This window comes from Streptomyces luomodiensis (assembly GCF_031679605.1).
In the GTDB taxonomy this organism is placed as follows: domain Bacteria; phylum Actinomycetota; class Actinomycetes; order Streptomycetales; family Streptomycetaceae; genus Streptomyces; species Streptomyces luomodiensis.
The window spans coordinates 2,634,193-2,690,886 of record NZ_CP117522.1; the positions used below are offsets into that span (position 1 = coordinate 2,634,193).

Annotated in this window: 53 protein-coding genes (1 of these 53 only partly in view); 15 read left to right on the forward strand and 38 right to left on the reverse strand. The window is 71.3% G+C overall.

Going from position 1 to position 56,694, the window contains the following annotated elements; all coding sequences use genetic code 11:
- The first annotated feature begins 238 nt into the window (after positions 1-238).
- Positions 239-1,060 (forward strand): NAD-dependent epimerase/dehydratase family protein, encoded by an 822-nt coding sequence (locus tag PS467_RS11295; protein WP_311035161.1) that lies wholly within the window; start codon positions 239-241, stop codon positions 1,058-1,060.
- Positions 1,061-1,617: 557 nt separating this feature from the next.
- On the opposite strand, the gene PS467_RS11300 is transcribed toward PS467_RS11295, so the two are convergent.
- From PS467_RS11300 to PS467_RS11320, 5 genes are all read right to left on the reverse strand, one after another.
- A complete protein-coding gene (locus PS467_RS11300; protein WP_311039821.1) occupies positions 1,618-2,169 on the reverse strand; it encodes a cysteine hydrolase family protein in 552 nt (183 codons plus the stop codon).
- Between the two features lie 2 nt (positions 2,170-2,171).
- Positions 2,172-3,536: an MFS transporter gene (locus PS467_RS11305; protein ID WP_432280734.1), complete on the reverse strand. Its 1,365-nt coding sequence runs from the start codon at positions 3,534-3,536 to the stop codon at positions 2,172-2,174.
- An 89-nt stretch (positions 3,537-3,625) separates the two neighbouring features.
- Positions 3,626-4,054 (reverse strand): MarR family winged helix-turn-helix transcriptional regulator, encoded by a 429-nt coding sequence (locus PS467_RS11310; protein ID WP_432280735.1) that lies wholly within the window; start codon positions 4,052-4,054, stop codon positions 3,626-3,628.
- 99 nt (positions 4,055-4,153) lie between these two features.
- The gene (locus PS467_RS11315) at positions 4,154-4,423 is read right to left on the reverse strand and encodes a DUF397 domain-containing protein (RefSeq protein ID WP_311035163.1); all 270 of its coding nucleotides are present in this window, start codon (positions 4,421-4,423) and stop codon (positions 4,154-4,156) included.
- On the reverse strand, positions 4,420-5,259 hold the full coding sequence (locus tag PS467_RS11320) for a helix-turn-helix domain-containing protein (RefSeq protein ID WP_311035164.1): 840 nt from the start codon (positions 5,257-5,259) through the stop codon (positions 4,420-4,422). Before PS467_RS11320 ends, PS467_RS11315 begins: the two co-directional genes overlap by 4 nt.
- A 136-nt stretch (positions 5,260-5,395) precedes the next feature.
- Here PS467_RS11320 and PS467_RS11325 point away from each other — a divergent pair, with 136 nt between their 5' ends.
- Positions 5,396-5,911 carry an ATP-binding protein gene (locus tag PS467_RS11325; RefSeq protein WP_311035165.1) on the forward strand — a complete coding sequence of 172 codons (516 nt, stop codon included), beginning with the start codon at positions 5,396-5,398 and terminating at the stop codon, positions 5,909-5,911.
- On the opposite strand, the gene PS467_RS11330 is transcribed toward PS467_RS11325, so the two are convergent.
- Complete coding sequence (locus tag PS467_RS11330; RefSeq protein WP_311035166.1) at positions 5,879-6,457, reverse strand: TetR/AcrR family transcriptional regulator; 579 nt, start codon at positions 6,455-6,457, stop codon at positions 5,879-5,881. The genes PS467_RS11325 and PS467_RS11330 overlap by 33 nt on opposite strands.
- 125 nt (positions 6,458-6,582) lie before the next feature.
- Between PS467_RS11330 and PS467_RS11335 the strand changes: the two genes are divergently transcribed.
- Positions 6,583-7,521 (forward strand): DMT family transporter, encoded by a 939-nt coding sequence (locus tag PS467_RS11335; RefSeq protein ID WP_311035167.1) that lies wholly within the window; start codon positions 6,583-6,585, stop codon positions 7,519-7,521.
- A 95-nt stretch (positions 7,522-7,616) separates the two neighbouring features.
- Positions 7,617-8,834: a TerD family protein gene (locus tag PS467_RS11340; protein WP_311039823.1), complete on the forward strand. Its 1,218-nt coding sequence runs from the start codon at positions 7,617-7,619 to the stop codon at positions 8,832-8,834.
- Between the two features lie 31 nt (positions 8,835-8,865).
- Here the strand turns inward: PS467_RS11340 and PS467_RS11345 are convergent, their stop codons facing one another.
- The 3 genes from PS467_RS11345 to PS467_RS11355 form a co-directional block, all read right to left on the reverse strand.
- Positions 8,866-9,918: an LLM class flavin-dependent oxidoreductase gene (locus tag PS467_RS11345; RefSeq protein WP_311035168.1), complete on the reverse strand. Its 1,053-nt coding sequence runs from the start codon at positions 9,916-9,918 to the stop codon at positions 8,866-8,868.
- 53 nt (positions 9,919-9,971) lie between these two features.
- Positions 9,972-11,426: an alkaline phosphatase PhoX gene (locus PS467_RS11350; RefSeq protein ID WP_311035169.1), complete on the reverse strand. Its 1,455-nt coding sequence runs from the start codon at positions 11,424-11,426 to the stop codon at positions 9,972-9,974.
- A 1,074-nt stretch (positions 11,427-12,500) separates the two neighbouring features.
- Positions 12,501-14,048, reverse strand: coding sequence for a hypothetical protein (locus tag PS467_RS11355; protein ID WP_311035170.1), 1,548 nt, complete (start codon positions 14,046-14,048; stop codon positions 12,501-12,503).
- Between the two features lie 433 nt (positions 14,049-14,481).
- Between PS467_RS11355 and PS467_RS11360 the strand changes: the two genes are divergently transcribed.
- A complete protein-coding gene (locus PS467_RS11360; RefSeq protein ID WP_311039824.1) occupies positions 14,482-16,311 on the forward strand; it encodes a DUF8508 domain-containing protein in 1,830 nt (609 codons plus the stop codon).
- 90 nt (positions 16,312-16,401) lie between these two features.
- On the opposite strand, the gene dapD is transcribed toward PS467_RS11360, so the two are convergent.
- The 13 genes from dapD to PS467_RS11425 all read right to left on the reverse strand — a co-directional run bounded on the left by dapD (position 16,402) and on the right by PS467_RS11425 (position 26,840).
- A complete protein-coding gene (gene dapD, locus PS467_RS11365) occupies positions 16,402-17,388 on the reverse strand; it encodes a 2,3,4,5-tetrahydropyridine-2,6-dicarboxylate N-succinyltransferase (RefSeq protein ID WP_311035171.1) in 987 nt (328 codons plus the stop codon).
- Positions 17,389-17,541: 153 nt separating this feature from the next.
- The gene (locus PS467_RS11370; RefSeq protein WP_311035172.1) at positions 17,542-18,501 is read right to left on the reverse strand and encodes a CU044_5270 family protein; all 960 of its coding nucleotides are present in this window, start codon (positions 18,499-18,501) and stop codon (positions 17,542-17,544) included.
- Positions 18,494-19,138 carry an RNA polymerase sigma factor gene (locus PS467_RS11375; protein WP_311035173.1) on the reverse strand — a complete coding sequence of 215 codons (645 nt, stop codon included), beginning with the start codon at positions 19,136-19,138 and terminating at the stop codon, positions 18,494-18,496. The genes PS467_RS11370 and PS467_RS11375 overlap by 8 nt, the downstream gene beginning before the upstream one ends.
- Positions 19,139-19,281: 143 nt before the next feature.
- The gene (locus PS467_RS11380) at positions 19,282-19,821 is read right to left on the reverse strand and encodes a TetR/AcrR family transcriptional regulator (RefSeq protein WP_311035174.1); all 540 of its coding nucleotides are present in this window, start codon (positions 19,819-19,821) and stop codon (positions 19,282-19,284) included.
- Positions 19,821-20,141, reverse strand: a complete 321-nt coding sequence (locus tag PS467_RS11385; protein ID WP_311035175.1) for a DMT family transporter — start codon at positions 20,139-20,141, stop codon at positions 19,821-19,823. The genes PS467_RS11380 and PS467_RS11385 overlap by 1 nt, the downstream gene beginning before the upstream one ends.
- 115 nt (positions 20,142-20,256) lie before the next feature.
- Positions 20,257-20,595, reverse strand: coding sequence for a metal-sulfur cluster assembly factor (locus PS467_RS11390; protein ID WP_268971328.1), 339 nt, complete (start codon positions 20,593-20,595; stop codon positions 20,257-20,259).
- Positions 20,592-21,056, reverse strand: a complete 465-nt coding sequence (sufU, locus tag PS467_RS11395; RefSeq protein ID WP_030841024.1) for a Fe-S cluster assembly sulfur transfer protein SufU — start codon at positions 21,054-21,056, stop codon at positions 20,592-20,594. Before sufU ends, PS467_RS11390 begins: the two co-directional genes overlap by 4 nt.
- A gap of 11 nt (positions 21,057-21,067) precedes the next feature.
- Positions 21,068-22,324 carry a cysteine desulfurase gene (locus PS467_RS11400; RefSeq protein ID WP_268971329.1) on the reverse strand — a complete coding sequence of 419 codons (1,257 nt, stop codon included), beginning with the start codon at positions 22,322-22,324 and terminating at the stop codon, positions 21,068-21,070.
- Entirely contained in the window at positions 22,321-23,085 is a 765-nt protein-coding gene (sufC, locus tag PS467_RS11405; RefSeq protein ID WP_268971330.1) for a Fe-S cluster assembly ATPase SufC, read from the reverse strand. The genes PS467_RS11400 and sufC overlap by 4 nt, the downstream gene beginning before the upstream one ends.
- Positions 23,086-23,092: 7 nt before the next feature.
- Positions 23,093-23,416 (reverse strand): bifunctional 3-phenylpropionate/cinnamic acid dioxygenase ferredoxin subunit, encoded by a 324-nt coding sequence (locus PS467_RS11410; RefSeq protein ID WP_268971331.1) that lies wholly within the window; start codon positions 23,414-23,416, stop codon positions 23,093-23,095.
- Complete coding sequence (sufD, locus tag PS467_RS11415; RefSeq protein ID WP_311035176.1) at positions 23,413-24,582, reverse strand: Fe-S cluster assembly protein SufD; 1,170 nt, start codon at positions 24,580-24,582, stop codon at positions 23,413-23,415. Before sufD ends, PS467_RS11410 begins: the two co-directional genes overlap by 4 nt.
- Positions 24,583-24,681: 99 nt before the next feature.
- Entirely contained in the window at positions 24,682-26,103 is a 1,422-nt protein-coding gene (gene sufB, locus PS467_RS11420; protein WP_030841005.1) for a Fe-S cluster assembly protein SufB, read from the reverse strand.
- Positions 26,100-26,840 (reverse strand): helix-turn-helix transcriptional regulator, encoded by a 741-nt coding sequence (locus PS467_RS11425; RefSeq protein WP_311035177.1) that lies wholly within the window; start codon positions 26,838-26,840, stop codon positions 26,100-26,102. The genes sufB and PS467_RS11425 overlap by 4 nt, the downstream gene beginning before the upstream one ends.
- A gap of 378 nt (positions 26,841-27,218) precedes the next feature.
- Here PS467_RS11425 and PS467_RS11430 point away from each other — a divergent pair, with 378 nt between their 5' ends.
- From PS467_RS11430 to PS467_RS11440, 3 genes are all read left to right on the forward strand, one after another.
- Positions 27,219-28,145, forward strand: coding sequence for an ABC transporter ATP-binding protein (locus PS467_RS11430; RefSeq protein ID WP_268971335.1), 927 nt, complete (start codon positions 27,219-27,221; stop codon positions 28,143-28,145).
- Positions 28,142-28,915, forward strand: a complete 774-nt coding sequence (locus PS467_RS11435; protein WP_311035178.1) for an ABC transporter permease — start codon at positions 28,142-28,144, stop codon at positions 28,913-28,915. Before PS467_RS11430 ends, PS467_RS11435 begins: the two co-directional genes overlap by 4 nt.
- A 95-nt stretch (positions 28,916-29,010) precedes the next feature.
- The gene (locus tag PS467_RS11440; RefSeq protein ID WP_311035179.1) at positions 29,011-30,003 is read left to right on the forward strand and encodes a COX15/CtaA family protein; all 993 of its coding nucleotides are present in this window, start codon (positions 29,011-29,013) and stop codon (positions 30,001-30,003) included.
- Here PS467_RS11440 and PS467_RS11445 read toward each other — a convergent pair.
- The 3 genes from PS467_RS11445 to PS467_RS11455 are packed head-to-tail and all read right to left on the reverse strand — an operon-like array spanning position 29,973 to position 32,583.
- On the reverse strand, positions 29,973-31,118 hold the full coding sequence (locus PS467_RS11445; RefSeq protein WP_311039825.1) for an amidohydrolase: 1,146 nt from the start codon (positions 31,116-31,118) through the stop codon (positions 29,973-29,975). The two genes, PS467_RS11440 and PS467_RS11445, sit on opposite strands and share 31 nt — an antisense overlap.
- 55 nt (positions 31,119-31,173) lie before the next feature.
- Positions 31,174-31,608, reverse strand: coding sequence for a hypothetical protein (locus PS467_RS11450; protein ID WP_432280570.1), 435 nt, complete (start codon positions 31,606-31,608; stop codon positions 31,174-31,176).
- 24 nt (positions 31,609-31,632) lie between these two features.
- The gene (locus PS467_RS11455) at positions 31,633-32,583 is read right to left on the reverse strand and encodes a heme o synthase (protein WP_268971338.1); all 951 of its coding nucleotides are present in this window, start codon (positions 32,581-32,583) and stop codon (positions 31,633-31,635) included.
- A 383-nt stretch (positions 32,584-32,966) separates the two neighbouring features.
- On the opposite strand from PS467_RS11455, the gene tkt reads away from it, so the two are divergent.
- From tkt to pgl, 5 genes are read left to right on the forward strand one after another with little or no spacing between them, the layout of a single operon-like run.
- A complete protein-coding gene (tkt, locus tag PS467_RS11460; RefSeq protein WP_311035180.1) occupies positions 32,967-35,045 on the forward strand; it encodes a transketolase in 2,079 nt (692 codons plus the stop codon).
- A 45-nt stretch (positions 35,046-35,090) separates the two neighbouring features.
- A complete protein-coding gene (tal, locus tag PS467_RS11465; RefSeq protein WP_311035181.1) occupies positions 35,091-36,209 on the forward strand; it encodes a transaldolase in 1,119 nt (372 codons plus the stop codon).
- A gap of 5 nt (positions 36,210-36,214) precedes the next feature.
- Entirely contained in the window at positions 36,215-37,738 is a 1,524-nt protein-coding gene (zwf, locus tag PS467_RS11470; RefSeq protein ID WP_432280736.1) for a glucose-6-phosphate dehydrogenase, read from the forward strand.
- The gene (opcA, locus tag PS467_RS11475; RefSeq protein ID WP_311035183.1) at positions 37,735-38,826 is read left to right on the forward strand and encodes a glucose-6-phosphate dehydrogenase assembly protein OpcA; all 1,092 of its coding nucleotides are present in this window, start codon (positions 37,735-37,737) and stop codon (positions 38,824-38,826) included. The genes zwf and opcA overlap by 4 nt, the downstream gene beginning before the upstream one ends.
- Entirely contained in the window at positions 38,823-39,605 is a 783-nt protein-coding gene (gene pgl, locus PS467_RS11480; RefSeq protein ID WP_311035184.1) for a 6-phosphogluconolactonase, read from the forward strand. Before opcA ends, pgl begins: the two co-directional genes overlap by 4 nt.
- 74 nt (positions 39,606-39,679) lie before the next feature.
- On the opposite strand, the gene pgi is transcribed toward pgl, so the two are convergent.
- From pgi to PS467_RS11540, 12 genes are all read right to left on the reverse strand, one after another.
- On the reverse strand, positions 39,680-41,332 hold the full coding sequence (pgi, locus tag PS467_RS11485) for a glucose-6-phosphate isomerase (protein ID WP_311039827.1): 1,653 nt from the start codon (positions 41,330-41,332) through the stop codon (positions 39,680-39,682).
- 51 nt (positions 41,333-41,383) lie between these two features.
- The gene (locus PS467_RS11490) at positions 41,384-42,622 is read right to left on the reverse strand and encodes an MFS transporter (RefSeq protein WP_311035185.1); all 1,239 of its coding nucleotides are present in this window, start codon (positions 42,620-42,622) and stop codon (positions 41,384-41,386) included.
- Positions 42,623-42,757: 135 nt separating this feature from the next.
- On the reverse strand, positions 42,758-43,093 hold the full coding sequence (locus tag PS467_RS11495) for an RNA polymerase-binding protein RbpA (RefSeq protein ID WP_009718803.1): 336 nt from the start codon (positions 43,091-43,093) through the stop codon (positions 42,758-42,760).
- A gap of 216 nt (positions 43,094-43,309) precedes the next feature.
- Complete coding sequence (gene secG / locus PS467_RS11500) at positions 43,310-43,537, reverse strand: preprotein translocase subunit SecG (protein WP_014059875.1); 228 nt, start codon at positions 43,535-43,537, stop codon at positions 43,310-43,312.
- A 113-nt stretch (positions 43,538-43,650) separates the two neighbouring features.
- On the reverse strand, positions 43,651-44,427 hold the full coding sequence (gene tpiA / locus PS467_RS11505; RefSeq protein ID WP_311035186.1) for a triose-phosphate isomerase: 777 nt from the start codon (positions 44,425-44,427) through the stop codon (positions 43,651-43,653).
- 4 nt (positions 44,428-44,431) lie between these two features.
- Positions 44,432-45,634: a phosphoglycerate kinase gene (locus PS467_RS11510; protein WP_311035187.1), complete on the reverse strand. Its 1,203-nt coding sequence runs from the start codon at positions 45,632-45,634 to the stop codon at positions 44,432-44,434.
- Between the two features lie 83 nt (positions 45,635-45,717).
- The gene (gene gap / locus PS467_RS11515) at positions 45,718-46,722 is read right to left on the reverse strand and encodes a type I glyceraldehyde-3-phosphate dehydrogenase (RefSeq protein WP_311035188.1); all 1,005 of its coding nucleotides are present in this window, start codon (positions 46,720-46,722) and stop codon (positions 45,718-45,720) included.
- A gap of 353 nt (positions 46,723-47,075) precedes the next feature.
- Positions 47,076-48,065, reverse strand: coding sequence for a DNA-binding protein WhiA (gene whiA, locus PS467_RS11520; protein WP_020872204.1), 990 nt, complete (start codon positions 48,063-48,065; stop codon positions 47,076-47,078).
- Positions 48,056-49,075 (reverse strand): gluconeogenesis factor YvcK family protein, encoded by a 1,020-nt coding sequence (locus PS467_RS11525; RefSeq protein WP_311035189.1) that lies wholly within the window; start codon positions 49,073-49,075, stop codon positions 48,056-48,058. Before PS467_RS11525 ends, whiA begins: the two co-directional genes overlap by 10 nt.
- Positions 49,072-50,007 (reverse strand): RNase adapter RapZ, encoded by a 936-nt coding sequence (gene rapZ / locus PS467_RS11530; RefSeq protein WP_268971349.1) that lies wholly within the window; start codon positions 50,005-50,007, stop codon positions 49,072-49,074. Before rapZ ends, PS467_RS11525 begins: the two co-directional genes overlap by 4 nt.
- On the reverse strand, positions 50,004-52,115 hold the full coding sequence (uvrC, locus tag PS467_RS11535; RefSeq protein WP_311035190.1) for an excinuclease ABC subunit UvrC: 2,112 nt from the start codon (positions 52,113-52,115) through the stop codon (positions 50,004-50,006). The genes rapZ and uvrC overlap by 4 nt, the downstream gene beginning before the upstream one ends.
- Positions 52,116-52,294: 179 nt before the next feature.
- The gene (locus PS467_RS11540) at positions 52,295-52,720 is read right to left on the reverse strand and encodes a QcrA and Rieske domain-containing protein (protein WP_311035191.1); all 426 of its coding nucleotides are present in this window, start codon (positions 52,718-52,720) and stop codon (positions 52,295-52,297) included.
- 184 nt (positions 52,721-52,904) lie between these two features.
- Between PS467_RS11540 and PS467_RS11545 the strand changes: the two genes are divergently transcribed.
- Positions 52,905-53,963, forward strand: a complete 1,059-nt coding sequence (locus tag PS467_RS11545) for a LacI family DNA-binding transcriptional regulator (RefSeq protein WP_311035192.1) — start codon at positions 52,905-52,907, stop codon at positions 53,961-53,963.
- A complete protein-coding gene (locus PS467_RS11550) occupies positions 53,960-54,910 on the forward strand; it encodes a carbohydrate kinase family protein (protein WP_311035193.1) in 951 nt (316 codons plus the stop codon). The genes PS467_RS11545 and PS467_RS11550 overlap by 4 nt, the downstream gene beginning before the upstream one ends.
- Positions 54,911-54,973: 63 nt before the next feature.
- Here PS467_RS11550 and uvrA read toward each other — a convergent pair whose 3' ends face one another.
- Positions 54,974-56,694, reverse strand: the 3' portion of a protein-coding gene (uvrA, locus tag PS467_RS11555; RefSeq protein WP_311035194.1) for an excinuclease ABC subunit UvrA. Its footprint extends 1,282 nt past the window's final position; the window shows 1,721 of its 3,003 coding nt (coding positions 1,283-3,003); its start codon lies off the right edge, out of view; it ends in the stop codon at positions 54,974-54,976.

Sequence of the window (56,694 nt, forward strand, 5' to 3'; positions counted from 1 at the left end):
GTCAGCCGCCGACGAAGTGTGCACGTTTCTGATCGTCATCTACATTCGTGAACGCGCTCACCGTAAGGCAGCCCTCTGTCACCGGTCAAGGGTGCGGACGGGGCACGCACCCTTGACGGTCCATCCGTCGATCCTTACGGTGTCCATGAATCTGAACCACATACACGAATAAAAACCCCATACGTTCACGTCCGCGCATCGCATGACCCGATAAGCCCCTTACGGAGGAGATCCGCCCATGCCCGCTCCCCGCACCGTCCTCCTCACCGGCGCCGCCGGCGGCATGGGCACCTTGATGCGCGAGCTGCTGCCGTCGTACGGATATCAGCTGCGGCTGCTCGACCAGCTCCCCATCGAGGGCGAGCCGGACGCGATCACCGCGGATCTGTCCGACCGGGACGCCCTGGGCGAAGCCGTACGGGGCGTCGACGCGATCATCCATCTCGCGGGCATCTCCCTGGAAGCCCCGTTCGAGAAGATCCTGCGGGCCAACATCGAGGGCACGTACAACCTGTACGAGGCGGCCCGCGAGGCGGGCGTCCGCCGGATCGTCTTCGCCTCCAGCAACCACGCCGTCGGCTTCACGCCGCGCCCGGCCGAGACCCCCGCGTCCGGCGACGCGCTCATCCCGCTCGACACCCCGCGCCGCCCCGACACCTTCTACGGCCTGTCGAAGTCGTTCGGCGAGGACCTGGCCTCGCTCTACTGGGACAAGCACGGCATCGAGACGGTCGCCATCCGCATCGGCTCCTGCTTCCCCGAGCCGACGACGGTCCGCATGCTGTCCATCTGGATGAGCCCGGCGGACGGCGCCCGGCTGCTCCACGCCGCCCTTACGGCGGAGAACGTGGGCTACACCCTGGTCTACGGCAGCTCGGCCAACACCCGCCTGTGGTGGGACCTTTCCTCGGCCCGCGCCCTGGGGTACGAGCCGAGGGACGACTCCGAGCCGTACGCCGCGAAGCTGATCGCCGAGCAGGGGGAGCTGGAGCCGGGCAACCCCGACCACGAGTACCTCGGCGGCGCGTTCTGCACCAACCCGCCGATCTGGCCGCGTTGAGGCATTGGGGCGCGGGTTGTGGTTTCCGGGCGCGGAGTCGAGGTTTCCGGGCGCGCCCTTGAGGCGGCGCGCCCTTGAGCGGGCGCACCCTTGAGGTTTCCGGGCGCGTCCTTGTGCGTGGGGGCGCCGCTCACCGAGGCGAGGTGGTTTTGAGCATGGGTCCGGTGGTGGGGGGCGCGGCGCCGCCGCCGGCCGCCGGGCCGGTGGGGTGTCAGGGCCGTGGCGGCTCGGCGATGCGCGGGGCCCGGCCGATCCGGAGTGCGGCCCGGTGGTCCCTGGGGCGGCCCCTCCGGGTACCCCTCCAAAAGACGCTTGATCTGACGCAACTAATTTGTCAAGCAGTTTCCGGAGGGGTACCCCACCCCCCTCGGCAGCCCGGCGACGGCCCTGGCTCCCGGCCACGGAAACCGCCACCGGCGCCCACACCCACGGGCCCGGCGGACGGCGGCGGCGCCGCGCCCCCCACCCCCGCCGCCCCTGCTCAATTGCGCCGAAGGCGCGAGACGAAAGCCGCACTCAACCGAGCCGCCCAGCCTCAACCGCCCAGCCTCAACCGCTCAGCGAGCCGTCTTGGCCCACTCCTCCACCGTCGTGACCTCGGCCTGACGCGGGAACACCTTCTCGGTGAGCACCCGGTGGACCTCCTCGTCCGGGTCGGCACAGCCGTCGGCCAGCACGGTGAGCTGGTAGTCCAGGTCGGCGGCCTGGCGCAGGGTGGACAGGACGACGCCGCTGGTCGCGATACCGGCCAGGACGAGGTGGGAGATACCGCCGGAGCGCAGAACCAGCTCCAGGTCGCTCCCGGCGAACGCGCTGACCCGCTTCTTGGTGATCACTGCCTCGTCGGGCCGGGGTGCGACATCGGGGTGGATGGCCGCGTTCGGGTCCCCGGGACTGAACGCGCCCTCGGGCAGGCCGCTGAACGCCTTGTTGCGGTCGGAGATGTCGGAGCGACCGGACCGGAAGCCCACCACGACGTGCAGGACCGGAATCCCGGCGGCACGGGCGGCGTCGATCGCGCGGCGCACGCGCGGCAGGTAGCCGGCGTCCCTGATGTGGCTCACCATGGCCGCCTGGAGGTCCATCGCGAGCAGAGCGGTGTTGTTCACGGTCACGTTGTCGACGCCTTTCGCTGCTGTGGTTCTCGGGAAGAGGAGGAATCGCCGGACCCGATACGGCCCAGCGAGCGGTCCACGACCGTGAGCGCCAGGAACAGCCCGGCGACGGCGAGCATGAACCAGGCCAGGCCGTGCAGCCCGGCGGTGTCGGCGCGGGCGCCGAAGAAGGCGCCGTTGGCGCTGGAGGCGACCATCGCGCCGACGTAGAGGAAGGTACGGAGCAGCCCCGCCGAGGCGCCCATCCGTTCCGGATCGGCCTGGTGGTACACCGCGTTCTGGAGGGCGAGGTTGTTCAGCCCCTGCGGTACGCCGAAGACGAGCGCGACGGCGATCAGCAGCCACACCGCGCTGTGCGGCTGGAGCAGGAGCAGCAGGACGCAGACGGCGATCTGCGCCACCCCGCCCACCAGAAGCTTGCCGCGCACCTCGGCGCGGCGCCCGGTCACGGAGGACACCGCGATACCGGTCAGGAACAGCGGCAGTTGGGCCAGCCCCGCCTGTGACGCCGTCAACCCCCGGCCGTCCTGGAGCCACTGGGTGTAGCCGTACAGGAAGACGTAGGAGACGACGGAGGTGAGGAGGGCGCGGCCGTAGGTGAGCAGCAGGGGCGGATTGCCGCCGAACACCCGCAGGTCGATGAACGGCTCGGCCGCCCGCAGCTCCCGCACCGCGAACCCGGCCGCCGCCAGCGCCATCAGCACCGGCAGGTACCAGCGGTCGGACCGGGGCTCCATCAGGAACAGCAGCAGCGAGACGAGCATGGCGGCGAACAGCGCCATACCGGGCAGGTCCAGCCGGACGCCCTTCCCGGCCCGCTCCTTCGGCGAAGCCTTGGGCAGCCGCCGGACGGCGAGGACCAGACCGGCCACCGCCAGGGGGATGTTGACGGCGAACGTGGTGCGCCAGCCGCCGAGCCCGATCAGCAGTCCGCCCAGGGGCGGGCCGACGACGGCGACGGTCTGGCTGGCGACCGCGAGCGCCGCGAGGATTCCGGCGGGGCTGTCCCGGCCGGTCCGCCGGGCCTCGCTGCGGATGAGGGACATCGAGGCCGGATAGCCCGCGCAGGTGCCGAACCCGAGCACCACGCGGGAGACGATCAGCACGCCCAGGTTCGGGGCCAGCAGCCCGATCAGCCCCGCGATCCCCGTCAGCGTCGCCCCGACGAGGAAGAGGCGGCGCGGTCCGTAGAGGTCGATCAGCCGCCCCACGACCGGCTGGCCTATCGCGGTGGCCAGATAGAGCGCGGAGACCAGCCAGGCCGTCTGCGACGGCGGCGCCCCGAACGCGGCGCCGATGGGCACCAACGACACCGAGATGATCGAGGAGTTGACCGGGTTCAGCACCGAACCCAGCATCATCGGGGCCAGGAGCCTCCGGTCGAAGGCGCTCTCCTTGTCCGCGTCCGCCGTGGCCTGTCGTCGTCGTACGAGCCGGGCGAGCCGCGCGATCACGCGCGGGTGAGCCGGTCCAGCAGGGCCAGCGCCTCGAGGATGGTCTGCCGTTCCGCTTCCGTGTAGCCGGTTTCCAGGGACCGGGCGAGCCACTCCTCGCCCGCCCGCCGCTTGTCGGCCAGGAACGCGCCGCCGGCTTCGCTCACCGACACCAGCTGCCGCCGCCCGTCATGAGGGTCGGGGCGCCGCTGGATCAGCCCGCGCTCGTCCAGCGCGCCGAGCGTGGCCGCCATCGACTGCGGCCGGACCCGCTCGGCCGCCGCCAGATCGCTCGTCGAGGCGGGACCCTCCTTGCTGAGCCTGCTGAGCACGGACGTCTGAGAGGGGGTGAGCTCCTCGTTGTCGTACGTCTCCTTGAACCGCCGCCGCAGCCGGCCGATCACCACGCGGATCTCATGCGCGGCGCGCACGGCGGACGCGGACATGCCGCGAGGGGTCTCTGTCATGCCCCTCACGGTAATTTCTTCAGCCCAGGCTGTCCAGTTGCAACTGAACAGCCTGGGCTGCGCGTTTTCAGAAGTGCGCTAAGCGCTCGCGCCCGCGAACCCTACGAACTCGGCCCACGCATGCGCCGGGAACGTAAGGTTCGGGCCGTCGGTGTCCTTGCTGTCCCGGACGTGCACGATGCCGGGGCACGCGGCGACCTCGACGCACTGGCCGCCCTCACTGCCGCTGTAGCTGCTCTTACACCAATCCATGGCAACTTCGACGCACTCGCCCCCTGCACCGCTGCTGTAGCTGCTCTTGAACCAAGCCAGCTCGCCTATGCCGCCAGCTGTCTCTTCGACGCTCATGCTTCCCCTAGCAATTTCTCGATGAAGGCCAGCGACTCCCTTGGGGTGAGAGCCTGCGCCCGGATAATCCCATAGCGAGCATGCATTGCTCGGACCATATTTCGTTCGACCAGCAGACGGCTGACCTCCTGCACCTCCACGTACGCCACCCGCTGCTGCCCGGCCGTCTCGATGAGTGTCAACGGACCTCCCAAACCCGCGTGATCGTCGCCCCGATCCGTGGGCATCACCTGGATCTCGACGTTCCGCTTCTGGCCAATCAGCAGCAACTGCTCCAACTGTCCCCGAAGCACCTGCCTGCCACCGATCGGCCGTTGAAGTACGGATTCCTCGACAATGAAGCTCATCAACGGCGCGGGCCACTTGGAGAAGATCTCTTGACGCGCGAGTCGGGCAGCGACGCGCTGCTCGATGGTCTCCTCATCCAATAGCGGGCGCCACATGGTGAAGACCGCTCGCGCGTACTCCTCGGTCTGCAACCGGCCGTTCACCAGTAGCGTGTCGTACGCATGCAGCTCAATCGCGTCCAACTCCAACCGCGCCGCATCGCGGAAGAACGCCGGATACCGCGCCCGCGCCACCTCCCCCTTCATCGCCTTCAACAGCCCCCCGGCGCTCAGCACCTCATCCGCCTTGTCGATCAGCTCCGGCTTGGGGATGCGCCGCCCCTGCTCGACCGCCGCGATCTGGTCCGCGCCGTAGCCGACGCGCGAGCCCAACTCCACCTGTGTGAGCCCCGCGCGCTCCCGTAAGAGCTTGATCTGCAGGCCGAAGCTCTTGATGAACGCCCCGGAATCCTCCCCGTCCGGCAACTCCGGCCGCCCCGCACTCGCCATGTCCCGTCACCTCCGCCGCGCCGACCGCAGGTCACGGCCGACAGTCCCGACACCAACCCGCCGCGCCCCTACAGACACGCTCCGTAGTTACGCGCTTGCTGGTCAGGCTAGGCACGCCACCGCAAGGCTCGTGCCCATGACGACCGAAAATGCCCCCTCACGAGGGACAAACCAGGGACAACCAACGCCCGCGCCCGGCGAGTTCGCCATGCGCTTCACCTCGACGCCGCGCGGTGCGCGCCTCGCTCGGCGGCTCGTGTCGCACCGGCTCGCCGCGTGGGGCTACCCGTACGATTCCGGCCCCAACGAGACCGTGACCCTGATCGCGAGCGAGCTGGCCGCGAACGCCGTACGGCACGGCCGCGTGCCGGGGCGGGATTTCCACGTACGGCTGACCGCACCGCTGGGCGACGCGGGCGGGACGATCCGGATCGAGGTGTCGGACACGCGCACCGAGAAGCGGCCCGCGCCCACCGCCACCGCCGCCGCGCCGGATGCCGAGACGGGGCGCGGTCTGTTCCTCGTCTCGCGGCTCGCCGAGCGCTGGGCGGTCGGGCCCCGGCCCGGCGGCGGACCCGGGAAGACCGTGTGGGCCGAGATCGCGACCGAGACCAAGCCCTCAGACCGCTCCGGCCCGCTCCAGTGCCCGTAGGGCCATCCGACGTGAGATGCCGACCGGATCGGCGACCGCCGCCAGGCCGTACAGCACCGTGGCGCCCTCGTGGAGCAGCAGCAGCTCGTCCGCCAGCTCATCGGGGGCGGCCACGTTCGCCTCCTCGCACAGTTGCCGCAGATAGGTCCGCAGCCAGCGCTTCTGGTCGGCGATCACCTGCCGGGCCGGATGGCCGGCGTCCGGCAGTTCGGCCGCCGCGTTGACGAATCCGCAGCCGCGCGGGTTCTCGCGGCGCATCCACGCCGCGAGGGCGTCGAAGGTGGCCAGGACGCGCTCCGCCGGGGGCGACTTCTCGACCTCGGCGGTGAGCCAGGCCCGCCACCGCTCGTCGCGCTCCCGCAGATACGCGGCGATCAGCGCTTCCTTGGAGCCGAAGCGCTCGTACAGCGTCTTCTTGGTGACTCCGGCGCGCTTGGCGATCAGATCCACGCCGACCGCGTTGATCCCCTGCCCGTAGAACAGCTCGGCGGCGGCGTCGAGGACGCGGCGCGCGGCGGGGGTGAGCGCTTCCCTCTGCGTTTGCATGCCGTGATCACCTCCGATCGGGGTTGACGGAAAGGTATACCGATCTGTTTAGTCTAGTGGACGCGAGGTACTAAACAGATCGGTATACCCGGAACCCGATCAGACCCGAAGCGAGGACGACACCCATGCCCATCAGCACCGCCATCACCTCCATCGGCCTCGTCGTGATGTGGAGCTCCGGCTTCATCGGAGCCGAGCTCGGCACCCGGGAGGCCACCGCCGACACCCTGCTGATGTGGCGGTTCATCGCGGCGGCGGCGGTGCTGGGCGGCGCCTGGGCGCTGCTGAGGCGCCGCAAACCGCGCCCGCGCGCCATCGCCGAGCAGGCGGCGATCGGCGCGCTCTCGCAAGGCGGCTATCTGGGCGGTGTCGTGTGGGCGGTCGGACTCGGCGTCCCGTCCGGCACCACCGCGCTGATCGCCGCGTTGCAGCCGCTCGCGGCGGGGGCGCTGGCCGGGCGGCTGCTCGGGGAGAGGGTCAGCCCGCGCCAGTGGGCGGGGCTGGCCATCGGCCTCGGCGGGGTCGCGCTCGTCGTCCAGGGCGATCTGGCGGCGGGCACCGCGGCCGCCCCGGTCTGGGCGTACGGACTGCCGTTCGCGGCGATGGCGGCGCTGCTGGCCGCGAGCTTCCTCGAACGCAGGGCGCGGGCGCCGCTCGGCCCCGTGGACGCCCTGCCGCTGCACTGCCTCGTCAGCGCCGTGCTGTTCACCGGGGTCGCCCTGGCCGGGGGCCATGCCGCGCCCCCGTCGAGCGGGGGCTTCTGGACGGCGGTGGCCTGGACGTTCCTGCTCTCCACGGTCGGCGGTTACGGGTTCTACTGGCTGAGCCTGCGCCGCAGCGGCGTCACCCGCACCAGCGCCCTGATCTACCTCACGCCGCCGACCACGCTGGTGTGGGCGTACGCGATGTTCGGCGACGCGCCGGGGTGGACGGCCGTGGCGGGCATGGCGGTGTGCGTGATCGGGGTGACGGCCGCGACCGTACGGCGCCCGGACCGATCGGCGCGGCGGCTCGCGGAGGGGGCCGTCCGTGATCGAGCGGTGTCACGGGTACCGGCCGAGTAGCGCGCGATGCGCGAGGCGTCCGGGGCGCGGACGGAATCGGGCGCAGGTCAAGGAACCGTAAAGCGGGGACGTTCGTTACCCCGGGCATGACCGCTATGACACCCGGCTCGAACCTCCCCCTCCCCGTCGCGCGCGTGGCGGTTGACGTGACCGCTCCGGTGCGGCTCGACGTATCGGGCCTGCTGCTCACCACCAACGGCAAGGTGCGCTCCGACGACGACTTCGTCTTCTACAACCAGCCCGCCGGACCGGGGGTGACCCACCGCGCCGGCACGGCGGGCGCGGGCGACACCATCACCGTGGACACCGGCGCGGTGCCCGCCGATATCGAGAAGATCGTGGTGACCGCGAGCCTGGACGCCCCCGGGGCGACCTTCGCGGGCACCGAGCCGACCGCCACCGTGCGCGGCGCCGACGACGGTGCCGTGATCGCCACCTTCACCCCGCCGCGCCTGGGCAGCGAGACGGCGCTGGTGGTCGTGGAGGTGTACCGGCGCAATGGGGCGTGGAAGGTGCGCGCGGTCGGGCAGGGCTACGCCAATGGGTTGGCGGGCATCGCCACCGACTTCGGGGTGACCGTCGAGGAGCCCTCCGTCCCGGCCGCCCACGCCACCCAGTCGCCGCCCCCGCCGAGCGGTCCGCCCGCCGGTTTCCAGCCCCCGCCGCCCATGCCGACCGCCCCGCCGCCCGCTCCCCCGGCCGCGCCGCCGGCCGCCGCACCGGCGCCGGCCACCGGGAAGATCAACCTGGACAAGGGGCGGGTCAGCCTCCAGAAGAACCAGACGGTCTCCCTGGTCAAGGGCGGCCGCCCGGTGCTCAGCTCGGTGAAGATGGGCCTGGGCTGGGAGCCCGCCTTCCGCGGCAAGGACATCGACCTGGACGCGTCCGTGATCGCCTTCGGTGTCGACCGCAAGAAGATCGACGCCTGCTTCTTCGGCAAGCTGGCCATCCTCAACGGCGCCATCCAGCACTCCGGCGACAACCTCACCGGTGAGGGCGGCGGCGACGACGAGTCCATCACCGTCCACCTCGGCGGCCTCCCGCCCGAGGTCACCGGCCTGGTCTTCACGGTCAACTCCTTCTCCGGCCAGAAGTTCACCGACGTGGCCAAGGCGTACTGCCGCCTGCTCGACGCCCAGACCGGCGAGGAGCTGGTCCGCTTCGACCTCACCCACGCCGAGCCGCGCACGGGCGTGATGATGGCGAAGCTGATCAAGCAGTTCTCGGGCGAGTGGGAGATGACCGCGATGGGCGAGTACGTGGACTCGCGCACCGTACGCGGCATGGCCAAGCCCGCGGGCAAGGCCCTCTGAGGTCCGTCCCACCGCCACTCGGCGGTGGTCCTCATCCGACCGCGTGCCGTGGCCGGTCCACGGCCTCGGCAGGCGCGGTGGACAGGCCCGCCACGCGGGCCAGGCGGCGGTAGGAGTCCAGCAGCGCCTCGCGGTCGTAGGTGCTCGTGGTGACCAGCACCTCGTCCGCGTCGCTGCGCTCGATCAGCTCCTCGAGCGCGGCGGCGACCTCGTCCTCCGTGCCGTACAGCTGGCCCCGCAGGCCCTGCTCGTAGAAGCCGCGCTCCTTCTCGGTCATCTCCCGGGCCTCGATCTCCGCCACCGGGGCCAGCGGCGGGAAGACGCCGTGGGTGCGGGAGTGGGCCATCGCCCACGCCTCGGGGAGCAGCAGCCGGCGGGCCTCCTCCGTGGTCCCGGCGACCGCGACATTGCCCGAGACGACGACATACGGCGCGGCGGACCACGCCGAGGGGCGGAAGCCCGTGCGGTAGCGGTCGATCGCGCGCAGCATCTCGTCCCGGCCCCGCGGATCGCCGATCACCAGGGCCAGCCCGGCTTCCGCCGCCAGGTCCGCGCCGGCCCCGGTGGCCAGGACGAAGACGGGCAGCCGCAGTCCCTCCGCCGGGTGGGCGTGGACCTGGGGGTAGGCGCTCTGCTCACCGGTGAACCAGCCGAGCAGCTCGTCCAGTTGGGCGCCGAAGTCCCGCGCGGCCTCCTTCTCGGCGCCCAGGGCGCGGCGGATGCCGTCGGTGAAGCCGACGGAGCGGCCCAGGCCCATGTCGATCCGGCCCGGGAAGAGGGATGCGAGCACCCCGAACTGCTCGGCGACCACCAGCGGGCGGTGGTTCGGCAGCATCACCCCGCCCGTGCCCACCCGGATGCGGACCGTGGCCGCCGCGACGGCGGACGCCAGCACCGTGGGCGCCGAACCGGCGACGCCGGGCACGCTGTGGTGCTCGGAGACCCAGAAGCGGTGGTAGCCGAGGGCCTCGGACGCTTGCGCGAACCGTACGGTGTCGCGCAGCGCCTGCGACCGCTCCCGGCCCTGGCGGGTGCGGGAGCGGTCGAGGATGGAGAAGGGGGTGGTGCGCAGGCGTGAGGTCACCCTCACGTCAACGTGCGCCCCGGCCGGCGGGATTCCCCCGGCCGGGTGCCGCGTCAGCGCTGGCGGCGCCAGGGGCCGGTGATCGCGAGCATGATGCCCGGCACCTGGATGTTGGCGAACAGCGTCGATCCGTCGGGCGAGAAGACCACACCGGTGAACTCGCTGAACTCCGGCTCCTCGGCCGTGCCGATGTTCAGCTCGTTGCGCGCGATCGGGTACGTCCGGCCGTCCTCGGTGGCGCCGAACAGGTGCTGGATGCCCTCGCCGTCCTCGGCGATGACCAGCCCGCCGTACGGCGAGACGGTGATGTTGTCCGGGCCGTCGAAGGCGCCGTCCTTCGACGGGTCGGGGTTGACGCCGAGCAGCACCTTGAGGGTGAGGGTGCGCCGCTTGGGGTCGTAGAACCAGACCTGGCCGTCGTGCTGGACCGGGCTCTCCTCGCGGGCGTACGAGGACACGATGTACGCACCGCCGTCCGCCCACCACATGCCCTCGAGCTTGCGCGCCCGGGTGATCTGGCCGTCGGCGAACTGCTTGCGCACCGACACGGACTTCGCGTCGCGGTCCGGCACCGGCTCCCAGTCCACGCCGTAGACCGTGCCGGTCTTGGTGGCGCGCGAGAGGTCGTCCACGAAGTTGCCGCCGGAGTCGTAGCACTTGGGCGCCTGGAGCACACCCGCGTCGTCGGCCAGGGTGTCCAGCTTGCCGCGCCCGTGCTCGAAGCCGTGCGGCGGAACCCACCGGTAGAGGAGGCCGTTCGGTCCGGAGGCGTCCTCGGTGAGGTAGAGGTGGCCGCGCCCCGGGTCCACGACGACGGCCTCGTGGGCGTACCGGCCCAGGGCCTTGATCGGCTTCGGGTCGCGGTTGGCCCTGCGGTCGTGCGGGTCGACCTCGAAGACGTAGCCGTGGTCCTTGGTCATGCCGTTCTGGCCGGCCTTGTCCTCGGTCTCCTCGCAGGTCAGCCAGGTGCCCCAGGGGGTGCGGCCACCGGCGCAGTTGGTGGAGGTGCCCGCGATGCCGACCCACTCGGTGACGTGGTCGCCGTGCTTGGAGACCTCCACGACGGTGCAGCCGCCGGAGGCCGCCGGGTCGTAGACCAGACCGTCGGTCAGCGGGACCGGGTGCGGCCACTTGCTGCGCGGCCCGCTCAGCTCGTGGTTGTTGACCAGCAGCGTCGCACCGCGCGAGCCCTCGAAAGTGGCCGTGCCGTCGTGGTTGGACGGGGTGGACTCGCCGGACTCCAGCGTCGTCTCACCGGTGCGGGTGATGATCTTGTAGCTGAAGCCCTTGGGGAGGGCCAGGATGCCCTTGGGGTCGGCGATGAGCGGACCGTAGCCGAGCGAGGCGCCGCCGTGACCGGGCCGGCCCTCGGCACCCGCCGCGGTCGCCCCGGCCGCCTCAGCGGCGAGCGCACCGGGCGCGGTGCCGAGCACCCCGGCACTTCCGACCAGGGCGACCCCGGCCCCGGCCGCGGAATGCTTCGCGAAGTCTCTTCGGCTGAGCGACATGTCTTCTCCCGAACGCAGGTGGTCCTCCGGACTGCGGCCTTACGTTCCCGCCCTCGACCGAACATCAGTTGAACGGAACGCGACATCAACGGACGAATGGCCGCCGACCCCTGATGTGCGCCCCTCACGCAGTCGCGTCCCGCGATCCGGATCGCGTTGTATACGGCGCTCACGTGCTCGCGTCCCGCGAGCCGGATCGCGTCCCACCCCGCGAGGGCGGGCGCCCCCTCAAAGCGCGAGTGGCCGCACACCCCGCGAGCGGGTGCGCCGCTCAGCCCCGCGAAGGCGGGTACCCCCTGCCCCGCACGTCGCTCACCCCATGAGCGGGATCGCGGCTCACCCCGCGAGCCGGTGCGCCCCTCACCCCGCGAGCCGGTGCGCCCCTCACCCCCGAGCGGTCGCTCACCCCGTGAGCCAGTGCGCCACACACCCCGCGAACAGGACCGCGACTCGCCGCACGAGCCCTCACCCCGCGAGCCGGTGCGCCCCTCACCCGCGAGCGGATACGCCCCTCACCCCCGAGCGGTCGCTCAACCCCATGAGCCGGATCGCGTCCCACCCCGCGAGGGCGGGCGCCCCCTCAAAGCGCGAGTGGCCGCACACCCCGCGAGCCAGTGCGTCGCTCAGCCCCGCGAAGGCGGGTACCCCCTGCCCCACACGTCGCTCACCCCACGACCGGGATCGCGGCTCACCCCCGCGAGCCGGTGCGCCCCTCACCCCCGAGCGGTCGCTCACCCCGTGAGCCAGTGCGCCCCTCGCCCCGCGAACAGGACCGCCGCTCACTCCAGGAGCGGGTGCCCCCTCAACGCACAAGTGACCGCTCACCCCACGAGCGGGTGCCCCCTCAACGCACAAGTGACCGCCCACCCCACGAGGGACAAGCACGCCGCTCGCCCGCGAGCGGTCACCCACCCCCACAAGCGAGATCCCGGCCCACCCCACGAAGCGGAGACGCCCCCACCCCGTGAGCCGACGCGCCCCTCACCCCGCGAGCGGATACGCCCCTCACCCACAAGTGATCGCTCAACCCCATAAGCGGGATCGGGGCTCGCCCCGCGAGGGCGTGGGCGGTGCTCAGCCTCGGGAGCGGGCCTTGAAGGCGGCCTTGCGGGCCTCCTTGGCGGCCTTCTTGTCCGGATGCAGCCGCCCCATCGCCTCCAGCACCTCCGCGGTCGCCGGGTGGTCCACCCGCCAGGCCGAGTCGAAGAAGCTCCCGGACTGGTCGACCAAGCCGCGCACCAGATCCCGCAGTTCCGCCGAGTCGCCCTCGGTGGAGAGCTGGGCCGCCAGGGTGTCCACGGTCAGCCAGAAGACCATCTCCTCCGACGGCTCCGGAACCCCCGCCACCCCGTGTTCGGCCAGCCAGACCCGGGCCAGCCCGCCCAGGTGCCGGTCGTCCAGCACCTCGCGCAGCGCGGGCTCGGCCGCGGCCCCGGCCAGCGAAAGGGTCTGCTGGCAGGTGAGGCGGCGCAGCGGCGCGCCCTCGTCGTCGCCGCGCGCGGCGGCCAGCAGCTCGCGGGCGGCCTCCTCGGGCGTACGGCGGGCCAGCCACTGTTCGGCCTCGGCCTGCGCGGCGGGCTCGGGGTGGCCGGGGAGGGCGGCCAGCAGGATGTCGGCGCCCTGGTCGGCCAGGTCGCCGACGGCCGGGGCATCGATGCCCGCCTCGACCATCCGGGACCGTACGGCGTAGACGCCGAGCGGGGTGAGCCGGACCATGCCGTAGCGGGAGACGTCCTCGTCCTCCAGTTCCCCGGCCGGCTCGGACTCCTGGACGCGGCCCTCGCCGTCGACCTCCTCGATCAGCGCCTCGTCCACCGGCTGGTAGTCGATGAGGCCGGTCGGGGCGAGCAGCCGGAACTGGTCGTCCAGCCGCACCATCGCCTCGGAGACCTCTTCGAGGATGTCGTCGGTGGGCTCGTCCATGTCCTCGGGGACGATCATGGAGGCGGCCAGCGCGGGCAGCGGTACGGAGGCCGCGGCGGCCTCCTCGTCCAGGGCGGTCAGCAGGTAGAGGTTGCCCAGCACGCCGTCGAGGAACTCGGCCTCCTCCTCCGGGTTCCAGTCGAGGGCGTCGAGGTCGAGCTCACCGCCCTCGCTGAGCTGGTCGGCGATCTCGGCCAGGTCGGGGGCGGCGGCGTCGGCCAGTACCGTCTCGAAACCGTCCAGCCAGATGTCCAGGATGTCGCGGGGGCCGCCCTCGGAGATCAGCCGCAGCTCCTCGCCGCTGGTCGCGACGGACGAGAACGCGTCCCCGGGCGCCGCCTCGCCGTCCGCGCGGTCACCGTGGTCGTCACTGTCACCGTGTCCGTCGCCGTCACTGTCGCCGTCACCCTCGTCGTGACCGTCTCCACGGATCTCGACCAGTCCGGTGTCGACGGCCAACTGCCATGCCTGCGCGGTGTGCTCGGGTCCGTCCTCGTCCCCCGCGAGCCCCAGCAGCTCGATCGCCGCCCGCAGCTCGGCCTCCGGCAGCACCCCGTCCGACGCCACCGGCTTCCCCGGCCCGGCCCAGCGGGCGAGCCGGACCGCGCGGGAGAGAAGCGGCGCGGCGAGTGCGTCCCGTGCGAGTTCCGCGTCGGTGCGGAGCCGCACGGGCGGCATGGTGGGGCGCTCTTCTGGCATGGGCGGACGTCACTCCTCGGGGACGCGGCAGTCGCGGGCGCGCATCGGGGCTGTCAGGACTACGGCTATGGGGCTATGGCTGTACGGGCTATCGGGCTATGGCTATGGGGCACGGCTGTACGGCTGTGCGGGGGTGCGGACCCGGATGCGCACGGATGCGCAGGCACGGCCCGCCCCCAGCGTAGACGGAACGGGACGGCACTTTCGTCCCGATGTGGCCCCGCGTCACGGCAAGCGGTGATTTCGGCCAGTGGGCCGGCGGTCACCGGCCGGGGCGGGGGAACGGGCGCCGCGCCCCCGTTCACGATCCCGTCCCGCTCCGGCCATGCCCCGGACATCCGCCCTCCCTTGACAACGTCCGTGGTGAGGACAGAGATTGACGCGCGTAGAGGCCACCTCCTCGCCCGTTCACTCCTTCCCGGAGGCCACCGCCATGTCCCCTCGCGCCCCGCGCGGACCCGTCGCCGTCACCGTCGTCGCCGCCTCCGCCCTCGCGGCCGGGCTGCTCGCCGTCCCGTCATCGGCCGCCGCCGCCGAGATCCGCATCCATGACATCCAGGGCAGCACCCGGATATCCCCGCTCGCCGGACAGCGGGTGACCGACGTCCCCGGCACGGTCACGGCGATACGCGCCTTCGGCTCGTCGCGCGGCTTCTGGGTCCAGGACACCGCGCCCGACGACGACCAGGCCACCAGCGAGGCGATCTTCGTCTACACCGGATCGACCACGCCCTCGGTCGCCGTGGGCGACTCGGTGCTGGTCTCCGGAACGGTGTCCGAGTACTACCCGGGCGGCAAGGACGCCGGCGGGCAGTCGCTCACCGAGCTGTCCAAGGCGACCTGGACGGTCCGGTCCTCCGGCAACGCGCTGCCGGCCGCCTACCGGCTCAACCCGTCCACGATCCCCGACCGCTACGCCCCGGACGCCGGCGGGGACTCCATCGAGGGGCTGCGGCTGCGGCCGCGCTCGTACGCCCTGGACCGCTACGAGTCCCTGGAGGGCATGCGGGTCTCGGTCCAGGACGCGCCCGTGGTCGGCGCGACCAACACCTACAAGGAGCTGTGGGTCACCGCCGAGCCCCGCCACCAGCGGACCGCGCGCGGCGGCGCCCTCTACAGCTCGTACCGCGACGCGAACGCAGGACGGGTGAAGGTGGTCTCCCTCCTGCCCTACGCCGAGCACCCCTTCCCGGTCGCGGACGTCGGCGACGCGCTGACCGGCACCACGGCCGGACCGCTGGACTACGACGACTTCGGCGGTTACACGATCGCCGCCACCGCGCTGGGCGACCTGGCCGACCACGGCCCCGAGCGGGAGAGCACCCGCGCGCAGCGGGCGGACGAACTCTCCATCGCCACCTACAACGTGGAGAACCTCTCCCCCAAGACCGCCCAGTCGAAGTTCGACCGGCTGGCCTCGGGGCTGGTGGAGCACCTCGCCTCGCCGGACATCGTCGCGCTGGAGGAGGTCCAGGACGACAACGGTTCGACGGACGACGCGGTGGTGAGCGCCGACGCCACGCTGAAGAAGCTCACCGACGCGATCGAGGCGGCGGGCGGACCCTCGTACGCGTGGCGCCAGATCGACCCGGTGGACGACCAGGACGGCGGCCAGCCGGGCGGCAACATCCGCGTGGCGTTCCTCTACAACCCGGAGCGGGTCTCCTTCACCGACATCCCGGGCGGCGACTCGACCACCCCGGTGCGGGTCGAGGAGAAGGGCGGCAAGGCCACGCTGTCGGCCTCCCCCGGCCGTATCGCCCCGGCGGACGACGTCTGGAAGGACAGCCGCAAGCCGCTGGTCGGGCAGTTCTCCTTCCGGGGCCGCCCGGTCTTCGTGGTGGCCAACCACTTCAACTCCAAGGGCGGCGACCAGGGCCTGGACAGCCGCTTCCAGCCCCCGGCCCGCTCCTCGGAGACCCAGCGCACCGGACAGGCCGCGACCGTCAACACCTTCGTCAAGGAGCTGCTGAACGCCGACCCGAAGGCGGCCGTGGTGGTCGCGGGCGACCTCAACGACTACCAGTTCTCGCCCGCGCTGGCCGAACTCACCGAGGGCGGTGTGCTGACGGACCTGGTGACCCGGCTGCCGAAGGACGAGCGCTACGGCTATGTCTACAACGGCAATTCGCAGGTGCTGGACCACATCCTCACCAGCCGTGCGCTGAGCCGCCACGCCGACTACGACATCGTGCACGTCAACGCCGAGTTCTCGGACCAGTCCAGCGACCACGACCCGCAGGTGGTGCGGGTGCGGCCCTGACGCCCGGCGGCGCGCGGCGGCCCGGCGGGAAGCTGCTTCCCGCCGGGCCGCCGTCCTGCGTCCGGTCTTCAGTTGTGGCTCAGTCGTGGCTCAGTTGTGGCTGTGCAGCGCCTCGTTCAGACCGCCCCAGGAACCCGTGCGGGGCAGCGCCTCGACGGTGCCGGTGACGGAGTTGCGGCGGAAGAGGAGATTGTTGACGCCGGAGAGCTCCAGAGCCTTGGCGATCTTGCCGTCCGGGAGGGTGACGCGGGTGCCCGCCGTCACGTACAGCCCCGCCTCGACGATGCAGTCGTCGCCGAGCGAGATGCCCAGACCCGCCTCGGCGCCGAGCAGGCAGCGCTCGCCGATGGTGATGGTCTGCTTGCCGCCGCCGGACAGAGTGCCCATGATCGAGGCGCCGCCGCCGACGTCCGAGCCGTCGCCCACCACGACGCCCGCGCTGATCCGGCCCTCGACCATGGAGGTGCCGAGCGTGCCGGCGTTGAAGTTGACGAAGCCCTCGTGCATGACGGTGGTCCCCGGGGCGAGATGCGCGCCGAGGCGGACCCGGTCGGCGTCGCCGATGCGGACACCGGACGGGACGACGTAGTCGGTCATCCGCGGGAACTTGTCGACACTGGTCACCGACAGCTGGAGCCCTTCCGCGCGGGCGGCGAGCCGGGCCCGCTCCACCTGGTCGGCGGCGACGGGGCCGAGCGAGGTCCAGGCGACGTTGGCGAGCAGGCCGAACTGGCCGTCCAGACTCACCCCGTGCGGCTTGACCAGCCGGTGGCTGAGCAGGTGCAGCCGCAGATAGACGTCGTGCGCGTCGAGCGGCTTCTCGTCGAGCGAGGCGATGACCGTGCGGACGGCGACGACCTCGACGCCGCGCCGGGGGTCCGGTCCGACCGCCTTGAGGGCGGTCTCGCCCAGCAGCTGCGTGGTCCGCTCGGCATCGAGCCGCTCGGTCCCGGCCCGGCCGGGCTCGTCGGTCAGCTCGGGGGCCGGGAACCAGGTGTCGAGAACGGTGCCGTCCTCGGTGAGGGTGGCGAGACCGGCGGCGACGGCGCCGGTGCGGGTGGTGGGTGCATCGGTCATGCTCAGAACGCTAACCGGAGCCGGCCCCGGGAGGCGAACCGGTCTCAACGACCGACACCCGCCACCCCGGTCCGCGCCGGTCCACCCCGGCCCGCGCCGGTCCGCGCCGGTCCGGCCCCGCCCGCCCCGGTCCGCGCCCCGGCCCGCCTCGTCTCAGGGCCGCTGTCCGTCCTTGTCCACCAGCGCCTGGTCCACCAGCGCATGCGTGCTGAGCACATCGCCGGCCTTCCAGCCGTCCTTGTCGTCGGCGTCCGGCTCCGCGTCGTAGCCCGCGATGCCGCGCTCCCCGAGCGGGGCGAAGGTCTCGGGGTCGTACAGCAGCTGGAACTCGGTGAAGCCCTTCTTCTCCACCGTGCCCTGGCCGATCGCCACGGCCTTGCGCCCGAGGTTGTCCGTCACCTGGGCGGCCGTGATCCCCGGCAGGGTCGCCATCGCCCGGAGGACCTTGGCCCGGCCCTCGGGGTCGGTCGGAAACGCCTGGCTCAGCCCGCCGAGCAGCCGGAAGTCGTACTGCGCGGAGGTCTCGGAGTCCGGGCGGCCCTCTTCCAGCGTGCGGACCTTCTTCTTCACCCGCTCCGGGTCGTCCGGCAGCGACCGCAGCAGGCGGTACTCCTTCCGGGCCGAGTACGAGGGATCGCCGTACGCCGTCCAGGACTCGGACTCACGCGGTTTCGGCCCGCCGTCGATCCGGCCCGCGTCCACGTACCTGGTGTAGATCCACTGGCCGTCATGGGGCGTGGGGACGGGGGTCTGCTCCACGGTGTCCGCCGCCTGCCGCAGCAGCTTCGCCGCGTCGCCGAGGTCCTTCCCGTCCGCGGCGCTGCCCAGCCGGGCGGTCGCGGTGTAGCCGGGCCGGGCCGCGGGGTCCGCTACGCGGGTGCCCCCGGCTCCGCCACCCACGACGTCGGCGGCCAGCAGGGCGGCCACGGTCAGCGTCGCGGCGACACCGGCGGCGGCGAGCCGCCAGTCGGCGCGGAACCGGCGCTCGCGGGCCGCGCCGGTGGCGGCCTGGTGGAGCCGCGCGCGCCCGGCCGCGAGCCGCGCCCGGTCGGGGCGGGGGGCGTCGGCGCGCAGCGCGCGCAGCCCGGTCAGGTCCTGCTGAAGATCATCCATAGCTGGCCACCTCCGTGACATCCGTGGCATCCGTGGCATCGCTGACGAGGGTGGGGTCGGTGCCGAGCGCGGAGCGCACCGTGCGGCGGGCGCGGTTGAGCCGGGAGCGGACGGTCCCGACGGGGATGCCGAGGGCCTCCGCGACCTCCTGGTAGCTGAGGTCGGCCCAGGCGACGAGGAGCAGCACATGCCGGTCGCGGGCGGACAGCCCGGCGAGGGCGGCGGCCAGTGGCCGGCGGGTGGCCTCGGCCGCCATCCGGCTGTCGGCGCGCTCGACCCAGGACTCGGCGACCGGGTCGGTGCCGGTGCGGGCCAGGGCGCGCAGCGCCCGTACCTCGGCGCGGCGGTGCTTGCCGATGAGGTTGGCGGCGATGCCGTACAGCCAGGGGCGGGCGGTGCGGCGCCCCTGGTCGTAGCGGGCCCGGCCGCGGAAGGCGATCAGGAAGGTCTCGGCGGTGATGTCGTCCGCGGCGCCGTCGCCGAGGCGGCGGGCCGCATAGCGGTGGATGTCCGGCGCGTACCGGTCGTAGAGCCGCGCGAAGATCTCGGGCCGCTCCAGCGACTGGGCCACGACCGCCGCGTCGTCGTCGGGCGTGGGGTCGGGGTCGTGGTGCGGCGGTGGATCGGGGTCGGTCACAGGGTCTCCGTATCCGGTGCGTCGAGGTGCGGGGATCGGTGTGTCACCCCCTGTTCCCCGATGGCCGGATACGGGTTCACGGCCCGCCCGTCGGCCGGTCACCCGCCCCCCATCCGGTCGCCCGTCAGCCGGTCGCCCGCCCCTCAGCCGGTCACCCGCTCGAACGCCGTCCGCGCCTCGTCCCGGTCGAACGGCCGCCCGGTCAGCAGCAACTGGAGCAGCAGCCCGTCGAACAGCGCCACCACCGCCCGCGCGACGGAGAGGTCGCCGGTGCGGCGGACCAGCAGGGCGGCCGTGTCATCGAGGTACGCGGCGACGATCGGCCGCACCGGGGTGCGCCGCAGGGCGGCGACGTACAGCTCGTACTCCAGCTCCAGCCGCTTCCGGTCCCCCTCCAGCAGCTCCTCCATCAGCCCGGTCATGGCGTCCGCGAGCGGCACCTCGGCGGCCGTGTCCCGCTCCCAGCGCTCCATGTCGGCCACCCACTCGGCGCTGACCTGCTCCAGCGCGGCGACCAGCAGATCATCCAGGGACGCGAAGTGGTACGTGGTCGACCCGAGCGGCACATCGGCCGCGGCGGCCACGGTCCGATGGCTGAGCGCTCCGATGCCGCGCTCCCCCACCACCGTGATCGCGGCGTCGATGATCCGCTGCCGCCGCTCGGGGTCGTAGCGGCGTCCCATCAGTGGGCCCCGCTGGAATTGAGCACCACCACTCCCGCGATGACCAGCAGCACCCCGATCACCTTCGCGGCGGTCATGGTCTCCCCCAGGAAGAGCATGCCGATCGCGGCGATGACGGCGGTCCCGACCCCGGACCATATGGCGTACGCGGTGCTGACCGAGATGGTCTTGAGCGTCTGCGCGAGCAGGACGAAGGACACCAGATAGCCCGCGGCCGTGGCGAGCGACGGCCACAGCCTGCTGAAGCCCTCGCTGTACTTCATCGAGGTGGTGGCGAGGATCTCGGCGAGGATCGCCCCGGAGAGCGTCAGATATCCCATGCGTACGAGCGTACACAACGATGCGTACGGCCGTACATAAAAACCCGCACGGGTCCGGACACGCGGACGGCCCCCGCGCCGCAGCACGGGGGCCGTCCGGGACATCCAGGAGCCGTCAGACGTTGAAGCCGAGCGCGCGCAGCTGCTCGCGCCCATCGTCGGTGATCTTGTCCGGCCCCCACGGCGGCATCCAGACCCAGTTGATCCGCAGCTCGCCCACAATGCCGTCGGTCGCGGACTTGGCCTGGTCCTCGATGACATCGGTCAGCGGGCAGGCCGCCGAGGTGAGCGTCATGTCGATGGTGGCGATATTGCTGTCGTCGACATGGATGCCGTAGACCAGGCCGAGGTTGACCACGTCGATGCCCAGCTCGGGGTCCACGACGTCGTACAGGGCCTCGCGGACCTCTTCCTCGCTCGCGGGCTTGGTGGTGGTCTCCACGTTGTCACTCATGCGGTCTTCCCTCCGGCGGTCTCACCCAGTGCCTGTGCCGTCGCGTCCTTCCACGCCATCCAGCTCAGCAGCGCGCATTTCACACGGGCCGGGTACTTGGAGACACCGGCGAACGCGATCGCGTCCTCCAGCACCTCCTCCATGGCGTCGTCCGGCTCGGCCCGGCCCTTGGACTGCATCAGCTCCAGAAAGGTCTCCTGGATCTTGCGGGCCTCGGCCAGCTCCTTGCCGACCAGCAGTTCATTGAGCACGGAGGCGCTGGCCTGGCTGATGGAACAGCCCTGGCCCTCGTAACTCACGTCCTCGATGGTGTCGCCGTCAAGCCGAACCCGCAGCGTGATCTCGTCACCGCAGGTCGGATTGACATGGTGGACCTCTGCGTCGCCGTCCCGCAGCCCCCGCCCGTGGGGGTTCTTGTAGTGGTCCAGGATCACGTCCTGGTACATCGAATCCAGCTTCACGCGGCACGCCCCTACCCGAAGAAGTTCCGTACGTGCTCCAGGCCCTCCACCAAGGCGTCGACCTCGGCCGGCGTGGAGTACAGATAGAACGACGCCCGGGTGGTCGCCGGAATTCCGTAGCGCAGGCAGACCGGGCGGGCGCAGTGGTGGCCGACCCGGACCGCGATGCCCTGCTCGTCGAGCACCTGGCCCACGTCGTGGGGGTGGATGTCGCCGAGCGTGAAGGAGATCGTGGCGCCGCGCTCCTCGGCCGTGGTGGGGCCGATGATGCGCAGCTCGGGCACCTCCAGGAGCCTGCCGACCGCGTAGTGCGTGAGGGCGTGCTCATGGCGGGTGATGTTGTCCATGCCGATCGAGGTGAGGTAGTCCACGGCCGCGCCGAGGCCGACGGCCTGGGCGATCGGGGGCGTACCGGCCTCGAACTTGTGCGGCGCCGGGGCGTAGGTGGACGAGTGCATCGAGACGGTCTCGATCATCTCGCCGCCGCCGAGGAACGGAGGCAGGTCCTCCAGCAGCTCCTGGCGGCCCCACAGCACCCCGATACCGGTCGGACCGCACATCTTGTGGCCGGTGAAGGCCACGAAGTCGGCCTGGAGCGCCTGCACGTCCAGCGCCATGTGCGGGGCGGCCTGGGAGGCGTCGATCACCACGAGGGCGCCGACGTCCTGGGCGCGGCGGACGATCGCCTCGACCGGGTTGACCGTGCCGAGGATGTTGGAGACCAGCACGAACGAGACGACCTTGGTCTTCTCGGTGATGATCTGCTCGATCTCCGACAGGTCGAGCCGGCCGTCCTCGGTGAGGCCGAACCACTTCAGCTTCGCGCCGGTGCGCTGCGAGAGCAGCTGCCACGGAACGATGTTGGAGTGGTGCTCCATCTCGGTGATGACGATCTCGGTGTCCTGGTCCACCCGGTAGGGCTCATCGGCCCAGCCGAGCATGTTGGCGACCAGGTTCAGCGACTCCGAGGCGTTCTTGGTGAAGATCACCTCGTCGCGGCTGGGAGCGTTGATGAAGGCGGCGACCTTGTCGCGGGCGCCCTCGTACAGCGCCGTGGCCTCCTCGGCGAGCACATGGACGCCGCGGTGCACATTGGCGTTGGAGCGCTCGTAGTAGTCGTTCAGCACGTCCAGCACCTGGCGCGGCTTCTGCGAAGTCGCCGCGTTGTCCAGGTAGACGAGCTTCTTGTCGTCGTGGACGGCACGGTCCAGGATCGGGAAATCCTTGCGGATCGCCTCGGTGTCGAGGAGGCCCGGCAGCTGTGTCACTCGGACGCGCCTCCCTTCACGTACGCCTCGTAGCCCTCTTCTTCGAGCTTGTCGGCGAGCTCGGGGCCGCCGGATTCGGCGATCCGGCCGGCCGCGAACACGTGCACGTGGTCGGGCTTGATGTAGCGCAGGATGCGGGTGTAGTGGGTGATCAGCAGGGTGCCGACCTGGCCCGACTCACGGACGCGGTTGACGCCCTCGGAGACCACCCGCAACGCGTCGACGTCGAGGCCGGAGTCGGTCTCGTCGAGGATGGCGATGGCCGGCTTCAGCAGCTCCAGCTGGAGGATCTCGTGGCGCTTCTTCTCACCGCCGGAGAAGCCCTCGTTCACGTTCCGCTCGGCGAAGGAGGGGTCGATCTGGAGGCGCTCCATGGTCTCCTTGACCTCCTTCACCCAGGTGCGCAGCTTGGGCGCCTCGCCGCGGATCGCGGTGGCGGAGGTGCGCAGGAAGTTGGAGACGGAGACGCCGGGCACCTCGACCGGGTACTGCATGGCGAGGAAGACACCGGCGCGGGCGCGCTCGTCGACGGACATCGCGAGCACGTCCTCGCCGTCCAGCGTCACGGTGCCGCCGGTGATCGTGTACTTCGGGTGACCGGCGAGCGAGTAGGCCAGGGTGGACTTGCCGGAGCCGTTGGGGCCCATGATGGCGTGCGTCTCGCCCTGCTTCACGGTCAGGTCGACACCGCGCAGGATCTCGCGGGGACCGCCCTCGGCGTCGACGGAAACGTGCAGGTCGTGGATCTCAAGCGTGGCCATGGGTGCCTCAGGACTCCTGGGTGACGGAGACGAGCACATCGTCCCCTTCGATCTTTACGGGGTATACGGGGACCGGGCGCGTGGCGGGGAGGCCGGACGGCTTGCCGGTGCGCAGGTCGAAGCTGGAGCCGTGCAGCCAGCACTCGATCTGGCAGTCCTCCACCTCGCCCTCGGACAGCGAGACGTTCGCATGCGAGCAGATGTCGTTGACCGCGAACACCTCGCCCTCGGTGCGCACGAGAGCGATGGGCACGCCCTCGAGCTCCACCCGCTTGGGGGTGTCCTCCTCGAGTTCGTCCAGCGCGCAGGCGCGTACGAAGGTGTTGGTCATCCTACGGACGCCTCCAGCTCGGCCTCGATCTTGGCGATGAGCCGCTCCTCCAGCTCGGGAATCCCGATCTGCTGGACGAGCTCGGCGAAGAAGCCGCGGACCACCAGACGGCGGGCCTCATCGGCCGGGATGCCGCGCGCCATCAGGTAGAACAGCTGCTCGTCCTCGAAGCGGCCGGTCGCGCTCGCGTGACCGGCGCCGACGATCTCGCCGGTCTCGATCTCCAGGTTCGGCACCGAGTCGACGCGGGCGCCGTCGGTGAGGACCAGGTTGCGGTTGAGCTCGTAGGTGTCGGTGCCCTCCGCGGCGGCCCGGATCAGCACATCGCCGATCCACACCGCGTGCGCCTCCGCGCCCTGGAGCGCGCCCTTGTAGGCGACGTTGCTGCGGCAGTGCGGGGTGTCGTGGTCGATGAAGAGCCGGTGCTCCTGGTGCTGGCCGTTGTCGGTGAAGTACACGCCGTAGAGCTCGGCCTCGCCGCCCGGGGCGCCGTAGACGACGCGCGGGTGGAGCCGCACCAGGTCGCCGCCGAATGTGACGACCACGGACTTGAAGGTGGCGTCCCGGCCGACCAGCGCGGTGTGCTGACCGGCGTGGACCGCGGTGTCGTCCCAGTCCTGGACGGAGACCACGGTGAGCTTGGCGCCGTCGCCGATCAGGTACTCCACATTGGCGGCGAGCGTGGCGTCACCGGTGTGGTCGATGACCACGACCGCCTCGGCGAAGGCGCCGACCTCGACCACCTGGTGGCCGAAGGCGGTGCCGCCCTCGCCGTGCACGGCGATCCGCACCGGCTCGGTGAGCACCGTCTCCTTGGGCACGGAGACGACCGACGCCTTCTCGAAGGAGCTGTACGCCTGGGCCGCCACCCGGTCCACCGGCTTGCCGGCCTTCCCCAGGCGTGCGTCGTCACGGCCCACGGTCTCGACCGTGACGCCCTCGGGGGCGGTCACCTCGACCTTGACGCCGCCGTCGGCGACAGCCGTGCCGTCGTGGAGACCGCGCAGCCGCTCCAGCGGCGTGAACCGCCAGTCCTCCTCGCGGCCATGGGGCACCGGGAAGTCGGCCACGTCGTACGACGCGGGCGCGCTCACCCGGGCGTCGGTGGGCTGGCCCACCTGGATGACGCCGTCCGTGGTGGATCCGGCCGGGATGGTTTCAGCCATGGCTGTCGTACTGCTCTCTTTCTGCCTGATGGGCCTGAACGGGGTGCCCGGGGGCGGGGGCCGATGGTGCCCCCGCCGGGGCGGGAAGGGGTGGTGGCGTCAGCCGACCGCGCCCTCCATCTGCAGCTCGATCAGCCGGTTGAGCTCCAGCGCGTACTCCATGGGCAGCTCGCGCGCGATCGGCTCGACGAAGCCGCGCACGATCATCGCCATGGCCTCGTCCTCGGACAGCCCGCGGCTCATGAGGTAGAAGAGCTGGTCGTCGCTGACCTTGGAGACGGTCGCCTCATGGCCCATGGAGACGTCGTCCTCGCGGACGTCCACATACGGGTAGGTGTCCGACCGCGAGACCGTGTCGACCAGCAGGGCGTCGCACAGCACATTGGACTTGGAGCCCTCGGCGCCCTCGCCGATCTCGATCAGACCGCGGTAGGAGGTGCGGCCGCCGCCGCGCGCCACCGACTTGGAGACGATGTTCGACGAGGTGTGGGGCGCCATGTGCACCATCTTGGCGCCGGCGTCCTGGTGCTGGCCCTCGCCCGCGAAGGCGATGGACAGGGTCTCGCCCTTGGCGTGCTCACCCATCAGGTAGACGGCGGGGTACTTCATGGTCACCTTGGAGCCGATGTTGCCGTCGACCCACTCCATGGTCGCGCCCTCGTAGGCCACGGCGCGCTTGGTGACCAGGTTGTAGACGTTGTTCGACCAGTTCTGGATGGTCGTGTAGCGGCAGCGGGCGCCCTTCTTGACGATGATCTCGACGACCGCGGAGTGCAGCGAGTCCGACTTGTAGATCGGCGCGGTGCAGCCCTCGACGTAGTGGACGTACGCGTCCTCGTCGACGATGATCAGCGTCCGCTCGAACTGGCCCATGTTCTCGGTGTTGATCCGGAAGTAGGCCTGCAGCGGGATCTCCACGTGCACGCCCTTCGGCACGTAGATGAACGAGCCGCCGGACCAGACCGCCGTGTTCAGCGAGGCGAACTTGTTGTCGCCCGCGGGGATCACCGAGCCGAAGTACTCCTTGAACAGCTCCGGGTGCTCCCGCAGACCGGTGTCGGTGTCGAGGAAGATGACGCCCTGCTCCTCGAGGTCCTCACGGATCTTGTGGTAGACGACCTCGGACTCGTACTGGGCGGCGACACCGGCGACCAGCCGCTGCTTCTCGGCCTCCGGGATGCCCAGCTTGTCGTAGGTGTTCTTGATGTCCTCGGGCAGCTCCTCCCAGGAGGCGGCCTGCTGCTCGGTGGAGCGGACGAAGTACTTGATGTTGTCGAAGTCGATACCCGACAGATCCGAGCCCCAGGTGGGCATGGGCTTCTTGTCGAAGAGCCTCAGCCCCTTGAGGCGGAGCTTGAGCATCCACTCCGGCTCGGACTTCTTCGCCGAGATGTCGCGTACGACCTCCTCGGAGAGGCCGCGCTTGGCCGAGGCGCCGGCCACGTCGGAGTCGGCCCAGCCGTACTCGTAGTTGCCCAGACCCTCGAGCTCGGGGTGAGCGGTCTCCGTGGGGAGAGTCATTCGGAATTCCTCCCGGCCGTGCTGGCAGATGCGGTGGTGGTCTTGGTGGTGCTGGTGTCGGTCTTCTCGACCTTGCCGGTCTTCGGAATGAACGTCGTGCACACCCCGTCGCCATGGGCGATGGTGGCCAGACGCTGCACATGGGTTCCGAGCAGCTGGGAGAAGACCTCGGTCTCCGCCTCACACAGCTGCGGATATCGCTCGGCTGCGTGGGCGACCGGGCAGTGGTGCTGGCAGAGCTGTTCGCCGACCGGCGCGCTGCGCGCCGTAGCAGCGTACCCGTCCGCGGAGAGTGCGCCTGCGAGCGCCTCGGTGCGGCGGCCGGGGGCGGCGGCCTCGACGGCGCCGCGGTACCTCTCCGCCTGGGCGGCGAGCCTGGCGCGGGCGAACGCCGCGACCGCGGCACGGCCCGCCTCGCCGCCTCCGGCGCTCTGCTCGATCCAGTGCAGGGCGTCGACGGCGAGCTTGTCGTAGGCCTGGTCGAAGGCGTCGCGACCGCAGTCGGTGAGCGCGAAGACCTTGGCCGGGCGGCCGCGCCCCCGCGCCCCGTACACCCTCTTCTCGCGGGGCTCGACGACGCCGTCGGCGACGAGGGTGTCCAGGTGGCGGCGGACGGCCGCCTGGGTCAGCTCCAGCCGCAGGGCGAGCTCCGCCGCGGTGGAGGGACCGTGGTCGAGGATCGAGCGCGCCACCCGGTTGCGGGTGCCGTGCTGCTCTTCCGGCGCTGACGCGGGCACGCCAGTCCGCGCGGCCGCTTCGGCCGCGCGTCCGTTCGGAGCGTCGCTCGCGTATTTCACAACGCCATTGTTGCGTAATTCTCCGGCGAAGGACAACCGAGGGGATCGCCGGTTCCGGTGGAGTACGTCACTTAGGCACACCTAAGCCCCGAACGGCCCTGGACCATCGTTTCACCTGCTGCTTCACCTGCCGCCCCGCCCGCGCCGCCACCTGGGCCGCGGGCACGGCGCGCCGCTCACCGCCGGTCACCTCCGACGCGGGGCACGGCGCCCGGGATTCCGGCCGCCGCCACCGGATGCGCGCGCCGGACCGGCGGGCACCGTCGCTTTCCGGCCCTGCCGCCCGCGGCGGGCCCCGCGATTCGTAGACTGCCGAGCATGCGAGAAGAGCCCGCGGTCGACATCGTCGGCCTGGTCAAGCGGTACGGCCCGAAGACCGCGGTCGACGGGCTCGACCTGTCCGTCGACCGGGGCACCGTGACCGCCGTCCTCGGACCCAACGGAGCCGGTAAGACCACCACCGTCGAGACCTGTGAGGGGTACCGCCGCCCCGACGCGGGCACGGTCCGGATACTCGGGCTCGACCCGGTCGCGGACGCCTCGGCACTGCGACCGCGGGTCGGGGTGATGCTCCAGTCCGGAGGCGTTTATTCCGGCGCGCGGGCAGAAGAGATGCTGCGCCACACCGCCTCACTGCACGCGCATCCGGTGGACGTCGGTCTGCTGATCGAACGGCTCGGCCTCGGCTCCTGCGGCCGGACCCCCTACCGGCGGCTCTCCGGGGGCCAGCAGCAGCGGCTCGCGCTCGCCATGGCCGTCGTCGGCCGCCCCGAGCTTGTCTTCCTCGACGAGCCGACCGCCGGACTCGATCCGCAGGCCCGCCGTGCCACCTGGGACCTCGTCCGCGATCTGCGGGGCGACGGCGTCACCGTGGTGCTGACCACGCACTACATGGAGGAGGCCGAGCAGCTCGCCGACGATGTGGCGATCATCGACGGCGGCAAGGTGATCGCCCAGGGCAGCCCGGAGGAGCTGTGCCGCGGCGGCGCCGAGAACACCCTGCGCTTCACCGGCCGCCCCGCACTCGACCTGGCCTCGCTCCTCAAGGCGCTGCCGGCCGACTCCACGGCCTCCGAGCTGACGCCCGGCTCGTACCGCGTCACCGGCAAGGTCAACCCCCAGATGCTGGCCACCGTCACGTCCTGGTGCGCGCAGAACGGTGTGCTGCCGGACCGGATCTCGGTCGAACGGCACACCCTTGAGGACGTCTTCCTGGAGCTCACCGGTAAGGAGCTGCGAGCGTGACCGCCACGGGCACTTTCCTCCCCAGGCCGGGGGCGGCCCCGCTCCCGGCGATGATCCGCGCGCAGGCCGCGCTGGAGACCCGGATGCTGCTGCGCAACGGCGAGCAGCTGCTGCTGACCGTCGTCATCCCGTCGCTGCTGCTGGTGCTCTTCAGCACCGTCGACATCGTCGACACGGGCGCGGACGGCAGCGCGGTGGACTTCCTGGCGCCCGGTGTGCTGGCGCTGGCCGTGCTGTCCACGGCGTTCACCGGACAGGCCATCGCCACCGGCTTCGAGCGGCGCTACGGCGTGCTGAAGCGGCTCGCCGTCTCGCCCCTGCCGCGGTGGGGCCTGATGACCGCCAAGACCTGCGCGGTGCTGGTCACCGAGGTGCTGCAGATCGTGCTGCTGACCGCGATCGCGCTGGCCCTCGGCTGGTCGCCGCACGGCGACCCGCTCTCCGTGGCGCTGCTGCTGATCCTCGGCACGGCGGCGTTCTCCGGCCTCGGGCTGCTGATGGCGGGCACCCTGAAGGCCGAGGCGACCCTGGCCGCCGCCAATCTGGTCTTCCTGCTGCTGCTGGTGGGCGGCGGGGTGATCGTGTCGCTGGACAAGTTCCCCGGCGCCGTGCGGGGCGTACTGGAGCTGCTGCCGATCTCGGCGCTCTCGGGCGGGCTGCGGGACGTGCTCCAGGACGGGGGCGGGATGCCGTGGCGGGATCTGGCGATCCTGGCGGTGTGGGCGGTGCTGGGGCTGGGCGCGGCCGCGCGCCTCTTCCGCTGGGAGTGACCCCGGACTCCCTCTGGTCTGCGCTGTGACCTGGGGCTTTACCGAAAGACAACCCCTCGTGAAAAGCTGCACAAGCGGCGGCCTACGATGGGCCCGTGCCGAATTCGCTGAATCCGCTGGAGCTGATCGCCCGGCGCTGGCAGCCCTCCGCGCGCTTCGTGGAGCGGGCCGCGCTGGCCACCGTGGTGATGGCCGTGGTCATCGTCGTGACCGGAGGCGCGGTCCGGCTCACCGAGTCCGGGCTGGGCTGTGACACCTGGCCCAAATGCACCTCCGGCAGCCTGACGCCGACCTCCGACATGGGCATCCACGGCGCCATCGAGTTCACCAACCGCATGCTGACGTACGTCCTGTGCGTCTTCGTCGGCGTGCTGATCATCGCCGCGCGGGCCCGCACCCCGGTGCGCCGCTCCCTCACCCGGCTCGGCTGGACACAGTTCTGGATCGTGATGGGCAACGCCGTCGTCGGCGGCATCGTGGTCCTCACCGGGCTCAACCCGTACATCGTCAGCTCGCACTTCCTGCTGTCCTCCGCGCTGCTCACGGTCGCGATGGTGGTCTGGCAGCGGGCCCGCGAGGGAGACGCCGAGCCACGCGATCTGGTCGCCCGCCCGGTGCGCCAGCTGACCTGGCTGCTGGTCGGCGCGACCCTCGCGCTGATCCTGATCGGCACCGTGGTCACCGGGGCCGGACCGCACGCGGGCGACGCCCGGGAGGTGCACCGGATCCCGCTGAACTGGCAGGAGATCACCCAGCTGCACGTGGACTTCGTCTACATCGTGCTGGGCCTCACCGTCGCCCTGTGGTTCACGCTGCGGGCCGTGAAGGCCCCCGCCGCCCAGCGCCGGACGGTCCTGGAGCTCCTCGTCGTGCTGCTCCTCCAGGGCGTGGTCGGGTACGTGCAGTACTTCACCCATCTGCCCGAGGTGATCGTCGGCCTCCATATGTTCGGCTCCTGCCTGGTGTGGATCGCGGCCCTGCGGGTGCTGCTCGGCCAGCGCGAGCGCGCCGCGCTCCCGGCGTCCCCGCCCAGCCCCACGGGCGGCCACGAGGCCGTTCAGCCCGAGCCGGCCGCGTCCAGCCGGTAGACCCGGCGCGCGGTCCCGGCCGCGACCAGCCCGGCGATCCGCTGGGCCTCGGCCCGGGTGCAGATCCCCTCGCCGACCCACTCCTCCGCCAGCCGGGCCATGGCCTGGCCGAACAGCCGGGACGCGGTCACATACAGCTCGGGCAGCGCCCGCGCGCCGGTCGAGAAGAGCAGCTTGCCGAAGGGCGCCTCGCCCAGGGTCTCCGCGGGCCGGAGCCCGGCGTCCGCGTAGACGTGCGGGAAGGCCGCGGCCAGCTGGGCCGCCCGCCGGTGGTGCGGCCGGCCGGGCAGCAGCACCAGATCGGTGCCGAAGCCCGCCGTGGCGCGCAGGAAGCCGGTGAGCGGCTGCGGATCGGCGCAGTGCAGCTGCACCGGAAGGCCGGTCGCGACGGCGCTCCACAGCAGGTGCTGGGCGAGCGCGGGGTCGGGGGCGCGGTCCCGGGCCGGGCGTACGGTGAGCGCGAGCCAGCGGGCGGCGGCGCGCCGCACCTCGCGCGGATCGGGCGGGATCTCGTCGCAGAAGGTGATCCCCATGGCGAAGGCGGTCGCGTGCTGGGCCGCCGCGTACAGCGCCTCGGCGGTGTTGCCGATGAAGGCGTCCACCGTGCCGGAGGTGTCGGCGACCTGCTCGGCCAGCGGCTCCAGGCGGATCACCTCATGGACCGTGCCGTCGGCGGCCGCGGCCAGCTCCTCGGCGGTGCTGAGGTCGTCCCGGGCACCGGACTCCAGCAGGAAGGTGCCGATGCCGGCGCCGCGCAGCAGCAGCCGCGCGGCGTGGTAGGCGCCCAGCTCACGGCGGCGGGCGAGATAGCTGACGGGCGCGCAGTGCGGCTCCATCCCCAGCAGCGGCGGGCACCAGCGGCGCACGGCCAGGCCGGTCCAGCTGTCGAAGAAGGTGGTGCCGACCGGGGCCGCGCCCGACCCGGCGGCGGCCGCCAGATGGGTCTCGAACGAGCCCAGCCCCAGCTCGCCGTGGACCGTGCCGTGGCTGTGCTGGTCGACCAGCGGCGGCAGGGCGATCCGTCCCGCCACCGGGCCCGGCCCGTCCCGGGGGACCGGGCCGGCCGGGGCGCCCAGGGTGTCCGGGGAGTCCGGGAAGTCCGTCGCCTCGTGCATCGCCATCGATGGGCTTAACGGGCGAAAGGGGTGCGAGGTGTCGCCGGACCCGTTCTCAGGCGTGTCGCGAGGCCGATGCCGGAGGGTTGGGCGTTCCGCCCAGCTGGATGCCCGCCATGCGCGTCCACTCGTACGGACCGGTGCGGACCTTCGCGGCGAGGTCGCCGCCGAAGTCGTCGTGCAGGGTCAGCCCGGCGATCTCGGCGGCGCGCCGCGCGCTCTCCTGGGAAGGGGCGACGAGGACGCCCCATTCACCGTCGGTGCCGACCAGGGCGATCCGGACGCTGCCGCGGCCGATATGGGCGATCTGGCCCTCGGCGCCGCCGCCGTGGCTCGTGGCGAAGGCCGTGATCTGCCGGGCGAGCCGCTCCGCCCGCTTCTCGTCCTTGGAGGGCTTCGAGGGCTTCGACGGCTTGGCGGGCTTGGCGGAGGCCGCCGACGCGGTCGGCTCGCCGCCCTCGATCGTCTCCGGCTGGTTGCTGTCTGCCATACAGCCGATGCTACCCGCCGGTAATCACCGCAGGAAGGGGTCCACGGCCAGGGCGACGAACAGCAGCGAGACATAGGTGATGGACCAGTGGAACAGCCGCATCTCCTTCAGCTTCGCGCCCGTGATCTCGGCCTTGGCACGGGCCTGGAGCCCATGCGCCTCCTTCAGCCACAGCCCGCCCAGCACGGCGGCGACCACCGGGTAGAACCAGCCGGTGTAGCCCAGCGGCCACAGCAGCAGGGAGACGATGACCATGGCCCAGCTGTAGAGGACGATCTGCCGGGCTACCACCTTGTTGCCCGCGAGGACCGGCAGCATCGGCACGCCCACCCGCTCGTAGTCGTCCTTGACCTTCATCGACAGCGGCCAGTAGTGCGGCGGCGTCCAGAAGAAGATGACGAGGAAGAGGATCAGCCCGGCCCAGGAGACCGAGTTGGTCACCGCCGACCAGCCGATGAAGACGGGCATGCAACCGGCGATGCCGCCCCACACGATGTTCTGCGAGGTGCGCCGCTTGAGCCACATCGTGTAGACGAGGACGTAGAAGGCCAGCGCACCGAGCGACAGCATCGCGGACAGCGGGTTGACCAGCACCCAGAACCAGACCGTCGACCCGACCGCGAGCGCGGAGGCGAAGACGAGGCATTCCCGGGGCGAGACCATGCCGGTCACGAGCGGGCGCTGCGCCGTGCGTTCCATCAGCGCGTCGATGTCCCGGTCGTAGTACATGTTGAACGCGGCCGCGCCGCCGGCCGACAGGTAGCCGCCGACGCAGGTCGCGAGCACCAGCCACAGATCCGGGACGCCCTGGGCAGCCAGGAACATGACCGGCACCGTCGTCATCAGCAGCAGTTCGATGACGCGCGGCTTGGTCAGCGCCACGAACGCCTTGACACGGGCCCCGAACGGCCGGTGACCGGAGCTCGTTTCGCTCGTCTCGAGCACCCCCGCAGGACGGGATTCGACGGCCGTCACGCACACCCCTGGTGGAAGCAAGAACAAGCAAGCACCGGACATGAAGAGCCGGTAAAGACTTGCGCGTACCACGCCACTCTAGACGCAGCGGATGCGCCGCCCGCCGCCGGGGTCCCCCGTGTTGGGGGCGCGCCGCGGGGCGCCCGTAAGGCGGTCACACCTGGGGCACGGCAGGGCCGACACAGTCCGGAACGACGCGTTCCGCATCCTCTTCGACGCCCTCCGGACGGACACCGGAGGGAATGCGGCAACCTCGGAATTCGTTCCCTATCCCGTTGGGTGGAACTGAAAAAGATGACCATTGTTCCAGGGGTAGGCTCGACATCGCCGGTGTACATACGGTCACCGGATTTCGACAGTGTGGAGAGGAGCCCTGACTCAGGGTGAGCACCAAGCCGACTACCACAGACCTCGAGTGGACCGATCTTGACCAGCGGGCCGTCGACACGGCCCGGGTCCTGGCCATGGACTCCGTACAGAAGGTCGGTAACGGCCACCCTGGCACGGCCATGAGTCTCGCGCCCGCCGCGTACCTGCTCTTCCAGAAGCTGATGCGGCACGACCCCTCCGACGCCGGCTGGGCGGGCCGCGACCGCTTCGTCCTGTCCCCCGGGCACACCAGCCTGACCCTCTACGTCCAGCTGTACCTGGCGGGCTTCGGGCTGGAGCTGGAGGACCTGCGGGCGTTCCGCACCTGGGGCAGCAAGACCCCGGGCCACCCGGAGTACGGACACACCACCGGGGTCGAGACCACGACCGGCCCGCTGGGCCAGGGCATCGCCAACGCGGTGGGCATGGCGATGGCCGCCCGCTACGAGCGCGGTCTGTTCGACCCGGAGGCGCCGCAGGGCGCCTCCCCGTTCGACCACACCATCTGGGCGATCGTCTCCGACGGCGACCTGGAGGAGGGCATCTCCGCCGAGGCGTCCTCGCTGGCCGGCCACCAGAAGCTGGGCAACATCGTCGCCCTGTACGACGACAACCACATCTCCATCGAGGGCGACACCGCCACCGCGTTCTCCGAGGACGTGCTCCAGCGCTACGAGGCGTACGGCTGGCACGTCCAGCGCATCGAGCAGGCCGAGAACGGCGACTTCGACATCCACGCGCTGTACGCGGCGCTCAAGGCGGCGCAGGCCGAGACCGAGCGCCCCTCGATCATCGCGGCCCGTACGATCATCGCCTGGCCCGCCCCGAACGCGCAGAACACCGAGGCGTCGCACGGCTCGGCGCTCGGCGCCGACGAGGTCGCCGCCACCAAGCGCGTCCTCGGCTTCGACCCCGAGCAGCACTTCGCGGTCGAGCAGGACGTCATCAACCACACCCGCGGACTGGTCGAGCGCGGCCGCCAGGCGCGCGCCGCCTGGGACAAGCAGCTCCAGGAGTGGCGGAACAACAACTCCGAGCGCGCCGCCCTGTTCGACCGGATCACCGCGGGCGAGCTGCCCGAGGGCTGGGAGAGCGCGCTGCCGGTCTTCGAGCCGGGCAAGGACGTCGCCACCCGTAAGGCGTCCGGCCAGGTGCTCAAGGCGCTCGGCGGGGTGCTCCCCGAGCTGTGGGGCGGCTCCGCCGACCTCGCGGGCTCCAACAACACCACGATCGACGCGTCCTCGTCCTTCCTCCCGAAGGGCAACCCGCTGCCGGAGGCCGACCCGTACGGCCGCACCATCCACTTCGGCATCCGCGAGCACGCCATGGGCTCGACCATGAACGGCATCGCGCTGCACGGCAACACCCGTGTCTACGGCGGCACCTTCCTGGTCTTCTCCGACTACATGCGCCCGGCCGTCCGGCTCGCCGCGCTGATGAAGCTGCCGGTCACCTACGTGTGGACGCACGACTCCATCGGCCTCGGCGAGGACGGCCCGACCCACCAGCCGGTGGAGCACCTGTCCGCGCTGCGCGCCATCCCGGGTCTGAACGTCGTCCGCCCGGCCGACGCCAACGAGACGGCCATCGCCTGGCGGGAGATCACCCGCCGCCACAGCGCCGCCCCGGCCCCGCACGGCATCGCGCTGACCCGGCAGAACGTGCCGACCTACGAGGCCAACGAGGACGCCGCCAAGGGCGGTTACGTCCTCTTCGAGGCCGAGGGCGGCCGGCCGCAGGTCATCCTCATCGGCACCGGTTCGGAGGTGCAGCTCGCCGTCGAGGCGCGGGAGCAGCTCCAGGCCGCCGGGATTCCCACCCGCGTCGTGTCGATGCCCTCGGTCGAGTGGTTCGAGGAGCAGGACAAGGGGTACCGGGACGGGGTGCTGCCGCCGTCCGTCAAGGCTCGTGTGGCGGTCGAGGCCGGGATCGGCCTGACCTGGTACCGCTACGTCGGCGAGGCCGGCCGCATCGTCTCGCTGGAGCACTTCGGCGCCTCCGCCGACTACAAGGTGCTCTACCGGGAGTTCGGTCTCACCGCCGAGGCCGTGGTCACCGCCGCCCGCGAGTCCCTCGACGCCGCAGGGCGCTGACGCCCCGCAGACGACTTAGTAGCGACGAGTAGGAGAACACACCCCATGACAGACGCACTCAAGCGGCTGGCCGACGAAGGCGTCGCGATCTGGCTCGACGACCTCTCCCGTAAGCGGATCACCTCCGGCAACCTGGCCGAGCTGATCGACCAGCAGCATGTCGTAGGCGTCACCACCAATCCGTCGATCTTCCAGAAGGCGATCTCCGGCGGCGACGGCTACGAGCAGCAGCTGACCGACCTCGCGGCCCGCAGGCTCACCGTGGAAGAGGCCGTCCGCATGATCACCACGGCGGACGTCCGCGACGCCGCCGACATCCTCCGGCCGGTGTACGACGCGACGGGCGGCCAGGACGGCCGGGTCTCCATCGAGGTCGACCCGCGCCTGGCCCACAACACGGCCGCCACCATCGCCGAGGCCAAGCAGCTGGCCTGGCTGGTGGACCGGCCCAACACCTTCATCAAGATCCCGGCGACCGAGGCGGGGCTGCCCGCGATCACCGAGGTGATCGGCCTGGGCATCAGCGTCAACGTCACGCTGATCTTCTCCCTGGAGCGGTACCGCGCGGTCATGGACGCCTTCCTGGCCGGTCTGGAGAAGGCCAAGGCCGCGGGGCTGGACCTCTCCAAGATCCACTCGGTGGCGTCCTTCTTCGTCTCCCGCGTGGACACCGAGATCGACAAGCGCATCGACAAGATCGGCACCGATGAGGCCAAGGCGCTGCGCGGCAAGGCCGCCGTCGCCAACGCCCGCCTCGCCTACCAGGCGTACGAGGAGGTCTTCTCCTCCGACCGCTGGGCCGCCCTGGACCGCGCGAACGCCAACCGGCAGCGTCCGCTGTGGGCCTCGACCGGTGTCAAGGACCCGGCGTACAAGGACACCCTGTACGTCGTGGAGCTGGTCTCCCCCGGCACCGTCAACACCATGCCGGAGGCCACCCTGGAAGCGGTCGGCGACCACGGCGAGGTCCGCGGCGACACCGTGCGGGGCACCTACGAGCAGGCCAAGGCCGACCTCGACGCACTGGCCGGGATCGGGATCTCCTACGACGAGGTCGTCCAGGTCCTGGAGGACGAGGGCGTGGAGAAGTTCGAGTCCTCCTGGAACGACCTGCTGAAGTCCACCGAGGCGGAGCTCAAGCGCCTCGCACCCTCGGAGGCGTGAAAACGGTGAGCAGCAGCAATCCGCTGCGTGACCCACGGGACCGGCGGCTCCCGCGTATCGCGGGGCCGTCCGGCCTCGTGATCTTCGGCGTCACGGGCGACCTGTCCCGTAAGAAGCTGATGCCCGCCGTCTACGACCTGGCCAACCGCGGTCTGCTGCCCCCGGGCTTCTCGCTCGTCGGCTTCGCCCGCCGCGACTGGGAGAACGAGGACTTCGCCCAGGTCGTACACGACGCGGTCAAGGAACACGCCCGGACCCCGTTCCGCGAGGAGGTCTGGCAGCAGCTGGCCGAGGGGTTCCGCTTCGTCCCCGGCGAGTTCTCCGACGACGAGGCGTTCCAGACCCTGCGGGCGACCATCGAGGAGCTCGACAAGGCACGCGGCACCGGCGGGAACTTCGCGTTCTACCTGTCGGTCCCGCCGAAGTTCTTCCCCACCGTCGTGCAGCAGCTCAAGAAGCACGGGCTGTCGCAGGGCCAGGGCGACTCCTGGCGGCGCGCGGTCATCGAGAAGCCCTTCGGCCACGACCTGGCGAGCGCTCAGGAGCTCAACCAGGTCGTCCACGAGGTCTTCCGGCCCAGCGACGTCTTCCGGATCGACCACTACCTGGGCAAGGAGACGGTCCAGAACATCCTGGCGCTGCGCTTCGCCAACACGATGTTCGAGCCGATCTGGAACCGGTCGTACGTCGACCACGTGCAGATCACCATGGCCGAGGACATCGGCATCGGCGGGCGCGCGGGCTACTACGACGGCATCGGCGCGGCCCGTGACGTCATCCAGAACCACCTGCTCCAGCTGCTCGCGCTGACCGCCATGGAGGAGCCCGCCTCCTTCGAGGCGTCCTCCCTGGTCACCGAGAAGCTGAAGGCGCTGCGGGCCGTCAAGCTGCCCAAGGACCTGGGCAAGCACACCGTGCGCGCCCAGTACGCCCGCGGCTGGCAGGGCGGCGAGGAGGTGCGCGGCTACCTCGACGAGGAGGGCATCGACCCCCACTCGAAGACCGACACCTACGCCGCGATCAAGCTGGAGATCGACAACCGCCGCTGGGCGGGTGTGCCCTTCTACCTGCGCACCGGCAAGCGGCTGGGGCGGCGGGTCACTGAGATCGCGGTGGTGTTCCAGCGCGCCCCGCACTCCCCCTTCGACGCCACCGACACCCAGGAGCTGGGGCAGAACGCCCTGGTCATCCGGGTGCAGCCGGACGAGGGCGTCACCATCCGGTTCGGCTCCAAGGTGCCCGGCACCTCCATGGAGATCCGCGACGTGACGATGGACTTCCAGTACGGCGAGTCCTTCACCGAGTCCAGCCCCGAGGCGTACGAGCGGCTGCTGCTCGATGTGCTGCTGGGCGAGGCGAACCTCTTCCCGCGCCATGAGGAGGTCGAGCAGTCCTGGCGGATCCTGGACCCGATCGAGGACTACTGGGACAAGCACGGCAGGCCCGAGCAGTACACGGCCGGGACCTGGGGGCCGAAAGCCGCGGACGAGATGCTCGCACGAGACGGACGGAGCTGGCGGCGGCCATGAACATCGATCTCACGGACACCACGTCCAGCCGGATCAACTCCGCTCTGGTCCAGGCGCGCCGGGCCACCGGTTCCCCGGCCGTGGGCATGGTGCTCACCCTCGTCATCGTCACCGACGAGGGCAATCACTACGACGCGCTGCGGGCGGCGAGCGAGGCGTCCAAGGAACACCCCTCACGCATCCTGGTCGTCATCAAGCGGCCGGGCCGGTCGCCGCGCGACCGCAAGATGGCCCGGCTGGACGCCGAGGTGCGGGTCGGCGGGGAGACCGGTACCGGCGAGACGGTGCTGCTGCGGCTGCACGGCGAACTCGCCAACCACGCCTACTCGGTGGTCCTGCCGCTGCTGCTGCCGGACGCCCCGGTGGTGGTGTGGTGGCCGGAGGACGCCCCGGAGCACCCCAGCGAGGACCTGCTCGGACGGCTGGCCCAGCGCCGGATCACCGACGCCCAGGCCACCGAGGACCCGGTCGCGGCCCTGGGGCTGCGGGCCGAGACCTACACCCCGGGCGACACCGATCTGGCCTGGACCCGGATCACCCCGTGGCGCAGCGTCCTGGCCGCCGCGCTGGACCAGAAGCACTCCCCGATCACCTCCGCGGTCGTCGAGGGCGAGGCGTACAACCCGAGCAGCGAGCTGCTCGCGCTGTGGCTCGCCGAGCGGCTGGGGGTGCCGGTGGACCGGCAGGTCTCGGAGGGCCCCGGGCTGACCGCGGTGCGGCTCCAGACCGCCGACGGCGTGATCTGCCTGGACCGGGCGAACGGCTCGCTGGCGGAGCTGGCGATGCCGGGCCAGCCGGACCGGCATGTGGCGCTCCAGCGGCGTGAGACGTCGGAGCTGATCGCCGAGGAGCTGCGCCGGCTGGACCCCGACGAGATCTACGAGTCGTCGGTGAAGTTCGGGGTGAGCAAGCTCGGCAACGGCGGGGTGGGCACGCTGGAGCGGGACGCCAAGGCGTCCCCGGCCACTCAGGTGGCACCGCCGGCCCGGTCCGCGGCTTCGAAGGCGAAGGCGCAGAAGGCCAACGCACAGAAGGCCAAGGCGCAGAAGGCCGAGGGCGCGGCGGGGGACGGAAAGGCGGACACGTGACCGCTCCGCAGGTGGTCGTCCACCGCGACAAGGAGCTGATGGCCCAGGCCGCGGCGGCCCGGCTGATCACGAAGATCGTGGACGCCCAGGCCGCCCGCGGCTCCGCCTCGGTCGTCCTGACCGGTGGGCGCAACGGCAACGGCCTGCTGGCCGCGCTCGCCGCCTCCCCGGCGCGCGACGCGGTCGACTGGTCGCGGCTGGACCTGTGGTGGGGCGATGAGCGGTTCCTGCCGGAGGGCCATCCGGACCGCAATGTCACCCAGGCCCGTCAGGCGCTGCTGGACGCGGTGGAGCTGGACCCGGCGCGGGTGCGTGCGATGCCCGCGTCCGACGGGCCCCACGGCGGCGATGTGGACGCCGCGGCCGAGGCGTACGCCGCCGAGCTGGCCCGAGCGGCGCGGCCGGAGAACCACGCCGCGGTGCCGTCGTTCGACGTGTTGCTGCTGGGCGTCGGCCCGGACACCCATGTGGCCTCGCTGTTCCCCGAGTTGCCGGCCGTCCGGGAGACCGAGCGGACGGTGGTCGGGGTGCGCGGCGCGCCCAAACCGCCGCCCGTACGGACCACGCTGACCCTGCCGGCCATCCGCGCGGCACGCGAGGTGTGGCTGCTGGCGGCCGGTGAGGACAAGGCGAAGGCGGTCACGATGGCCCTGTCGGGGGCCGGGGAGCTACAGGCCCCGGCGGCGGGGGCGTACGGCCGCGGCCGTACGCTGTGGCTGCTGGACCGTACCGCCGCGGCGGGCCTGCCGCGCGAGCTGTACCCCCCGGCGTCGCCGTAATCCGCATCCGCGCGACGATCCCCCGGGAGCCGCAGGGCCCCGGGGATCGTCGCGTTTTCGCGTGCCCGCGGACCTCAGCGGCCGCGCAGCGAACGGTAGGTGGCGACCAGGTGCGCGGTGGAGGTGTCGAGACCCGGCACCTCGGCGCCCTCGGTCAGCGCGGGCTCCACCCGCTTGGCCAGCACCTTGCCCAGCTCCACTCCCCACTGGTCGAAGGAGTCGATGTTCCAGACGGCGCCCTGGACGAACACCTTGTGCTCGTAGAGGGCGATCAGCTGGCCCAGCACCGACGGGGTGAGCTCGGAGGCGAGGATCGTGGTGGTGGGGCGGTTGCCGGGGAAGGTCTTGTGCGCCACCAGGTGCTCGGGCACGCCCTCGGCGACGACCTCCTCGGCGGTCTTGCCGAAGGCCAGCGCCTGGCCCTGGGCGAAGAGGTTGGCCATCAGCAGGTCGTGGTGGGACTCCAGGCCGGGCGGCAGGTCCTCGACCGGCCGGGCGAAGCCGATCAGATCGGCCGGGACCAGCTTGGTGCCCTGGTGGAGCAGCTGGTAGTAGGCGTGCTGGCCGTTGGTGCCCGGGGTGCCCCAGACGATGGGGCCGGTCTGCCAGCCGACGCGATTGCCGTCCCGGTCCACGGACTTGCCGTTGGACTCCATGTCCAGCTGCTGGAGATAGTCGGTGAACCGCGACAGGTAGTGGCTGTACGGCAGGACGGCGTGCGCCTGGGCGTCGAAGAAGTTGTCGTACCAGATGCCCAGCAGGCCCATCAGCAGCGGAACGTTCTCCTCCGGCGGGGCGGTGGCGAAGTGCTCGTCGACCAGGTGGAAGCCGGCCAGCATCTCGCGGAAGCGCTCCGCGCCGATGGCGACCATCAGGGAGAGCCCGATAGCCGAGTCGAAGGAGTAACGCCCGCCGACCCAGTCCCAGAAGCCGAACATGTTGTCCGTGTTGATGCCGAACCCGGCGACCTTCTCGGCGTTGGTCGACACCGCCACGAAGTGCTTGGCGACGGCCTCCTCGCCGGCGCGCAGCCCGGTCAGCAGCCAGTCGCGGGCGGAGACGGCGTTGGTGATGGTCTCGATGGTGGTGAAGGTCTTGGAGGCGACGATGAACAGCGTCTCGGCCGGGTCCAGGTCGCGCACCGCCTCATGCAGATCCGCGCCGTCCACATTGGAGACGAACCGGAACGTCATCGAGCGGTCGCTGTAGGGCCGCAGCACCTCGTACGCCATGGCCGGGCCCAGGTCGGAGCCGCCGATGCCGATGTTGACGACGTTTTTGATCCGCTTGCCGGTGTGGCCGGTCCAGTCGCCGGACCTGACGCGGTCGGCGAAGACGGCCATCTTGGTGAGCACGGAGTGCACCTCGCCGACCACGTCCTCGCCGCCCACCTTGATGTCCGCGGAGTGCGGGGCGCGCAGCGCGATGTGCAGCACCGCGCGGTCCTCGGTGGTGTTGATCCGCTCACCGCGGAACATGGCGTCCCGCAGCTCGGCCACCTTGGTGGCCCGCGCCAGCTCGCGCAGCAGCCGCAGGGTCTCGTCGGTCACCAGGTGCTTGGAGTAGTCGACATGGAGATCGCCGACCTGAAGGGTGAGCCGGCGGCCGCGCTCGGGGTCGCCTGCGAACAGCTCGCGCAGATGCGCGTCGCCCAGCTCCTTGCGGTGTGCGGACAGCGCATGCCATTCCGGCAGCTGGTCCAGCCTGGTGCGGCCTTCCACGTTCATCTCGGACATCAGCCCACTTCTCGTCGGTGCCTGGCCCCCGTGTCCCCCAACCTAATTGATGCCGGACCGCATTCCCGGAACGAGGGCCGCCAGCCCGCAGACGAAGAGCCCCGCGGCCCCCAGCGCGGGCGTGTTGAGCCCCCATGCCGCGGCCATCGCCCCGCCCAGCAGCGCGCCGAGCGGGGCGCCCGCGATCGACAGGGTGCGGAAGGCCGAGCTCACCCGGCCGAGTGTCCCGTCGGGGCTGCGCCGCTGGGTCATCGTCACCTCGATCACGTTCCAGATGATCCCCGCGAAGCCGAAGAGGCCCATGGCGGCGACCGCGACCGGCAGGCTCCGTATCGCCCCGAGGGCGACCAGGGCGCCGATCTGCGCGGTGCCGCACACCGCGAGGGCGCGGGCGTTCCCCAGCTTCTCGGTGAACCGGGCGGCCACCAGCCCCCCGGTCACACTGCCGATTCCGTACACGGTGATCACGACGGCGTATCCGGTGTTCCCGGCGTCCAGCCAGCCGGTGATGTGCAGCACCAGGGTGGCGATGAGCGCGCCGATGCCGATGTTGCACAAGGTGGTGGAGGCGCACAGCGCCCGCAGCATGCGGTCCCGCCACAGCACGGCCAGGCCCTCGGCGATGTCCCGCCGCAGCGACCCGCCCGGCGGGCGCGGGTCCCGCGGAGGGGGTGTCACCCCCAGCGAGGCGACCAGCGCGGCGGCGACGAGATAGGTGACCGCGTCCGCCGCGTACGGCATCGCGGCGCCCAGGCCGAGCAGCACCGGCACCAGCGGGGCGCCCACGAACCGGCCCATGACCTCCTGGCCGGTCATCAGCCGGGCGTTGGCCCGGCCCAGCGCCTCCTGGCCCACCACCGACGGCAGCAGCGCCGTGGCCGCGTTGTCGAACAGGGTCTGGAGCGTGGTCAGCGCGAAGGCGAGGGCGATCAGCAGCCCGACGGTGGCCCGGTCCAGCCACACCGCGACGGCGAACCCCGCCATCAGAACGGCCCGCACGCCGTCCACCGCCCACATCGCCCGCCGCTGGTCCACCCGGTCGGCGATCGCCCCGCCGATCAGCCCGAACAGCAGCCACGGCAGGAAGCCGCAGGCGGTCACCAGCGAGACCAGCACCGGCGAATCGGTGAGCGAGACGGCCAGCAGCGGCAGCGCCGCACCCCGCAGGGCGTCCCCGAACCGGGAGACGAGCGCGGCCGCCCACAGCCGCCCGAACCCCCCGCGCCACGCGGGCACCGCCGCCTTCCCGGCGCCCCGCTCACCGGCGTCCACAGCGGTCATGACGCTCCCCCCTGGGCCTCGGCCCCACCCCTGTGATCCAGCACCCCATGACCGTAGCCCGCACCACTGACAACGGCCCGGCCGCGCACCCCTCGCAGGAGGTGCCCGGCCGGGCCGTCGTACCGCGTGCTGTGTCTAGATCTCGCCCCGGAGCTTGGCGAGTGCCTCGGCGAGGATCGCCTCGCCGTCGGCGTCGCTGCGCCGCTCCCGTACGTACGCCAGATGCGTCTTGTACGGCTCGGTGCGCGGCGGGTCCGGCGGGTTGTCCCGGTCCTTGCCGGCCGGGAAGCCGCAGCGGGGGCAGTCCCACGTGTCAGGGATCTGCGCGTCGCTGGCGAAGCTCGGCACGGTCTCATGCCCGTTCGAGCACCAGAAGGAGATGCGCAGGCGCGGCGCCGATTCGCCTCGCTCGGCTTCTCCCATCGGCCCCGCTCCGACCCGACTTCCACGGATCGCGTTGCCACTTGCCACGGTCGTAACTCCCTGCGTGATGGTGCCGCGAAGCCTCGATTGGCAGCTCCGCCGCCCGGCGCCCCAGTCTACGTAAGGCCCAACGCGCGTCCAGTGAAAGGAGTTACACCCGCCACCGAGGACGCCATGCCATCATAGGCCGCATATGGGCCCCGCTGGCGACGGTACGTCAGTTATCGGGCGTCAGCCGGGCCCTGAACGGGCCCCGCCGGAGCCTCAGTCGAGCTTCATCAGCAGTCCGAGCACGACGATGCAGACGAACCACAGCAGCCCGACCACCACGGTGATGCGGTCCAGGTTGCGCTCGGCGACCGAGGAGCCGCCCACCGAGGACTGCATCCCGCCACCGAACATGTCGGACAGGCCGCCGCCCTTTCCCTTGTGCATGAGCACCAACATCATCAACAGGAGGCTGAAGATGATGAGGGCGATCGAGAACCCCATGATCACAGCTGGACCAACCTTCTCGGGCTTGAACGGACGTCGGGGGCCGGACGGTGCGCAGCACACCGCCCCGACCCCCGACAGGGTACGACGACCCGCGCGCTAGGGCCTACTCACTGGTCGCGGAAACGAACGATCTTGACGAATTCGTCCGCGTCCAGCGACGCGCCGCCGATCAGTGCGCCGTCCACATCCGGCTGGGCCATGATCGCGGCGACGTTCCCGGACTTCACCGAGCCGCCGTACTGGATCCGGACCTTGTCGGCGACCTCCTGGCCGTAGAGCTCGGCGAGCCGGCCGCGGATGGCCCCGCAGACCTCCTGGGCGTCCTCGGGGGTCGCGACCTCGCCGGTGCCGATCGCCCAGACCGGCTCATAGGCGATCACGATGGTCTCGGCCTGCTCGGCCGGGACGTCCTTGAGACCGCCGTCCACCTGGGCGAGGGTGTGCGCGACCTGGTTGCCCGCCTTACGGACGTCGAGGCCCTCGCCGACGCACAGGATCGGCGTGAGGTCGTTGCGGAAGGCCGCCTTGACCTTGGCGTTGCACAGCTCGTCGGACTCGTTGTGGTACTGGCGCCGCTCCGAGTGCCCGACGACGGCGTAGGCGCACTTGAGCTTGGCCAGCATCGGGCCGGAGATCTCGCCGGTGTACGCGCCGGAGTCATGCGCGGAGATGTCCTGCGCGCCGTACTTGATCTTCAGCTTGTCGCCCTCGACCAGGGTCTGCACCGACCGCAGGTCGACGAAGGGCGGCAGCACCGCGACCTCCACGGCCTCGTGGTCCTTGTCGGCGAGCGCGAAGGCGAGCTTCTGGACGTGGGCGATGGCCTCGAGGTGGTTGAGGTTCATCTTCCAGTTGCCCGCCATCAGCGGGGTGCGGTCACTCACAGGTTCAGTCCTCCAGTGCGGCGAGGCCGGGGAGCGTCTTGCCCTCGAGGTATTCGAGGCTCGCTCCACCGCCGGTCGAGATGTGGCCGAAAGCGTTCTCGTCGAAGCCCAGGATGCGTACGGCCGCGGCGGAGTCGCCGCCGCCGACCACGGTGAAGGCCGGGCTGTCCACGAGCGCCTGGGCCACGGCCCGGGTGCCCTCGGCGAAGTCGGGGTGTTCGAAGACGCCCATCGGGCCGTTCCAGAAGACGGTGGCCGCGTCGGCGAGCTTCGAGGCGTACAGCTTGCGGCTCTCCGGGCCGATGTCCAGCCCCTGCAGATCGGCCGGGATCGCCTCCGCGGGGATGGTCCTCGGGTTCGCCGGGGCCTTGGTCTTCAGGTCCGGGAACTCGGACGCGGCCACGACGTCGACCGGGAGCACGAACTCCACACCGCGCTCCCCCGCCCGGCGCAGATAGTCCTGGACCGCCGGGACCTGGTCCTCCTGGAGCAGCGAGCCGCCGACCTCGTGGCCCTGGGCCTTGAGGAAGGTGTAGGCCATACCGCCGCCGATCAGGATGCGGTCGGCCTTCTCCAGGAGGTGGTCGATGACGCCGAGCTTGTCGGAGACCTTGGCACCGCCGAGGACCACCACGTAGGGCCGCTTGACGTCCTCGGTGAGCTTCTTCAGGACGGACAGCTCGGCGGCGATCAGGTTGCCCGCCGCGTGCGGCAGCCGCGCCGGGAGGTCGTACACGGAGGCGTGCTTGCGGTGGACCGCGCCGAAGCCGTCGCCCACATAGAGGTCGGCGAGGGCGGCGAGCCGCTCGGCGAAGGCGCCGCGCTCGGCGTCGTCCTTACTGGTCTCACCGGCGTTGAAACGCAGGTTCTCCAGCAGCGCCACCTCGCCGCCGCCGAGCGCCGCCACGGTGGCCCGCGCGCTGTCGTCCACGGTGTCGGTCGCGAAGGCGACCTGCTTGCCGAGGAGTTCGCCGAGCCGCCGGGCGACGGGGGCGAGGGAGAACCGGGGGTCCGGGGCGCCCTTGGGGCGGCCCAGGTGCGAGGCGACGATCACCTTGGCGCCCTGGTCCAGGAGCTTGCTGATCGTCGGGACGGCGGCGCGGATCCGGCCGTCGTCGGTGATCGTCTCGCCGTCGAGCGGGACGTTCAGATCGGCGCGGACGAAGACCCGCTGCCCGGCGACCTGAAGATCGTCAATCGTCTTCACAGGGTTGACTCCTTGATCATGGATCGGGGCCCGTTACGACGGTGTCGTAGCGGGCCCCGTTTCCTAGCTCATCGGGACAGCGGTCAGAGCCGGCCGCCGACGAAGACGGTCAGGTCGACGAGGCGGTTGGAGTAGCCCCACTCGTTGTCGTACCAGCCGACGACCTTGACCTGCTTGCCCTGGACCATGGTCAGGGAGGAGTCGAAGGTGCAGGACGCCGGCCAGTTGACGATGTCCGAGGAGACGATCGGGTCCTCGGTGTACTCGAGGATGCCCTTGAGCTGGCCCTCGGCGGCCTTCTGGAAGGCGGTGTTGATCTCGTCCTTGGTGACCTCGCGGTCGAGCTCCAGGACGAGGTCGGTGACCGAGCCGGTCGGGACCGGGACGCGCATCGCGATGCCGTCCAGCTTGCCCTTGAGCTGCGGGAGGACCAGCGCGGTGGCCTTGGCGGCACCGGTGGAGGTCGGGATGATGTTCTCGGCCGCCGCACGGGCGCGACGCAGGTCCTTGTGCGGGAAGTCCAGGATGCGCTGGTCGTTGGTGTACGCGTGAACCGTCGTCATCATGCCCTTGACGATGCCGAAGCTCTCGTCGAGGACCTTGGCCATCGGCGCCACACAGTTGGTGGTGCAGGAGGCGTTGGAGATGACGTGGTGGTTCGCCGGGTCGTACTTGTCGTTGTTGACGCCCATCACGATCGTGATGTCCTCGTTCTTGGCGGGCGCGGAGATCAGGACCTTCTTGGCGCCGGCGGCGAGGTGCTTGGCAGCGTCCTCGCGCTTGGTGAAGATACCGGTGGACTCCACCACGATGTCAGCGCCGAGCTCACCCCACGGCAGGGCCGCCGGGTCGCGCTCGGCCATCGTCTTGAAGGTCTGGTTGCCCACCGTGATGGTGTCCTCGGTGTGGCTGACCTCCTGCTTCAGCCGACCGAGGATGCTGTCGTACTTGAGCAGGTGCACCAGGGTGGCGTTGTCGGTCAGGTCGTTGACACCGACGATCTCGATGTCCGCGCCCTGCTCAAGGAGCGCGCGGAAGTAGTTGCGGCCGATGCGGCCGAAGCCGTTGATGCCTACGCGGATCGTCACGAACCGATCTCCTCGTTGGTGTGCCGGTCTGGACGCCGGCGAACGTGTATGGGATGTCCCCGACCGCCTCCGACCCTACCGCTATCACGGGACGTACGTGACATTGGCATCGGCGGCCCATGACCACCGGAAAGTGGTACGGCCCGCCGATTGAGTCACGATTTGTCACGTGCTGTCAACGACGCAGCGTACGCAGCGCGTCGCCCCATCCCCTCACGGCCACAGGCGCACCGACGACGGCGAAAAGGGATACCGGCCTGGCCGGTTGGGAGCGGCGCCGGGCACGCGTACGCCCCCGGATCAAGCTGAGCGATCCGGGGGCGCGGGGCGGCTTCCGTGGCGTCTACGGGCGGTCAGCCGACCATGCCGTCGGCCATCTCCTCGGTCAGGCTGGACTCGGTGCCGGGGATGCCCAGGTCCTGGGCGCGCTTGTCGGCCATGGCCAGCAGCCGGCGGATACGGCCCGCGACCGCGTCCTTGGTCAGCGGCGGGTCGGCGAGGGCACCCAGCTCCTCCAGGGACGCCTGCTTGTGCTCCATGCGCAGCCGGCCGGCCGCGGCGAGGTGCTCGGGCACCTCGTCGCCCAGGATCTCCAGGGCGCGCTGCACCCGGGCCCCGGCGGCCACGGCGGCACGGGCCGAGCGGCGCAGATTGGCGTCGTCGAAGTTGGCGAGGCGGTTGGCGGTCGCCCGCACCTCGCGCCGCATCCGCCGCTCCTCCCAGGCGAGGACCGACTCGTGCGCCCCCAGCCGCGTCAACAGCGCGCCGATGGCATCACCGTCCCGGACGACCACCCGGTCCACCCCGCGCACCTCGCGCGCCTTGGCCGCGATCTGTAGCCGGCGGGCGGCGCCGACCAGCGCGAGCGCGGCCTCCGGACCGGGGCAGGTCACCTCCAGGGAGGACGAACGGCCCGGCTCGGTGAGCGAGCCATGGGCGAGGAAGGCCCCGCGCCAGGCGGCCTCCGCGTCACAGGTGGCGCCGGAGACCACCTGCGGCGGCAGTCCGCGGATCGGCCGGCCGCGGCCGTCGACCAGGCCGGTCTGCCGTGCCAGCTGGTCACCGCCCGCCACCACCCGCACCACGTACCGGCTGCCGCGGCGCAGCCCTCCGGGGGCCATCACCACCAGGTCCGAGGAGTGGCCGAAGATCTCCAGGATGTCCTTGCGCACTCTGCGGGCCGCGATCCCGGTGTCCAGCTCGGCCTCGATCACGATGCGCCCGCTGACCAGATGCAGGCCGCCCGCGAACCGCAGGATCGCCGAGACCTCCGCTTTCCGGCAGCAGGTCCGGGTGACGGGGAGCCGGGAGATTTCGTCCTTCACCGCTGCCGTCATCGCCATGGGCCGATCCTTCCATGCATCCGAAAAATACGGTCGTACGCGGCCGCCAGAAGCTCCGGGTCGTGCTTCGGGGCACCGTCGGTCGCGGCCACCGGCGCCAGCTCGACCGTGCCGCCCAGCCGCTTGGCGGCGTCGCACAGACTGCTCTGGTCCGGGACGGCGGCCTCGTCGGCCAGCACCACGTCGAAGGCGAGTTTAGGGGCGTGTCGGGCCAAAACCTCCAAATGACGCTGCGGGGAGAAGCCATCGGTTTCGCCCGGCTGAGGGGCGAGGTTCAGCGACAGCACCCGCCGGGCCTTGGTCTCGGTGAGCGCCTGGAGCAGCTCGGGGACCAGCAGATGCGGGATCACGGAGGAGAACCAGGAGCCGGGCCCCAGCACCACCCAGTCCGCGTCCATGACCGCCTCGACGGCCTCGGGGACGGCCGGCGGATCGGGCGGCACCAGATGGACCGACTGCACCTCGCCGGGGGTGAGGGCCACGGTGGCCTGCCCGGCGACGGTGGAGACCTCGTCCGGACGCGCCGGGTCATGGCCGCGGACGTACGCCTGGAGCTCCAGGGGGACGGCCGACATGGGCAGCACCCGGCCGTGGGCGCCCAGCAGCTTGCCGACCAGGTCGAGCGCCTCCACATGGTCGCCCAGCTGCTCCCACAGGGCGACGATCAGCAGATTGCCGACCGCGTGGCCGTGCAGCTCGCCCTCGCTGGTGAAGCGGTGCTGGATGACCCGCGCCCAGGTCTGGCCCCAGTCGTCGTCGCCGCACAGCGCGGCCAGAGCCTTGCGCAGATCGCCGGGGGGCAGCACGTCCAGCTCGTCGCGGAGCCGTCCGCTGGAGCCCCCGTCGTCGGCCACGGTGACGACGGCGGTCAGATCGCCGGTGATCCGGCGCAGCGCGGCGAGCGACGCCGACAGTCCCATGCCACCGCCGAGCGCGACGACCTTGGGCTGGGTGCCCCGGCTCGTGCGCGCCCCGACCAGCCGCCGCAGCCGCCTGGTACGGATGGTCACTCGCGCCCCATGTCCCGGTGGACGACAACGGTCTCCACGCCCTCGGCGGCCAGCCGCGGGGCGAGCCGCTCGGACATGGCGACACTGCGGTGCTTGCCGCCGGTGCAGCCGACGGCGATGGTCACATAGCGCTTGCCCTCACGGCGGTAGCCCGCGGCGATGAGCTGGAGCAGCTCCGCGTAGCGGTCGAGGAACTCCTTGGCGCCGGGCTGGTTGAAGACATAGCCGGAGACCTCCTCGTTGAGCCCAGTGAAGGGGCGCAGCTCGGGGACCCAGTGCGGATTGGGCAGGAAGCGGCAGTCCACCACCAGATCGGCGTCGACCGGCAGTCCGTACTTGTAGCCGAACGACATCACGGTGGCCCGCAGCTCGGGCTCCTCCTCGCCCGCGAACTGGGCGTCCATCTTGGCGCGCAGCTCATGGACGTTGAGACTGGAGGTGTCGATCACCAGATCGGCGTCTCCGCGCAGCTCGCGCAGCAGATCGCGCTCGGCGGCGATGCCGTCCACGATCCGGCCGTCGCCCTGGAGGGGGTGCGGGCGGCGCACCGACTCGAAACGGCGCACCAGGGCCTCGTCGGACGCCTCCAGGAACAGCACGCGCCGCTTGACGTTCTTGGCGGCGAGATCGGCGAGGGACTCGCGGAGGTTGTCGAAGAAGCGGCGGCCGCGGACGTCCACCACCACGGCGATCCGGGCCACATTGCCCTGGGAGCGGGCGCCCAGGTCGACCATGGTGGGGATCAGCGCGGGCGGCAGGTTGTCCACGACGAACCAGCCGAGGTCCTCCAGACACTTGGCGGCGGTGCTGCGGCCCGCGCCGGACATTCCAGAGATGATCACCAGCTCGGGGATGGCCGCCACCTCGGCGGACTCTCCCGACGTGCCCGTATTCACCTGCGCTCCGTCTCCGTGGTTCGTGTGTGCGGTCATGGTCTGGTTCCCCCGTTCGACGACGCCGCGCCGGCGGCCTCGTCCTCAATGATCTCTCCTGTGGCGGTGTTCACGGCGGGCGCGGCCGGGGCGGACCCGGCGAGCGCCGCGGCGACCGTCTCGGCCGTCTTACGGCCGACACCCGGCACCTCGCAGATCTGCTCGACCGTGGCGGCGCGCAGCCGCTTGACCGAGCCGAAGTGCTTCAGCAGCGCCTGCTTACGGCTGTCGCCGAGGCCAGGAACCGTGTCCAGCGGCCCGGACTTCATCGACTTGGCGCGCTTGCTGCGCTGGTAGGAGATGGCGAAGCGGTGGGCCTCGTCACGGACCCGCTGGAGGAGGTAGAGCCCCTCGCTGCTGCGGGGCAGCACCACCGGGTCGTCCTCGTCCGGCAGCCACACCTCCTCGAGCCGCTTGGCGAGACCACAGACGGCGACATCGTCGACGCCGAGCTCGTCCAGGGCCCGCTTGGCGGCGGCCACCTGCGGCTTTCCGCCGTCGACCACGACGAGCTGGGGCGGATAGGCGAACCGCTTCGGCCTGCCCTCCTCGTCGACCGGGCCGGTGGGCCCGCCGACGGACTGCCCGTCGGGTCCGGGGACGCCAGGGGCTCCGGGGGTGCCGGTGGTGTCAGGGGCTCCGGGGGTGCCGGTGGCTCCGGTGGCGCCAGGAGCGCCGGTGGTCTCCTCTTCCCACTCCCCCGTCTTCTGCTTCTCCTGGAGATAGCGGCGGAAGCGGCGGCTGACGACCTCGTGCATGGAGCGGACATCGTCCTGCCCGGCGAAGCTCTTGATCTGGAAGCGGCGGTACTCACTCTTACGGGGGAGCCCGTCCTCGAAGACCACCATGGAGGCCACCACGTCATCACCCTGCAGATGGGAGATGTCGAAGCACTCGACGCGCAGCGGAGCGGAGTCCAGCCCCAGGGCCTCGGCGATCTCTTCCAGCGCCCGGGAGCGCGTGGTGAGGTCGGAGGCGCGCTTGGTCTTGTGCAGCGCGAGCGCCTGCTGGGCGTTGCGCTGGACGGTCTCCATCAGGTCCTTCTTGTCGCCGCGCTGCGGAATGCGCAGATCGACCCGGGAGCCCCGGCGATCGGCGAGCCACTGGGTGACCGGTCCGGCCGGGTCCGGCACGGCGGGCACCAGGACCTCCTTGGGGACGGCGTCGCCGCGCTCCTCCCCGTACAGCTGCTGAAGGGCGTGCTCGACCAGTCCTGCGGTGTCGACGGCCTCGACCTTGTCGGTGACCCAGCCGCGCTGCCCGCGCACCCGGCCGCCGCGCACATGGAAGATCTGGACGGCCGCCTCCAGCTCGTCCTCGGCGACCGCTATCAGATCGGCATCGGTGGCGTCGGCGAGGACCACCGCGTTCTTCTCCATGGCGCGCTTGAGCGCCCCTATGTCGTCACGGAGCCGGGCCGCCCTCTCGTACTCCATCTCCTCGGCGGCCTCGTGCATCCGCTGCTCCAGGCGGCGCAGATAGGTGCCGGTGCGGCCGGCCATGAAGTCGCAGAACTCCTCCGCCAGTTCGCGGTGCTCCTCGGCGGTGACCCGGCCGACGCAGGGGGCCGAGCACTTGCCGATGTAGCCGAGCAGACAGGGGCGGCCGATCTGGGCGGAGCGCTTGAACACCCCGGCCGAGCACGTGCGGACCGGGAACACGCGCAGCATCAGGTCGACGGTCTCGCGGATCGCCCAGGCGTGGGCGTACGGACCGAAGTAGCGCACGCCCTTCTTCTTGGCACCGCGCATCACCTGGACCCGGGGAAACTCCTCGTTGAGGGTGACGGCCAGGGAGGGGTAGCTCTTGTCGTCGCGGTACTTGACGTTGAACCGGGGGTCGAACTCCTTGATCCAGGAGTACTCGAGCTGCAGGGCCTCGACCTCGGTGGAAACCACGGTCCACTCCACGCCGGCGGCCGTGGTGACCATGGTGCGGGTGCGCGGATGGAGGTTCGCCAGGTCTTGAAAGTACGAGGAGAGCCGCTGGCGCAGGCTCTTCGCCTTTCCGACGTAGATCACCCGGCCGTGTTCGTCACGGAACTTGTAGACCCCCGGCGACTCGGGGATCTGTCCCGGCTTGGGGCGGTAGCTGCTCGGGTCGGCCATGGTGACCACCCTACTTGCGGCGGGTGACACATCCGGCGCCCTCGGGACGCGGGTTGGTCAAGGTCCAGGGGATTCCGCAGCCGCCCGGACGCCGACCGAGCGCCGGCTCAGGCGTCGGGGCCCGCTCAGGCGTCGGGGCCCGCTCAGGTGTCAGGAGCCGCTCAGGTGTCAGGAGCCGCTCAGGCGTCGGGGCCCGCGACGAGCCGTCCGCCCTCCGCGGTGACCGGGACCGACGGCAGCGGCTCGACCGCGGGCCCCTGGAGGACCTTGCCGGTGCGGGCGTCGAACTGACTGCCGTGGCAGGGACAGCTGATCGCGCCGTCCTCGACGCTGTCGACGACGCATCCGGCGTGCGTGCACACCGCGCTGAACGCCGTGAACTCACCCTTGGCGGGCTGGGCGACCACCACCCGCTGCTCGCGGTAGATCTTGGCGCCACCGACCGGGACGGCACCGGCCGTGCCGAGGTCGACGGGGGCGGTGGGCGTCGGGGACGCCTTCTTGCCCGACCCGTCCGGGGCGCAGGCCGCCGCCCCGAGCCCGGCGGCTCCGGCCAGCGCGGCGCAGCACAGCACGGTTCGGCGGGAGGCGGGCTGGCGGGACATGTGCGGCTCCTGGGGGTGTGGGGGCCCTCCGACCATACCGGCACAGATCTCTCCATCCGCCGCCGCCTCCCCGGCTGGACGTAAACGCTTGCGCAAGCGTTTACGTCCGATCCCGGATGCGGTACGTTACGGGCTCCGATGAACCCGATGAACCCGGCGACCTCGACGCGGAGGACCCCAGCGGATGGCAACCATGGTCGACGTCGCCCGGCGCGCCGGGGTGTCCGTGGCCACCGTCTCGCATGTGCTCAACGAGACCCGGCCGGTCCGCCCGGACACCCGTAAGGCCGTGCTGGACGCGATCGACGACCTCGGGTACATCCCCAATACGCTGGCGCGCTCCCTGGTGACCGCGCGCACCCGATCGATCGGTCTGGCCGTCTCGGCGATCAGCAATCCGTACTTCACCGAGATCCTCCAGGGCGTCGAGTCCAGCGCCCTGGAGCGGGGATACGGGCTGCTGATCGCCGATCCGCATGACGACCCCGCGCATGAGCGCAAGGTCGTCCGGCTGCTCCATGAGCGGCGGGTGGACGGCGTGATCGTGGCCCCGTCGGCCGAGCCCGCCGGGCTGGTGGAGTATCTGACCCGCCGCGGGATTCCCGCCGTCTTCCTCGACCGGCTGGTCGGCGACTCCCACGACCAGGTGTGCGCCGAGAACGCCCCTCCCGTCGAACAGCTGGTGCTCCATCTCGCCGACCTCGGCCACACCCGCATCGGGCTGGTCGCCGGGCTCCCCGGGCTGAGCACCACCAGCGAGCGGATCGCCGGCTACCGGGCCGGGCTGGCGCGGCGCGGGCTGCCGTTCCGCCCCGGGCTGCTGGCGGACGGCCACTCCGAGGCGCGGGGCGCGGAGGACGCCGTCCACCGGCTGCTGGCCGCGCCCGAGCCGCCCACCGCGATCATCGCCGCGAACAACGCGATGACCATCGGCGCGCTGCGCGCCCTGCGGACGGCGGGGCTGAGCGTGCCGGGCGATCTCGCGCTCGTCTGCTTCGACGACTTCTCCTGGGCGGATGTCTTCTCCCCCGGACTCACCGCGATCTCCCAGCCCAGCCGGGAGATCGGCGCCACCGCCGTCCGGCTGCTGCTCGACCGGCTGGAGAACCCGGGGCGGCCGCCGCGCACCGTCCGGCTGCCCTGTGCCTTCGTCCACCGCACCTCCTGCGGCTGTGTGGCCGAAGACCCCGACCGACCGCTCCCCGGAACCCCCGCACAACCCGGAAAGGACCCCGCCTCGTGATCGTCGTCGCCGGAGAAGCCCTGATCGACCTCGTGCCCGAGCGCACGTCGAGCGCCGCGGCGGGCGACCGGCTGCCCGCGCTGCGGCCGGCGCGCGGCGGTGGCCCGTACAACACCGCGCTGGCGCTGGGGCGGCTCGGCTCGCCCACCGCGTTCTGCTCGCGGGTCTCCACGGACGGCTTCGGAGAGGCGCTGCTGGAGGGCTTGCGGAAGGACGGTGTGGACACCGCGCTGGTGCAGCGCGGCGAGGAGCCCACTACCCTCGCGGTCGCCTCCATCGGGGCCGATGGCTCGGCCGGGTACGGCTTCTATGTGCAGGGCACCGCGGACCGGCTCTTCACCCTGCCGCCGTCCCTCCCCGAGGGGGTGCGCGCGCTGTCGCTGGGCACCTGTTCACTGGTGCTGGAGCCGGGCGCGAGCGCGTACGAGGAGCTGCTGCGGCGTGAGGCCGCGCGCGGTGTCTTCACCACCCTGGACCCCAATATCCGCACCGGTCTGATCCCCGACGCCGCTGCCTACCGGGCCCGCTTCCACGGCTGGCTGCCCCATATCGGCCTGCTGAAGCTGTCCATAGAGGACGCGAGGTGGCTGGCCGACTCGGAGGACGCGAAGGATGTGGAGACGGCCGTGGGCGAGTGGCTCGCGGCGGGTCCGGCGGCCGTGGTGCTCACCCATGGCGGGGAGGGACTGAGCGTACGGCGCCAGGACGGCTCGGTCTTCTCGGTGCCGGGCGAGCGGGTGGACGTCGTGGACACCATCGGGGCGGGCGACACCGTGAACGCCGCGCTGCTGCACCGGCTGGCCGCGCACCAGGCGCTGTCGGCGCCCGCGCTGGCCAAGCTCGACGAGGCGGTCTGGCGGGATGTCCTGGCCTTCGCCGGCCGCGCCGCCGCGATCACCTGCTCCCGCGCGGGCGCGGAGCCGCCCTACGCGTCCGAGCTGGTCTGACCCCCTCACCGCGGATGCGCCGCGCCCGGTCGGTCCGGGCGCGGCGCATCCGCGGGCGCGGGGCTACTTCGCGGCCGTCCGCTGGGAGGCGACCGTGGTCTTGGCCGCCCCCTTCTTGGCCACGGTCTTCTTCGCCGCGGTCTTCGCGGCCGCCGTGGTCTTGGCGGCGGCCTTCTTGGCGGTCCTGCCGCCCTTGCGCGCGACCGGCACCGTCGCGTCGCTCACCCGGTCACCCAGCATGTCCCGCAGGAACTTCCCGGTGTGGCTGGCCGGGATCGAGGCCACGTCCTCGGGGGTGCCCTCGGCGATCACCAGACCGCCGCCGCTGCCGCCCTCGGGGCCCATGTCCACGACCCAGTCGGCCGTCTTGATCACATCGAGGTTGTGCTCGATGACGATCACGGTGTTGCCCTTGTCGACCAGTCCGGAGAGCACGCTGATCAGCTTGCTGATGTCCTCGAAGTGCAGACCGGTGGTCGGCTCGTCCAGGACGTACACCGTGCGGCCGGTCGACCGCTTCTGGAGCTCGCTGGCCAGCTTGACGCGCTGCGCCTCACCGCCGGACAGGGTCGGCGCGGGCTGCCCCAGCCGGACATAGCCGAGACCGACCTCGTTGAGGGTGCGCAGATGGCGGGCGATGGTGGGCACCGCCTCGAAGAAGTCCAGCGCCTCCTCGATGGGCATGTCCAGCACCTCGGCGATGGACTTGCCCTTGTAGTGCACCTCCAGGGTCTCCCGGTTGTAGCGCGCGCCGTGGCAGACCTCGCACGGCACATACACATCCGGCAGGAAGTTCATCTCGATCTTGATGGTGCCGTCACCGGAGCAGTTCTCGCAGCGGCCGCCCTTGACGTTGAAGGAGAACCGGCCGGGCTGATAACCGCGGACCTTCGCCTCCATCGTCTCCGCGAACAGCTTGCGCACATGGTCGAAGACGCCGGTGTACGTCGCCGGGTTCGAGCGCGGGGTGCGGCCGATGGGCGACTGGTCGACATGCACCACCTTGTCGACCAGGTCGTCGCCGACGACCCGGGTGTGCCGCCCGGGAACCGCCCGCGCGCCGTTGAGCTCACGGGCCAGATGGGTGTAGAGGATGTCGTTGACCAGCGTGGACTTACCCGATCCGGAGACGCCGGTGACGGCGGTGAGCACCCCCAGCGGGAAGGACACATCGATGTCCTGGAGGTTGTTCTCCCGGGCGCCGTGGACCGTCAGATGCCGCTTGGGGTCCACGGGCCGGCGCGCCGCCGGCAGCGGGATGGCCTTCTTGCCGGCCAGATAGTGCCCGGTCACCGACTCCTCGTTGACCAGCAGCTCGCTCAGCGGCCCGCTGTGGACCACCTTGCCGCCGTGCTCACCCGCGCCCGGACCGATGTCCACCACCCAGTCCGAGGTCTTGATGGTGTCCTCGTCGTGCTCCACGACGATCAGGGTGTTTCCGAGGTCGCGCAGCCTGACCAGCGTCTCGATCAGCCGGTGGTTGTCGCGCTGGTGCAGGCCGATGGACGGCTCGTCCAGGACGTAGAGCACGCCGACCAGACCGGAGCCGATCTGGGTGGCCAGCCGGATGCGCTGGGCCTCGCCGCCGGAGAGGGTGCCCGCCGCGCGGTTGAGCGAGAGATAGTCCAGGCCGACGTCGACCAGGAACCTCAGCCGCTCATTGACCTCCTTGAGGACCCGCTCGGCGATGGTCTTCTCGCGCGGGCTCAGCTCCATGCCACGCAGGAAGTCGGCGCATTCACTGATCGACATCGCCGAGACGTCCGCGATGGACTTGTCCTGCA

What these genes read in the sequence shown, in the direction of transcription:
- PS467_RS11295 (WP_311035161.1), top strand. Translation starts at nt 239, where the DNA reads ATGCCCGCTCCCCGCACCGTCCTCCTCACCGGCGCCGCCGGCGGCATG.
- PS467_RS11305 (WP_432280734.1), bottom strand. Translation starts at nt 3,536, where the DNA reads ATGATGCTGGGTTCGGTGCTGAACCCGGTCAACTCCTCGATCATCTCG.
- PS467_RS11310 (WP_432280735.1), bottom strand. Translation starts at nt 4,054, where the DNA reads ATGTCCGCGTCCGCCGTGCGCGCCGCGCATGAGATCCGCGTGGTGATC.
- PS467_RS11315 (WP_311035163.1), bottom strand. Translation starts at nt 4,423, where the DNA reads ATGAGCGTCGAAGAGACAGCTGGCGGCATAGGCGAGCTGGCTTGGTTC.
- PS467_RS11320 (WP_311035164.1), bottom strand. Translation starts at nt 5,259, where the DNA reads ATGGCGAGTGCGGGGCGGCCGGAGTTGCCGGACGGGGAGGATTCCGGG.
- PS467_RS11325 (WP_311035165.1), top strand. Translation starts at nt 5,396, where the DNA reads ATGACGACCGAAAATGCCCCCTCACGAGGGACAAACCAGGGACAACCA.
- PS467_RS11330 (WP_311035166.1), bottom strand. Translation starts at nt 6,457, where the DNA reads ATGCAAACGCAGAGGGAAGCGCTCACCCCCGCCGCGCGCCGCGTCCTC.
- PS467_RS11335 (WP_311035167.1), top strand. Translation starts at nt 6,583, where the DNA reads ATGCCCATCAGCACCGCCATCACCTCCATCGGCCTCGTCGTGATGTGG.
- PS467_RS11340 (WP_311039823.1), top strand. Translation starts at nt 7,617, where the DNA reads ATGACACCCGGCTCGAACCTCCCCCTCCCCGTCGCGCGCGTGGCGGTT.
- PS467_RS11350 (WP_311035169.1), bottom strand. Translation starts at nt 11,426, where the DNA reads ATGTCGCTCAGCCGAAGAGACTTCGCGAAGCATTCCGCGGCCGGGGCC.
- PS467_RS11355 (WP_311035170.1), bottom strand. Translation starts at nt 14,048, where the DNA reads ATGCCAGAAGAGCGCCCCACCATGCCGCCCGTGCGGCTCCGCACCGAC.
- PS467_RS11360 (WP_311039824.1), top strand. Translation starts at nt 14,482, where the DNA reads ATGTCCCCTCGCGCCCCGCGCGGACCCGTCGCCGTCACCGTCGTCGCC.
- dapD (WP_311035171.1), bottom strand. Translation starts at nt 17,388, where the DNA reads ATGACCGATGCACCCACCACCCGCACCGGCGCCGTCGCCGCCGGTCTC.
- PS467_RS11370 (WP_311035172.1), bottom strand. Translation starts at nt 18,501, where the DNA reads ATGGATGATCTTCAGCAGGACCTGACCGGGCTGCGCGCGCTGCGCGCC.
- PS467_RS11380 (WP_311035174.1), bottom strand. Translation starts at nt 19,821, where the DNA reads ATGGGACGCCGCTACGACCCCGAGCGGCGGCAGCGGATCATCGACGCC.
- PS467_RS11385 (WP_311035175.1), bottom strand. Translation starts at nt 20,141, where the DNA reads ATGGGATATCTGACGCTCTCCGGGGCGATCCTCGCCGAGATCCTCGCC.
- PS467_RS11390 (WP_268971328.1), bottom strand. Translation starts at nt 20,595, where the DNA reads ATGAGTGACAACGTGGAGACCACCACCAAGCCCGCGAGCGAGGAAGAG.
- sufC (WP_268971330.1), bottom strand. Translation starts at nt 23,085, where the DNA reads ATGGCCACGCTTGAGATCCACGACCTGCACGTTTCCGTCGACGCCGAG.
- PS467_RS11410 (WP_268971331.1), bottom strand. Translation starts at nt 23,416, where the DNA reads ATGACCAACACCTTCGTACGCGCCTGCGCGCTGGACGAACTCGAGGAG.
- sufD (WP_311035176.1), bottom strand. Translation starts at nt 24,582, where the DNA reads ATGGCTGAAACCATCCCGGCCGGATCCACCACGGACGGCGTCATCCAG.
- sufB (WP_030841005.1), bottom strand. Translation starts at nt 26,103, where the DNA reads ATGACTCTCCCCACGGAGACCGCTCACCCCGAGCTCGAGGGTCTGGGC.
- PS467_RS11430 (WP_268971335.1), top strand. Translation starts at nt 27,219, where the DNA reads ATGCGAGAAGAGCCCGCGGTCGACATCGTCGGCCTGGTCAAGCGGTAC.
- PS467_RS11445 (WP_311039825.1), bottom strand. Translation starts at nt 31,118, where the DNA reads ATGCACGAGGCGACGGACTTCCCGGACTCCCCGGACACCCTGGGCGCC.
- PS467_RS11450 (WP_432280570.1), bottom strand. Translation starts at nt 31,608, where the DNA reads ATGGCAGACAGCAACCAGCCGGAGACGATCGAGGGCGGCGAGCCGACC.
- tal (WP_311035181.1), top strand. Translation starts at nt 35,091, where the DNA reads ATGACAGACGCACTCAAGCGGCTGGCCGACGAAGGCGTCGCGATCTGG.
- opcA (WP_311035183.1), top strand. Translation starts at nt 37,735, where the DNA reads ATGAACATCGATCTCACGGACACCACGTCCAGCCGGATCAACTCCGCT.
- pgi (WP_311039827.1), bottom strand. Translation starts at nt 41,332, where the DNA reads ATGAACGTGGAAGGCCGCACCAGGCTGGACCAGCTGCCGGAATGGCAT.
- PS467_RS11490 (WP_311035185.1), bottom strand. Translation starts at nt 42,622, where the DNA reads ATGACCGCTGTGGACGCCGGTGAGCGGGGCGCCGGGAAGGCGGCGGTG.
- secG (WP_014059875.1), bottom strand. Translation starts at nt 43,537, where the DNA reads ATGGGGTTCTCGATCGCCCTCATCATCTTCAGCCTCCTGTTGATGATG.
- whiA (WP_020872204.1), bottom strand. Translation starts at nt 48,065, where the DNA reads ATGGCGATGACGGCAGCGGTGAAGGACGAAATCTCCCGGCTCCCCGTC.
- rapZ (WP_268971349.1), bottom strand. Translation starts at nt 50,007, where the DNA reads ATGACCGCACACACGAACCACGGAGACGGAGCGCAGGTGAATACGGGC.
- uvrC (WP_311035190.1), bottom strand. Translation starts at nt 52,115, where the DNA reads ATGGCCGACCCGAGCAGCTACCGCCCCAAGCCGGGACAGATCCCCGAG.
- PS467_RS11540 (WP_311035191.1), bottom strand. Translation starts at nt 52,720, where the DNA reads ATGTCCCGCCAGCCCGCCTCCCGCCGAACCGTGCTGTGCTGCGCCGCG.
- PS467_RS11545 (WP_311035192.1), top strand. Translation starts at nt 52,905, where the DNA reads ATGGCAACCATGGTCGACGTCGCCCGGCGCGCCGGGGTGTCCGTGGCC.